The organism is Gordonia sp. DT218, assembly GCF_049847105.1.
Classification (GTDB): Bacteria; Actinomycetota; Actinomycetes; order Mycobacteriales; family Mycobacteriaceae; genus Gordonia.
In genome coordinates this window covers 115,343-172,433 of sequence record NZ_JBNCNS010000007.1, presented here as the reverse complement: position 1 = coordinate 172,433, position 57,091 = coordinate 115,343, and the positions used below count along the sequence as shown (strand labels likewise).

Here is a 57,091-nt window from a genome sequence, read left to right as displayed (position 1 = left end):
ACTCGAGGTAGAAGCGCACCGCGTCCATCAGATGCCGGATCAGCGCGTTGTCGGAGACCGACCGCAAGCCGGCCTCGTCGGTGGGATCGGGGTACTCGACTGGGCTGCTGCCGGCCGTCGCGGCGAGCCGGACGAGGTGATCGGGCGTCATCGCCACCGACTCGGTGAGATCGAGAGGACAGACGATGGGTGGTTCCGTATCGTCGCGCCCGAAAGCCGCGAACACCTCGGCGGCCGCCTCGGGATCCACCGCGACGTTCCACTCGGAGGTCGGCGTGGTGTTGCCGTGCACATGGAAGGCGCCGCCCATGATCACAAGTCGGGCCAGGCGGGTGGGGAGCGCGGGGTCCCGCCGGATCGCGGTGGCCAGGGAGGTCAACGGGCCGGTCACCAGGCCGATCAGTTCGCCGGGGTATGCCATGGCCGCTTCGATCCAGGCATTGGCGGCGTCGACCCGACTGGCCGACTGTGTGGCGGGCGGGAGCTCGGCGTACCCGATGCCGAGCGGACCATGGGTGTCCTCGGTCGTCATCAGCTCGGCCGTGAGCGGGTCCGGCGACCCGGTGTGCACGGGGATGTCGGTGCGTCCGCACATCTCGAGCCACGCCAGGTTGTTGGCGGTGACCACGTCCACCGGGACGTTGCCCGCCGTCGACACGATCCCGACCAGGTCGACTTCGCGGCGGCCGAGGAGATAGAGGAGGGCGAGCGAGTCGTCGATGCCGGTATCGCAATCGAGGAAGAGTCGGGTCACCGTCCCATTGTGGACCGCATCGTGAGATTCGACGCACCGCACGCCCCACACAGCGGCTGACAGCGGTCACGACTGGACATGGCCGATCACATCCGTACGGTCGTCACCATGACAGCTCAAACCCTGGCCTTCGAATGGACGGAGACAAATCGCGAGTGGATCATCGAGACCCCGATCCGCATCGTGACTTACATCGTTATCGCGCTGATCGTGCGCTACCTGCTGCACCGCGCGATCGATCGGGCCACCAGGCGGCCCAAGGTGGAGGCCGGCAACTCGGATCAGCGAAAGCCCGCGTTGCTACGTCACCTACGGGAACGGACTCCCGCCGCCGCGCGCAACCCCGCGGTTGCTGAGCGTAGGGCCCAGCGGGCCAAGACGATCGGCTCCGTCCTCAAGTCGACGGTGTCGATCATTCTGCTGGTGTGGGTCGTGTTGTCGATCCTGAGCGTCCTCGGCGTCAACATCGCGCCGTTCATCGCGTCGGCCGGGGTCGTCGGCCTGGCGATCGGTTTTGGCGCGCAGAACCTGGTCAAGGACTTCGTGTCCGGTGTGTTCATGCTTCTCGAGGACCAGTACGGGGTCGGTGACATCGTCGATCTCGGCGAGGCCATCGGCGAGGTCGAGTCGGTGGGTCTGCGCATCACCACGGTGCGTGATCTCGACGGCACGCTCTGGTATGTCCGCAACGGTGAGATCGCCCGTGTCGGCAACATGAGCCAGGAGTATGCGGTGGCGCGGGTCGAGGTGCCGGTCGCGCTGACCGCGGATCTCGACCGTGCCCAGGAGGTCGCGCTGGAGGCCGCCAACGAGGTACTGGCCGACGAGTCGGTGGCCGCCGACGTGCTCGGCACCCCCGAGATGCTCGGAATCCAGGAGGTCGCGCCCGACATGGTGGTTCTGCGGATGACGCTGAAGACCAAGCCGAACGCGCAGTGGTCGCTGCAAAGACGTATCCGCCGCGCGATCCTGCGCAGCTATGACGCGAACGACATCGACCTGCCGTACCGCAACGGAATGGCGGCGATCACGGCAGGTCGATGAGGGGTTGTCCGTAGCCGAGCGGTCAGAGCGAGACGATCGTCGCCGAGGCGGTGCCCGGGGCGCCATAGACCTGGGCCAACCCGACCTTGGGTGATCCGGGCACCTGTCGGTCGCCGGCTTCCCCGCGCAGTTGACGCACGAGTTCGTGCATCTGGCGGAGCCCGGACGCGCCGATCGGCTCGCCGTTGGCGATCAGCCCGCCGTCGGTGTTGACCGGGATCGAGCCGGTGATCTCGGTCTCGCCGTCGGCGAGCAGCTGCTCCTGTTCCCCGTCCTTGCACAGACCGGTCTCGGCCATGTGGATGACCTCGGCACCGGCGTCGGTGTCCTGCAGCTGGGCGATGTCGACGTCCTCGGGCCCGATACCGGCCCGCTCGTAGGCCGCCCGCGCCGCGTAGACCGTCGGCGACACGTCCTCCTCGATCGGCGCTGAGGTGGCGTGCACCTCATAGGCGCCGTAGCGACGTGTGCGGATCTCACTGGCACGCAAGAACACCGGTTTGTCGGTGAACTTGTGGGCAATGTCCCCGCGGCACATGATCACCGCCGCCGCGCCCTCGTCTGGCGAGCAGAACATGTACTGCGTCAGCGGGTAGTTGACCATTGCCGAGTTCAGGATCTGGTCGGCGGGGATCGGGGTGCGTCGGAACGCGTTCGGGTTCCGCTCGCCGTTGCGGAAGTTCTTGGCCGCGACCTCGGCGAGGGTGGCCTGCGAGATGTTGTGGTCGTGGATGTAGCGGTTGGCCTTGATCCCGAAGAACTTGGTGGTCAGGAACTGCCCGTTCTGCGCGTACCACTGGGGGAGCGCCAGCTTGGCCGGGTTGTCGGTGAACGCCCCGCGCGGGTGCTTGTCCATGCCGACCGCGATCCCGATGTCGTAGGTGCCGAGGCGGATGGTGTCGGCGGTCTGCTGGATGGCGCTGGCCGACGTGGCGCAGGCGTTGAAGACGTTGGTGAAGGTGATACCAGTCAGTCCGACCAGGCGGGTGACGGCATCCGGGTTCGAGATCTCGTAGCTTCCGCCGAAGCCGAATTGGATGTCCTTCCACTCGACACCGGCATCGCCGAGAGCGAGCTGGATGGCCTCTGCGCCCATCTGCATGGCGGTCTTGTCGAAGCGACCGAAGGGATGGAGGCCGACGCCGATGATGGCTACGTCGTTGGTCATGGGGTTCCTCTCTGGGGTCAGGCCGGGGCGAAGGCGAAGGTGTAGATCTCGTCACCGTCGTCGTCGGTGGCGAGCGGGATCATGGTCAGTTCGACGGCCTGTCCGAACTGCAACTTGGTCGGGTCGTTCTCGGTGAGCCGGCCCTCCACCCGCACCACGTCGTCGAGCTGCACCAAACCGACGCCGAACGGGACGAAGTCGTCTCCGGTGGGACCGATGTAGGGAGCGCCGGGAGGAAATCCCTGGACGGTCCAGGCCACCAGAGTCCCGGTCCGGGGAAGAAGGACATCCGAGGTGTCACCCGAACTGCATTTGGGGCAGTAGTCCTGGGTGGGGAACGTGGTGAACTCGCACGCGCCGCACCTCGTGCCGATCAGCTGCGCGTCCTTGTCGGGCCAGGTGGAGATCTCTGGCGCCAGCGCCTTGGGCATGGTCTTTTCCTCCGGCATCGTCGGACAATGGATTCTTCGTGATCGTACTCGACGTTTCCGAATATGAAAATGGCATTCTCACACGGTCGGCGCAGCACACCATCGGTACTGCTCGTGACGGGAAAAGAAAAACCCCGGCCGTGGCCGGGGTGAATCGAGATGAGATGACCTGGTCATCCCGAAGGTGGTGTCCGAGGGGGGACTTGAACCCCCACGCCCGTTAATAGGGCACTAGCACCTCAAGCTAGCGCGTCTGCCATTCCGCCACTCGGACCTCTCGTAGCGCGGGCATAACCCTAACCGAGGTTGCCCGTCTATCCCAAATCCCGTAGGAGTGAGGGGTGACTTCCCAGCCTGTACCCGATCGTGCGGTCGACGAAGTGGTCGACATCGTGAGCCGTCTCATCCGGTTCGACACGACCAACACCGGCGAGGCGGATACCACCAAAGGCGAAGAGGAATGCGCGAAATGGGTAGCGCAACTCCTCGAGGAGGTCGGGTACACCACCCAGTACGTCGAGTCCGGACGACCGGGACGGGGCAACATCTTCGCGCGTCTCCCGGGACCGGTCGACTCCGACCGCGGGGCACTGCTCGTGCACGGTCATCTCGACGTGGTCCCCGCGGAACCCGCGGACTGGAGCGTGCACCCGTTCTCCGGGACCGTCTCCGACGGCTACATCTGGGGGCGCGGTGCGATCGACATGAAGGACATGGTCGGCATGGCGCTGGCGCTCGCGCGTCAATTCAAACGCGACGGCACCGTGCCGCCGCGGGAGATCGTCTTCGCCTTCCTCGCCGATGAGGAGGCCGGCGGCACCTGGGGTTCACACTGGCTGGTCGAGAATCGGCCCGACCTCTTCGAGGGGATCACCGAGGCGGTCGGAGAGGTCGGCGGTTTCTCCCTCACCATCGATCGGCCCGACGGTACGCAGCGGCGTCTCTATCTGGTCGAGACCGCCGAGAAGGGTCTGTCGTGGATGCGTTTGACGGCCGACGCCACCGCTGGGCACGGCTCCTTCCTGCACTCCGACAACGCGGTCACCGAAGTCGCGGAAGCCGTTGCCCGCCTTGGCCGGCACACCTTTCCGCTGGTGATGACCGAATCGGTGAGTCAGTTCCTGGCCACGGTCTCCGACGAGATCGGCCTGGATCTGCGCCCCGACGCCCCGGACCTCGACACGACGTTGTTCAAGCTCGGCAATCTGGCCCGCATCATCGGCGCCACACTGCGCGACACCGCGAACCCGACGATGCTCAAGGCCGGCTACAAGGCCAACGTGATCCCGCAGAAGGCGGAGGCCGTCGTCGACTGTCGTGTGCTGCCCGGGCGTCTGGAGGCGTTCGAGAAGGAGGTCGACGAGCTCATCGGCCCCAACGTGACCCGCGAGTGGATCACCCACCTCGACTCGTATGAGACGACCTTCGACGGTCATCTGGTCGACGCGATGAACGACGCGATTCTCGCGCATGATCCACAGGGCATGACGGTTCCGTACATGCTCTCGGGCGGCACCGACGCGAAGGCGTTCGCCAAGCTCGGTGTCCGTTGCTTCGGCTTCGCGCCATTGCAACTCCCGCCGGAGCTGGATTTCGCCGCATTGTTCCACGGTGTCGACGAACGTGTACCGGTCGACGCGGTGGTGTTCGGAACCAAGGTGTTCGAGCACTTTCTGCTACACAGTTGATGTACTGGAGTCCGATGCGCGTTCGACCTGTTCCGCGCTGACCCGAGAAAGGTGTTCTGATGGCGTTCAACCCGTACGACCCGCTACCGACACTGCCCGGCTTCACCCTGACGTCGGAGAGCATCGCCGACGGCGGGCCGCTGCGCAACGAGCAGGTGAGCGGGATCATGGGGGCAGGCGGCGAAGATCTGTCGCCGCAACTGACCTGGTCCGGATTCCCCTCGGAGACCAAGAGTTTCGCGGTCACGGTGTACGACCCGGATGCGCCTACGGCATCGGGTTTCTGGCACTGGGCGGTTGCTGACATCCCGGTCTCGGTGACCTCGCTGCCCGCGGGCGCCGGTGACGACACCGGTAGCGGGCTGCCCTCGGGTGCGGTCACGCTGGCCAACGACGCGGCACAGAAGCGCTTCATCGGCGCGGCGCCGCCGCCCGGACACGGTCCCCATCGCTACTTTGTGGTGGTGCATGCCGTCGACGTCGAGTCGCTCGGTTTGCCCGACGGCGCGACCCCTGCGTACCTCGGCTTCAACCTGTTCTCGCATGCAATCGCGCGGGCCACCGTCGTCGGCACCCACGAACAGGCTTCCGAGGACATCTGAGTTGCCGAATCGTGGTCAGGACACGCGAATACCGTGTGTCCTGACTACGAAGCCGCGCTGCCGACCGCGTCGGCCAGGCTCGCGAAGCCGCCGGCTCGCACCCGTTCGGCGATGCCGTCGTGGATCTCCTTGACCCACAAGGGTCCGCCGTAGATGAATCCGGTGTAGCCCTGCAGGAGATCGGCGCCGGCCAGGATGCGCTCCCAGGCCTGATCGGCGGTCTCGATACCGCCGACGCTGACGAGCGCGACCCGTCCGCCGACCCGCGCATGGAGTCGGCGAAGCACGGTCAGTGACCGGTCGGCGAGCGGGGCCCCGGACAGCCCGCCCGCACCGAGGGCGGCGACGTCGTCGGCAGGGGTCTGTAGCCCGCTGCGCTCGATGGTCGTGTTGGTCGCCACGATCCCGCCGAGCCCGAGTTCGACGGCGAGATCGGCAACGGCATCGATGTCCGCGTCGGCGAGATCGGGAGCGATCTTCACCAGGACCGGTACCGTGACCTCTTCCTGCACCGCCGCCAGGATCGGTCGCAATGAGTCGACGGCCTGGAGGTCGCGGAGGCCCGGCGTGTTGGGCGAGCTCACGTTGACCACGACGAAGTCGGCGAGGGGCCCGAGGGTGCGGGCGCTGAACCGGTAGTCGTCCACCGCCTCCTCGACGGGGACCACCTTCGTCTTGCCGATGTTCGCCCCGATCGGCACGCTCTTCGGGCCGGGTCGCAGTGCACGGAGATGCTGTGCGGCTTCGCGGGCGCCGGGATTGTTGAAACCCATCCGATTGATCAGCGCCCGATCCGCGGGCAGGCGGAACAGTCGCGGCGTGGGATTGCCGGGCTGAGCCTCTCCGGTGATGGTCCCGATCTCCGCATAGCCGAATCCGATCTGGCCCCAGGCGTTCACGGCCGAGGCGCTCTTGTCGAACCCGGCCGCCAGGCCGAGGGGAGCGGGGAAGTCGACACCGAACACGCGTTGCCGGAGCAGCGGATCCTCGGGTGCCAGTACCTTCGCGGTGCCGTAGCGCAGCAACGGGTTCCGGCCGGCGAATGCGATGGCCCCGAACGCGAGGCCGTGGATGCGTTCCGGCGAGAGACGGAACATCAGCCGGAGCAGGATCGGGTACAGCGCGGCGTTGATCCGACTCAGCATGCGGTGGCCCCTGCGTCCGGGTAGCCGGAACTGACGCTGTCATCGTCGAGGATGATCCGTGTCCGCGGTGGCTTCTTTCGGCGTAGCAACACCTTCCGGGTGCCGTCGGAGTAGAGCCGAACGCGCTTGAGCTCCCAGCCGCCGAACTCCGCCTCGATGGACAGGCGCATCGACGCGGTGACCCGGGTGACATCGGGAGGCAGGGTGAGGAGCACACACTCGTGGGTGTCGGAGGTGACCTCCCAGCCACGTGGATGGCGCTGCCCCGACCGGGATATCGCCCGGCCGTGGCGAGCAGCGATGCCGTCGGTGTGGGGGTCAGGCGACATCGTCACGGACCCGATGGTGTGACGGGCGCGACCCCGCGCAACATGTAATCCGGCGGGGCGATCTGGAGTCCGCCCCGGGCCGAGAGGACGAACACGGTGCCCGACCCGTCGTCGACGGCGATACTGTCCGGTTGGGCGACGGCCGGGAACCGATGCTTCGCCACGGGTTCGCCACCGGACAGGTCATAGGCCACCACCTCGTTGTTCGCCGTCGTCGACACCCACATCAGGTTGTGGGTGTCGTCGTAGTCTACGGCGTACGGGCCGGCCGGCACGGGATACCGGAATCGCATGACCAGCGGGGATCCGAAGAATCCGACGACCTCGTCGTCGCGCGTGTTGGCGACCAGCACACGCCCGTATCGGTCGACGGTGGAGTTGGTGGCCCCGTTGCCCGCCCTCAGTGCGGGACCGAGGTCGCCGTCGGCGATGGTGACCGGGGTGACCGAGGACTGTGCACGATCGAGAACGACGACCTGTTCGTCGGAGAGGTCGGCGCCCGGTGGGGAGACGGTGATGTCATCGACCCGGATGAACTTGTCGATGACCCGGCCCGGCTTCAGATCGCGATCGAAGACCAACAGTCGACCGTCGTCGGTACCGACGAGCACCTGCCCGGATGCGGTGCGTGCCAACGCGGTCGGGTCGGTAGCCGAGATCGGGGTGGTGGTCACCGCGCCGTCGGCGGCGATGCGCGCGATGACGTCCGGTCCGACGCCGAGGAACGAACCGTCGCCACTGCCGACGATGCGGGTCAGTGGGGGTGTCGTCGATCGTCGCGGAGCGTCGGAAATGCGGTCGGTGGCGTAACGCAGGACGGTGGTCCCGGCCGGATCGAGCACCGCGACGGTGCCCGAGTCGATCGCCAGTCCACGGCTGTTCGCGGGAGTCGGCACCACCACGCCGGCCGGCGCGGCAGCCGGACCGGGCGGGGCCTGCTCGGCGGTCGCCGGTGTGACGGTCGGCACGTTCGGGGTGGACGAACTGTCGCCGGACGATCCGCAACCCGACACCAGCACGACGGCAGCGATCGCGACGATCCCGGCGGCGATCGGCGCAGGCCTGCGCACCGCGGTGAACAGGGGGATCCGGCGCGGTGATCTCGGCACGTGCATCTCACCATCTTGCGTCACGACGCCGATCCGGGACGCGCGGGGTCGGGTCGACGGCTCGTGTCGGATCTGCGGCGGATGCCGGGAAACGCCGGTGCGGGCGATGCGGTGCCGCAGCGGGTTTCCACGTAGCATCAGCCGCCGTGACAGACACCATGACGTGGGCCCAGTCGATCGTGCTCGGTGCCCTGCAAGGTCTCACCGAGTTCCTGCCGATCTCGTCGTCGGGCCATCTGCGGATCGCCTCGGAGATCATGTTCGGCGGGGATGCCGGCGCCTCGTTCACCGCGGTCACCCAGCTCGGGACCGAAGCCGCCGTGCTGGTCTACTTCGCGCGCGACATCGCGCGGATCGTGGCGGCGTGGTTCCGCGGTCTGACGAACGAGGAGGAGCGCGGCCTCGACTACCGCATCGGCTGGTACGTGATCTTCGCGACCATCCCGATCGGTGTCCTGGGATTCCTGTTCAAGGACCAGATCCGGACATCCGGGCGCAACCTCTGGCTGGTCGCGACCGTGCTGATCGTGTTCGCCGGCGTCATCTGGCTCGCCGAGCGCTACGGACGCAAGGAACGCTCGATGGAGCAGCTGACATTGCGGGACGGCGTGGTGATGGGACTGGCCCAGTGTCTGGCGTTGGTCCCCGGGGTCTCGCGTTCGGGCGCAACCGCCAGCGCCGGACTCTTCCTGGGGCTCGAGCGAGAGGCGGCCTTCCGTTTCTCCTTCCTGCTCGCCATCCCGGCGGTGACCGCGTCGGGACTGTTCAGCCTCCCCGACGCTTTCGACCCCAGCGGCGAGGGGATGGAGGCATCCGGATCGCAACTGCTGGTCGCCACTCTCATCGCCTTCGTCATCGGTTATGCGTCGATCGCCTGGCTGCTGCGCTTCGTCAGCGCCCATTCGATGAACTGGTTCGGCGCATACCGGGTGATCCTCGGCCTCACCGTGATGGGCCTCCTCGCCGGGGGTGTGATCAGCGCCACGTGAGTGGACCGGGCATGAGGTCGGCGGACCGTCGCGTCGCGATCCATGTTGTTGGCTACGCCTATGGTTGAGACATGACCGTGATTCTGGTGCGACACGGACGTTCCACGGCCAACACCTCGGGGGTGCTCGCCGGGCGGACGCCCGGAGTGTCACTCGACGACAAGGGGCGAGAGCAGGCCGCGGGCCTGATCGACCGGCTCGGAGTGTGCATCGGCGAGATCGCCGCGGTCGCGCGTTCCCCGTTGGATCGCTGTGCGCAGACCGTGGCGCCGTTGATGGCTGTGCTGGGCGCCGATGACCAGCGTGACGTCCCCGAACTCGTGGTGGACGCCCTTGCGGAGGTCGACTACGGCGAGTGGACGAACAAGCCCATCAAGGAGTTGTTCTCGGAGCCGCTCTGGAAGACCGTGCAGCAGCATCCGTCGGCCGCCGTGTTCCCCGGCGGGGAGGGCCTTGCAGCGGTCCAGGCGCGGGCCGTCGCCGCGATCCGCGATCTCGACCGGGTGCACGGGGGCGAGGACGGCAGTGGCGTCTGGGTTGCGTGTTCGCATGGCGACGTGATCAAGGCGGTGATCGCCGACGCGATGGGCATGCATCTCGATTCGTTCCAGCGCATCGTCGTCGAACCCGCATCGATCAGCGTCATCCGATACGGCTCCACCCGCCCGTATGTGCACACCGTCAACAGCACGGCGGTCCTGTCGGTCCCGCCACCGCACCGCGAGAAGGACGGGCGGCGTGACGGATCCGCCGAGGTCGCCGCAGGTGAGGACGCCGTGGTGGGAGGTGCCTCCGGCGTCGACGGTCGCGATCGTGGCGACAAGGCTGCGGCCACCCCCCTCGCACGCGGATAATGGACGAACAAGCCAAGGAGGTGTGATGTCTCGCGCGATACACGTGTTCCGAACCCCGGACCGGTTCGTTGCCGGTACGGTCGGCCAGCCGGGCGACCGAACGTTCTACCTCCAGGCCGTGCACGAGACGAGAATCGTCAGCGTGATGCTGGAGAAGCAGCAGGTGGCCATCCTGGCCGACCGCATCGGTGCGCTGCTCGACGAGATCCACCGTCGATTCGGGACGGCCATTCCCCCGGAGAGCGACCAGGTCGGCGACCTCAGTCCGCTGGTGATGCCGGTGGACGCGGAATTCCGCGTCGGCACGATGGGCCTGGGCTGGGATGCCGAATCCGAGGCCGTCGTGGTGGAGCTGCTGGCGATCACGGAGGGAGAGTTCGACGAGAGCGTCGTCCTCGACGACACCGACGAGGGACCCGACGCCGTTCGGGTGTTCCTCACCACCGAGGCGGCCCGTGAGTTCGCCGCCCGTTCCTCACGCGTGATCTCGGCCGGCCGGCAGCCCTGCCCGCTCTGCCACGAACCACTCGATCCGGACGGCCACCTGTGCGTGCGGACCAACGGCTACAAACGCGATGCCGAACTCAGCAAATCGCTCGACTTCGTCGATCCCGAGGTGTTCCGGAACCTGACGATCCAGGACGAGGGCGGTTACCTGGACGTGGATCCGACCGACCCGGACGACGACACCGATCCCGGTCCGAACCCGCAGGACTGATGTGACCGTCGGAGAACCGTCCGCGCCCGGGCCCGAGACGTCGGGTTCCGGCGACCGCCGAGACGATCGCGGTGCTGCCGAGGTCGAGGCGCTCCGCACCGGCGAGCTGGTCATCATCGGACGCATCCCGTCGGCGAGCAATGCGACGCTGGTCTGCGACGCCGTCCTCGGGGACACCGAGGTGCGCTGTGTCTACAAGCCGGTCCGGGGCGAGGTGCCGCTGTGGGATTTCCCCGACGGCACGCTCGCCGGGCGCGAGGTGTCGTCGTTTCTGGTGTCGGAGGCACTCGGCTGGTCGGTCATCCCGACGACCATCCACCGTGACGGTCCATTGGGACCGGGAATGGTGCAGCGGTGGGTGGTGACCGCGGAGAACGACGAGCCGCCATCGAGAGCGGGAGCGGCCGTCGACCTCCCGATCCCGCGGGTCGACCTGGTCGACCTGTGTCCCGCCGACACCGTTCCGACCGGCTACAAGGCGATCCTCCGCGCGCTCGACGGGCTCGGTGAGCCGGTCGTCCTCGTGCACGCCGACGACCCGCGGCTACAACGGATGGCCGTGCTCGACATCGTGCTGAACAACGCCGACCGCAAGGGCGGTCACGTCCTGGAAGGCCTCGACGGCGGGGTGTACGGCGTCGACCACGGGATCTGCCTGCATACCGACGACAAGCTGCGGACCGTCCTGTGGGGATGGGCGGGCGAGCCGATCCCCACACATCTGCTGGCCGATCTCGGCGGCCTCGTCGAACATCTGACCTCGGCCGACCACCCCCTCACCGCCGAGTTGGCCGGGCACATCACCGATGACGAGATCCTCGCGATGGCCGTACGTGCCGGCGAGCTCGTCGAGCACGAGACGATGCCGCACCCACCGGGTCACCGGCCGATTCCGTGGCCACCCTTCTGACCGCTGCCGAAGGTCGCACGGTCGAGCATCCGATCCCCGCGGGCCGCGTCGCGAGCCGGGCCATACAGTGGACCCATGCAGTCTTGGCCTGACCCCGCCCTTCCGGCCGTGCCGGGCACCGGGCCGGCACTCCGCCTCTATGACACCTCCGACGCACAGGTTCGTCCCGTCAGTCCGGGCGAGACCGCCACGATGTACGTCTGTGGGATCACCCCCTACGACGCGACCCACCTGGGGCATGCCGCGACCTACGTCACCTTCGATCTGGTGAACCGCGTGCTGCGTGACCTCGGACACGACGTGCACTACGTGCAGAATGTGACCGACGTCGACGATCCGCTCTTCGAGCGGGCCGAACGCGACGGCATCGACTGGCAGGACCTCGGTGCACGCGAGACCCAGCTGTTCCGCGACGACATGACCGCGCTGCGAGTGCTCCCGCCGCGCGACTACATCGGCGCCATCGAATCGGTCGGCGAGGTCGTCGAGGTGGTCGGCAAGCTGTTGGCGTCCGGGGCGGCCTACGTCGTCGACGATGCCGAGTATCCCGACGTGTATTTCCGCACTGACGCGACCGAACAGTTCGGCTACGAGTCCGGGTACGACCGCGCGGCGATGGAGAAGTTCTTCGCCGAGCGCGGCGGCGACCCGGACCGGGCAGGCAAACGAGACCCGCTCGACGCTTTGCTGTGGCGCGCGACGCGCCCCGGTGAGCCGTCCTGGGACTCGCCCCAGGGGCCAGGACGGCCGGGCTGGCACATCGAGTGCTCGGCGATCGCGCTGAACCGCCTCGGCGTCGAGTTCGACATCCAGGGTGGTGGCAACGACCTCATCTTCCCGCATCACGAGTTCTCCGCCGCCCACGGCGAGGCGCTGACCGATTCGCGCCGCTTTGCCCGTCACTACGTACACACCGGGATGGTCGGTCTCGACGGCGAGAAGATGTCGAAGAGCCGCGGCAATCTCGTGTTCGTCTCCGGCCTGCGCCGCGACGGTGTGGACCCGGCTGCGATCCGGCTCGCCCTGCTCGCCGATCACTATCGGGCCGACCGGATGTGGACCGACGCGGTTCTCGACCAGGCGCAGGAGCGGCTACAGCGGTGGCGCACCGCGACGTCGGCGCCCACCGGCCCGGACGCGGCACCGGTGATCGCGCGCGTACGCCAGCACCTCGCCGATGACCTCGACACCCCGAAGGCGCTGGCCGCGATCGACGCGTGGTGCCGCGATGTGGCCGAGGGGATCGGCGGATCGGCCGGGGCCCCCGCGGAGGTCGAACACGCCGTCGACGCGTTGCTCGGCGTCGCACTGCCCTAGCCGAACAAGTCAGGGGCAGCAGGAGTCCGGGCAGCAGGAGTCCGGGGCAGCACGAGTCCGGGGAGAACCACCCGACGTCGTCGCGAAGGTCGGAAACGGGATCGGTACAGTTCTTCCGTGGCACGCGCTCAGCAAATCGATCCCGACACCACTGCCGGGGTGTGGACGGTGGTGACCCGCACATCGACCTACCTGCTGGACTTCGAAGACATGACGTTGCTCAGGGCGCCGGGGGTGGGTGGCACGGAGAGTGACGAATGGGCCGTCAGTCGGCTGCGTCGCGATTCCGAGGACATCCCGCTCCTGGGCGTGAAGTCCTGCCGGATCGGCGAATCCGCCCAGTTCTGGGTCCGGGCCGCCGATGACCCGGACGTGCGCACGTGGCGAATCACGACCCCGGTCGTGTCGATCGAGAGGATCGGCTGAGAGCCGGCCTGTTCGCTCTCAGCTCCCGAACGATCCCTGGCCGCGTCCGGCCCCGCCCGGTCCGCGACGCTTGAGGTAGCGCTCGAATTCGGCGGCGAGGGCGTCCCCGTCGATCTTGGCCATCACGTCATCGGCGTCGAGTTCGGCGTCGCCGCGCTCTTCGAGCCCGCGCACATAATCGGCGATCTCCTCGTCGTCCTCGGTCATCTCGGTGACCGCACGTTCCCACTCCTCGGCCTGCTCGGGCAACGTCGCCAGCGGCACCTCCACATCGAGGACCTCCTCGACACGGTTCAGCAGTGCCACCGTCGCCTTCGGGTTCGGGGGAGTGGAGACGTAATGGGGCACCGCGGCCCAGAACGACACCGCCGGCAGCCCCGCCTGGACGAACAGGTCCTGGAGTACGCCCGTGATCCCGGTGGGGCCCTCGTAGCGGCTCTCCGCGAGGTTGAACTGCGCGGCCGACTCACTGCTGTAAGCGGTTCCGGTCACCGGAACAGGACGCGTGTGAGGCGTGTCGGCGAGGAGAGCGCCGAGCATGACTGTCGTCTCCACATCCAGTTGTCGAGCGAGGTCCACGATCTCTGCGCAGAATGCCCGCCAGCGCATGTTCGGCTCGATGCCGCGAACGAGTACGATGTCACGGTCCGCACCTTGGGGGGTGCAATAGGAAATGGACGTGGTGGGCCAGTCGATCCGTCGGGTGACCCCGTCGATCTGCTTGACCGTGGGTCGGTTCACCTGGAAGTCGTAGTAGTCCTCGGAGTCGATGTCGGCGAGTGGAACGGCATCCCAGGTGAGCGCCAGATGCTCGATCGCGCTGCTGGCAGCGTCCCCCGCGTCATTCCACCCCTCGAAGGCGGCCAACAGGATGGGCTTGCGCAGCTGGGGAAGGTTCGACCTCTGCTCAGCGTTCACTGAACCAGCCTACGACCGAACCCCGAGAGAGGGCGAACTACGCTGACAACCATGTCGACCCGCACCACGGACCCGTCCGCCTACGACACGACATTCCTCACCGCGATGTCGCGCCGTGTGCTGATCGGCGATGGGGCCATGGGCACAATGCTGCAGGCCGCCGATCTCACGCTCGACGACTTCAACGGTCTCGAGGGCTGTAACGAGATCCTCAACGACACCCGCCCCGATGTGCTCGCGGACATCCACCGCGCCTATTTCGAGGCGGGCGCGGACGCGGTCGAGACCAACACCTTCGGCTGCAACCTCTCGAACCTCGGTGATTACGACATCGCCGACCGCATCCGCGAACTCTCCTACAAGGGCACCGGCATCGCCCGTGGCGTGGCCGACGAGATGGGTCCGTCGGCCGATGGGACGGCGCGCTTCGTGCTCGGCTCGATCGGGCCCGGCACCAAACTGCCCAGCCTCGGCCACACCACCTTCGCGGTGATCCGTGACGCCTACTACGAGTGTGTCGCCGGGATGCTCGACGGCGGTGCGGACGCGATCCTGGTCGAGACGTCGCAGGATCTCCTGCAGGTCAAGGCGGCGATCGTGGCGGCACGTCGCGCCATGAACGATCTCGGGCGCTCCATCCCCATCATCAGTCACGTCACCGTGGAGACGACCGGCACGATGTTGCTCGGCTCGGAGATCGGTGCGGCCCTGACCGCCATCGAACCGCTCGGCGTCGACATGATCGGGTTGAACTGCGCGACCGGCCCCGCCGAGATGAGCGAGCACCTCCGGTACCTGTCCAAGCACGCGCGGATCCCGGTGTCGGTCATGCCCAATGCCGGCCTGCCCGTGCTGGGCGCCAACGGCGCCGAATACCCCCTGCAGCCCGACGAGCTGGCGACCGCCCTGGGAGATTTCGTCTCCGACTTCGGACTGGCATTCGTGGGTGGGTGCTGCGGGACCACACCCGAACACATCCGCCAGGTCGCCGACCACGTGGCCGACGTGACCGCGGCACAGCGGAAACCGGAGCACATCGCCGAGACGTCGTCGCTCTACAGCGCGGTCCCGTTCGATCAGGACGCGAGCTTCCTGGTGATCGGTGAGCGGACGAACACCAACGGCTCCAAGGCATTCCGTGAGGCGATGATCGCCGAGGATTACCAGAAATGCCTCGACATCGCCAAGGATCAGACCCGCGACGGTGCGCACATGCTCGACCTCAACGTCGACTATGTGGGACGCGACGGTGCGGTCGACATGACTGAACTGGCAGGTCGGTTCGCGACGTCGTCGACACTGCCGATCATGCTCGACTCCACCGAACCCCCGGTCATCAAGGCCGGTCTGGAGGCGCTGGGCGGCCGCTGTGCGGTCAACTCGGTCAACTACGAGGACGGCGACGGGCCCGACTCACGGTTCACCCGCATGATGGAGCTGGTCGTGGAGCACGGCGCCGCCGTGGTCGCGCTGACCATCGACGAGGAGGGGCAGGCGCGGACCGCGGACTGGAAGATCCGGATCGCCGAGCGGCTGATCACCGACATCACCCAGAACTGGGGTCTGGCCGAGGAAGACATCATCATCGATGCCCTCACGTTCCCGATCTCCACCGGGCAGGAAGAGGTCCGACGCGACGGTATCGAGACCATCGAGGCCATCCGCCGCCTCCACGAGGCGCACCCGGACGTCCACTTCACCCTGGGTATCTCCAACATCTCGTTCGGCCTGAACCCGGCCGCCCGGCAGGTGCTGAACTCGGTGTTCCTGCACGAATGTGTGCGGGCCGGCCTCGACACCGCGATCGTGCACGCATCGAAGATCCTGCCGATCGCCCGGATTCCCGAAGAACACCGCGAGGTCGCGCTCGATCTCGTCTATGACCGGCGTCGTGAGGGCTACGACCCACTGCAGAAGCTCATGGAGCTCTTCGAAGGGGTGTCGGCGGCGTCGGCGCGCGAATCCCGTGCGGCCGAGTTGGCGAAACTGCCGTTGTTCGATCGTCTGGAGCGTCGCATCGTCGACGGCGAGCGCAATGGTCTCGAGGACGACCTCGACGCCGCGATGACCGAGAAGCCGCCGCTGCAGATCATCAATGAGACATTGCTCTCGGGCATGAAAACCGTCGGCGAGCTCTTCGGTTCGGGACAGATGCAGCTACCGTTCGTGCTGCAGTCCGCCGAGGTGATGAAAACCGCTGTTGCGCATCTGGAACCGCACATGGAGGCCACGGGCGAGGACGGCAAGGGCCGCATCGTGCTCGCCACCGTCAAGGGCGACGTCCACGACATCGGCAAGAACCTCGTCGACATCATCCTGTCCAACAACGGCTATGAGGTGGTGAACCTCGGAATCAAGCAACCGATCAACACCATCCTCGAGGCTGCCGAGGACAAGCGGGCCGACGTCATCGGCATGTCCGGGCTGCTCGTCAAATCGACGGTGGTGATGAAGGAGAACCTCGAGGAGATCAATTCTCGCGGGGTCGCCACCAGCTTCCCCGTCTTGCTCGGCGGGGCCGCGCTCACCCGTACCTACGTCGAGAACGACCTGTCGGAGACCTACGACGGCGATGTGCACTACGCGCGCGACGCCTTCGAGGGTCTCCGGCTCATGGACGAGATCATGGCGACCAAACGCGGTGAGGGGCCGGATCCGAACAGCCCGGAGGCGATCGCCGCAAGGCAGAAGGTCGAGGAGCGCAAGGCCCGGCACGAACGTTCGCGGCGGATCGCCGAGAAGCGCAAGGCCGCGGAGACCCCGGTCGAGGTCCCGGCCCGATCGGATGTGGCCACCGACAATGCGATTCCGGCGCCTCCGTTCTGGGGCACCCGCATCGTCAAGGGCGTGCCGGTGGCGGACTATCTCCAACTGCTCGACGAGCGTGCATTGTTCCTCGGACAGTGGGGACTTCGTGGCGTTCGTGGGGGAGAGGGGCCGTCCTACGAGGAACTCGTCGAGTCCGAGGGTCGCCCGCGGCTGCGGTATTGGATCGACCGGCTCGCAACCGAGGGAATTCTCCAGCACGCAGCGGTCGTCTACGGCTATTTCCCGGCGGTGAGCGACGGCGACACGGTCCATGTGCTCGCCGAGCCGCGGCCGGATGCCGAGGTCCGTCACAGCTTCGAATTCCCACGGCAACAGCGTTCCCGGTTCCTCTGCATCGCCGACTTCATCATGTCGCGGGAGCAGGCCAAGGCGGCCGGCCGGGTTGACGTGTTCCCGTTCCAGCTCGTCACCATGGGCCAGCCGATCGCGGACTTCGCGAACAAGCTGTTCGCCGAGGATGCGTATCGCGACTACCTCGAGGTGCACGGGATCGGCGTCCAGCTGACCGAGGCGCTCGCGGAGTACTGGCATCAGCGGGTCCGCAGCGAGTTGACCGTCGCGGGAACGTCATTCGCGGGGGACGACCCCGAGGACGCGCAGGGCTTCTTCGACCTCGAGTACCGGGGTGCCCGCTTCTCGTTCGGCTACGGCGCGTGCCCCGATCTCGACGATCGCGCGAAGATGATGGAGCTGCTCGAGCCCGAACGGATCGGTGTGGTGCTGTCGGAGGAACTGCAGCTTCATCCCGAGCAGTCGACGGATGCGTTCGTGCTGCATCACCCGGAGGCCAAGTACTTCAACACGTGACCTGAGTCGCGAAGCGAAAGACAGGCGGACGCGCCGGCGAGCTGGCGTGCAAGACAGTTGTACGCATACAATCGTTGTATGAGTACAACTGATTCGCGGAAACGCGGTGGTTCGGAGACGGCCGTACCGACGGCCACCGAACTCTGGTTCGCGATGAACAGCCTCGTCCGCGACCACGCCGTCGAGTCGCGCGCCCGGATCGACGCACGCGTCGACATGCCGTTCAGTCGATTCCGTGCGTTGCGCCGGATCGCCGTGCGTGACCTGACCCAGAGTGATCTGGCCAGGCGACTCGGAATCGATGCGCCGGCGACCAGTGGAATCGTCAACGACCTGGTCGACCGGGGGCTGGTCACGCGCGAGTCCCATCCCACCGACCGGCGGTACAAGGTGGTCACCATCACCGATGACGGTCGCCGGATCGTCGACTCGGTGATCGCCGACCCTGCCATCGCGCCGCGGATGTTCGCCTCGCTCGCCGACGAGCAGCTGCGCGATCTGGGCTCACTACTGGACGCCCTCCGGGAGGCAGCCGAATCATGAACATCCCGACCATGTCCGGACCCGTGGCGGACATCTCCGAGCTCGGCACGCGCCGCCGCATGGCGATCCTGGCGACGTGCTGTCTGAGCCTCTTCATCGTGGGGATCGACACATCCGGTGTGAACGTGGCCCTGCCGGCGATCGGCTCCGACCTCGGCGCGACGGCGTCCCAGCTGCAATGGGTGATCGACGCCTACACGCTGGTGCTCGCCAGCCTGCTGATGCTGGGTGGATCGTTGGGCGATCGACTGGGTCGCAAACGAGTCTTCCAGGTGGGGCTCACCGTCTTCGGCCTCGGTTCCATCCTCTGCTCCTTGGCCGTGTCGCCCGAGATGCTCATCGGTGCGCGCATGCTCCAGGCGATCGGCGGAGCGATGATGAACCCCGTCGCGATGTCGATCATCACCAACACCTTCACCGAGCCGAAAGAGAGGGCACGGGCGATCGGCATGTGGGGCACCGCGATCGGCGTGAGCATGGCACTCGGCCCACTCGTCGGCGGTGCGCTGGTCGACGGTATCGGCTGGGAGGCGATCTTCTGGCTGAACGTCCCGGTCTGCGTCGCCGCGTGCATCCTCACCGCGATCCTGGTGCCGGAGTCGAAGGCGGCCCGTGCGCGCAGGCCCGATCCTGCGGGTCAGTTCTTGATCCTCGTCTTCCTCGCCACCCTCACCTACGGCATCATCGAGGGCCGCGGTCTCGGATGGGACTCCGGTCTGGTCGTCGGCGCATTCGCGATCGCGATCGTCGCGCTCCTCTTGTTCCTGGTCGTCGAATCGCGCAGGCATGAGCCGCTCCTGGACCTTCGCTTCTTCCACAGCGTCCCGTTCAGCAGTTCGGTGATCGGCGCCGTCCTCGCGTTCAGCGCTATGGGCGGATTCCTGTTTCTCAACACCCTCTACCTGCAGCAGGTCCGCGGGTTGAGCCCACTACAGGCCGGGTTGATGACACTGCCGATGGCGGTGGCGAACGCGGTGTTCTCGCCGCTGTCGGGCCGGCTGGTGGGCGATCGCGGCGCTCGTGTGCCGATGGTCGGTGCCGGTGTGATGGTCCTGGCGAGCGGCGTGATGCTGACGCAGGCCGGCCACGACACCAGCATGTGGTACCTCGGCGTCGCGTACCTGTTCCTCGGGGTGGGCATGGGATTGGTCAACGCCCCCATCACCAACGCGGCCGTCTCGGGTATGCCACGGTCGCAGGCCGGCGTCGCGTCGGCGATCGCCTCGACCAGCCGACAGGTCGGGATCTCGTTGGGCGTCGCGATCTTCGGCGCCGTCGCGTTCGCCGGCATCGACGGTCCGGTCTCCGACGGACTGGCTGCGGCGTCGCATCCGGCGTGGATCCTCATGGCGTTGTGCGGTGTCGGGATCATCATCGTCGGCTTCGTGTCGACGGGTCGCTGGGCGGCTGCGACCGCCGAGCGGACCCGGGAGCAGATCGTCGCGACGACCGCCCCGTGAACGTTCCGGTGTCGCCGATTCGAGACGGATGATCCGGCTTGGGCGAGTCCGCGTGAACCTCCCAGCCGGCTGACACCGGGTATACAGCTTCGCCACCCACAGTGGTGACCATGACCTTGGCTGCCCGTGCCCTCACGCCTGCACTCGACGACACACCCGAGTCGCATGCCGTCACCGGGACACCGCGCTGGATGCGGTGGCTCGTGCTCGGCGCGATCATCGCCGTCGCCATCGGAATCCGATACCGATTCCTCGACGTCGAGACCCTCGATTATCGAGCGTTTCTCAGCCGTTGGTACGACACCCTCGACGCGCAGGGCTTCGGCGCCTTCCGTGAGAAGTTCGCCGACTACAACTATCCGTACCTCTATCTGATCTGGATACTCACCGCCCTTCACATCCCGCCGCTGGCGGGTATCAAGGCGATCTCGATCCTCTTCGATTTCCTGCTCGGGTTCTTCGCGTACCGCATCGTCGGTCTCCGGACCGAGCGATTCTGGTTGCGCGCCTTGGCGTTCGCGGTGATGGTTCTGTTGCCGTCGGTGATCGCCAACAGTGCCTATTGGGGCCAGGCCGACGCCATCTACTCGGCGTTCGCGCTCGGCGGCGTGTACTTCCTCATGAGAGCGCAGCATGGGTCGCACCGCTGGAACTCGCTCTGGGCATGCGTCCTGTTCGGACTGGCCATCTCGTTCAAGTTGCAGGCCGTCTTCGTGCTGCCGGTGCTGGCCTGGCTGCTGCTCCGGCGCCGGGTGCCGTGGTACACGTTGGCGGCCATCCCGGTGGTCTACCTGCTGCTCGACGTCCCGGCGCTCATCGCGGGCGCCCCGTGGCAGACCGCACTGTCGGTGTATCTGGATCAGACCGACAGTTATCAGCAGTTGACCCTGGGTGCCGCGAATCTGTACCAACTGATCCCGATCTCCGGTGACGCCACCTGGCTGGCCCATCTCGGCATCGCTGCTGCTGCCACGGTCATCGTGGTGTTCCTGGCCTGGTCGGTGTGGAAGAAGCCCGAGGTGACCCCGACCTCGATCCTGGTCGTCGCGACCGCCTCCTCGGTGATCGTTCCGTTCCTGCTCCCGGCAATGCACGATCGCTACTTCTTCACGGCTGAGGTCCTGAGTGTGGTCATGGCCTTCTACCTGCCGCTTCGCTTTGTGCTGATCCCGATCCTCATCCAGGCAGCCGCGATCGGTGTCTACCACTCCTCGCTGACCGGCGACCAGGGACAGGGGATGGGCGGCCCGGGCGGCGGCGGTGGGCACGGAGGCGCGCCGGGTGGTGGACAAGGACGCCAGTTCGGCCAGGGGGGTCAGGGTGGTCAAGGCGGCGGCCCGGGCTCTGGCGGCCGCGGCCCAGTTGGCGGCACCGGCGGCAGTGACTCCGGCGGCGCTCCGGAATCGGGTCACGGCGCCGGCGGTGGCGCCCCGCAGGGTGGCGGCCCTGGCGGGCGTGGCGGCGGCTACAGCTCGGGTCGTGGCTATACCGCGCTGTCGATCTACGCGTCGATGATGGGTTTGGCCGCGCTCGGTGTCGTCGTCGCCGTGACCGACACATTCCGGCGTGGGCGGTTGCGGGTGACCTCCTCGGTGGGATGAGCCGTCCACCAGGCGACGATGCGATCGACCACGGCTTCCGGTGTCCGGGCCCACTGCACGTGGCCCACCGACCCACCGGGCGGGCAGTGGTCTGCCGAATAGGTCCAGGCGGTGCGGGCGGCCGGATGAAAGGCTCGCTCGAAGCGTTCGGCCGCTTGCGCGGTCACCAGGCGGTCGCCGTCGAGGCGGACTGCGAGCGTGGGGATCTCGATCGGATCGCCATCGTCGAACGGGGTGCGTCCGGTGCGGACCATGCGAGCCCACTCCCGCATCAGCGTTCGAGGCGCGGGGGCGCCGAATCCCGGGGTGGGCCAGTAGCCGAACGCTGCGGTGACGATGGGGACGGCTGCCGCGGTGCACCACTCCACCACACCGCCGCGCCCGTAGTGACGGAAATAGGGGACCGACGCCGCGACCGTGGCGATGACGTCCGGGGCGCCGTCGTCACCACGCCGTCCGAGGACCGCGCACAGCTGGGCACCCAAACTGTGCCCGAGGATCATGACCGGTGCATCGGGCGTCTCGGCGCGCGCACGACGAACCGCCACGGCGAGATCGTCGGCCTCGTCGGCATAGGACCAGTCCTCGTCCCGTGATGGCGCGCCGGAGCCGGCGTCGATCCCACGTCGCGGAACTGTTGTCGCAAACCACCCGTGCCGGGCGAAGGCGTCGACGAGCGGTTGGTAATAGCGCGACGGCACCGCCATCGCCGGGGAGATCAGCACGTTCGGTGTGGTGTCATGGTTCATGGCTGCAGCGTGCTCGCCGTCGCGCTGCGAATCCACTACCTCCGAGGTAGTCGGATACGATCCCGGCCGGCCCTAGGATGGCCACATGACGGCCGATGCGGGAACGATGTTGCGGCAGTGGCGTTCGCAGCGGTCGATCAGTCAGCTCGACCTGGCCTACGACGTCGGTGTCTCACCGCGGCATCTGAGCTTCGTCGAAACCGGGAAGTCACGTCCGAGCCCGGCGCTGCTCGAGGCGCTGTCCACCCGGCTCGACATCCCGCTGCGGGAACGCAACGCCCTCCTGCTCGCAGCCGGGCACGCGCCGCGCTACTCCGAGGAGTCACTCGATGCGGCGGCGATGCGGCGCATTCGGGCGTCCGTCCAGCGAATTCTCGACGCGCACAACCCCAACCCGGGTCTTGCGCTCGATCGGAGCTGGAATGTCGTGTTGGCCAACGACACCGCAGCATCGCTCGCCGCTCTGCTGCCGGCACACCTGCAGGGGCCGCCGTTCAACGTGTTCCGTGCGTCCCTGCACCCCGAGGGCTTCGCCCGCCTGACGGAGAATCTGGACGTCTGGGCGTCGTACCTGATGGATACTCTTCGTCGGCTGGTCCGCGTCACCGGCGATCCGCGCCTCGCCGTCATCGAACGTGAGGTGGGGGAGTACTCCACGGTTGCCGACCTCGACCGTCGCGCGCCGCGATCAACGGGACGGGGTGCTGCCGAACCGACTCTGCTGGTGCCGTTCGCCCTGCGCCTGGGCGACGACGTGTTGTCGTTCTTCACCACACTCACCACCTTCGGGACACCCCGCGACATCACACTCGAGGAGATGACCATCGAGCTGTTCTACCCGGCGGACGAGGTCACCGAGGAGGCGGTTGCGAGAATGCAGGGGTGAACAGCTCTCCGACCGCGTCCTCGTCCCGTGCCGCCCGATCGGGTCCCGCCGCCGTGCTCTGGGACATGGACGGCACGTTGCTCGACTCCGAGCCGTTGTGGGACATAGCGATGGCCGACCTGGCCCTACGGCACGGCATCATGATGTCGCCTGCTCTGCGGGAGTCGACGCTGGGCAACTCACTTCCCGATGCGATGACGAAGGTCTACGACGCCGCCGGCATCGCTGAACCGGACCGCGACCGGAACGGCGACTACCGGTGGCTCCTGGACCACGTCGCCGGACTCTTCGCTGCCGGGCTGCCGTGGCGACCGGGCGCGTCCGCGGCACTGGACCTGGTGGCCGCGGCAGGACTTCCGATGGTGTTGGTCACCAACACGGTGCGCGAACTGACCGACACCGCCTTGGAGACGCTGGGCCGCGACCGGTTCACCGCGACCGTCTGCGGCGACGAGGTCCCGGTCGGGAAGCCCGCGCCGGACCCCTACCTGCGCGGGGCGGCACTGCTCGGCCTGACGCCCGACGAATGCCTGGCCGTCGAGGACTCGCCGACCGGCACCATCTCGGCGACCGCAGCCGGTTGTCCGACGCTTGTCCTCCCGTCGGCGGCGCGGGTGCCTTCCGGCAATCTGCGCACCTTCCGCGAATCATTGGTCGGTCTCACCCTCGACGACCTCACCGATGCGTGGACCGGGCAGCACCCCGGCCATCGCTCCGACCACCGTGACATGCCAAGATAGGGGACCGTGAAGACATTCGAGGAGCTGTTCGCCGAACTGAGCGACAAGGCACAGCATCGACCCGCCGGGAGCGGGACCGTCGCGGCCCTCGACTCCGGGGCGCACACCCTCGGCAAGAAGATCATCGAAGAGGCCGGCGAGGTGTGGCTGGCCGCCGAGTACGAGTCCGACGAGTCGCTGGGTGAGGAGATCTCCCAGCTGGTCTACTGGCTGCAGGTGATGATGATCAAGCGTGGTCTCTCGTTGGAGGACGTGTACCGCCATCTGTAGGGGTCGGCATCGGATGTCACCGCACCGACCCCTCAGATCGCCCTCCACAGACCAGTCGGCAATCAGTTAGGACACCACTGAACATGTTGCGCGTAGCCGTGCCCAACAAGGGATCGCTCAGCGAATCGGCCGGGGCCGTGTTGGCCGAAGCCGGATACCGCAAGCGGTCCGACGCCAAGGATCTCACCGTCCTCGACAACGCCAACGACGTCGAGTTCTTCTTCCTCCGACCCAAGGACATCGCCATCTATGTCGGGTCCGGCACACTGGATCTCGGCATCACGGGGCGGGACCTCGCGCTCGACTCGGGCGCCACCGTGGACGAACAGATCTCGATGGGCTTCGGGTCGTCGACCTTCCGGTACGCCGCCCCGGCCGGGAAGGCCTGGACGGTCGAGGAGCTGGCGGGCAAGCGGATCGCGACGTCGTACCCGAATCTGGTGCGTGCCGACCTGGGCAGGCGCGGGCTCGACGCCGAGATCATCCGCCTCGACGGAGCGGTCGAGATCTCGATCCAGCTCGGCGTGGCGGACGCGATCGCCGACGTCGTGGGATCGGGTCGCACGCTGCGTCAGCACGGTTTGGCCGCGTTCGGCGACTCGCTGTGCGACTCCGAGGCCGTCCTCATCTCGCAGGGCGGCGCGGAGCGGACCAAGGCCGCCAAGCAGTTCATCGCCCGTGTCCAGGGTGTCGTTTTCGGGCAGCAGTACGTGATGATCGACTACGACTGCCCGCGAACCCTCCTAGAAGAGGCGTCTGCGCTGACCCCGGGACTGGAATCACCGACGGTGGCCCCCATGGCGGATCCGGACTGGGTGGCCGTGCGCGCGATGGTGCCGCGCAAGGAGCACCAGGGCCTCATGGACGAGCTGTCCGAACTCGGGGCGAAAGCGATTCTCGCCACCGACATCCGCTCCTGCCGCTTCTGACGTCAGCGGCCACCGAGGCCGTGATCGATGGCGATGCGCATGGCGTGCGCGCGGTCGCGAAGCGCAAGTTTGGCAAACAGATTGTTGATGTGGGTCTTGACGGTGGCTTCGCTGATCACCAGGCGGCGCGCGATCTCCCTGTTGGTGAGCCCCTCTGCGATCAACTCGAGGACCTCGGTCTCCCGGGCAGTGAGCGCGTCGAGAGGTGACTGGGCGTCAGACTTCGGGGAAGCGCCGACGGCCGAGACCGAACCGGAAGGCTGCCGGCCGATCGCGGCGATCAGCCGTGTCTGCACAACCGGATCGAGCACGGACTGGCCACCTGCGGCGACCCGGATGGCGGTGGCGATCTCGTCGCGTCCCGCGTCCTTCGTGAGATATCCGCGTGCCCCGGCCTGCAGGGCCGACAAGATGGACGTCTCGTCGTCGTAGGTGGTGAGCAGGACGACGACGGTCTCGGGGAAGTGCGCGCAGACCTCGGCGGTGGCGGTGGCGCCGTCCATCACCGGCATCCGCAGATCGGTCAGTAGGACACGGGGGCGGTGCTCGGCTACTGCGGCCACCGCTTCCTGGCCGTTGCTCGCCGTCGCGAGCACAGTGATGTCGGCGACCAGATCCAGCATGGTGGCCAGAGCGTGCCGGATAGTCGTCTGATCGTCCGCGACGATCACGGTGATCGGCTCTGCCGCGGCCTGCGAATCGCCGTCGGTCATCGTTGCTCCTCGTGGTTTGCACACGGAATACGCAGTCGTACCGACCAACCGCCTGGGTACCCATGGTCGTCCGCGGGCAATGGACCCGCGTCCAGGGTGGCCCCGATCGACTCGGCACGCTCACGCATGCCGACGAGCCCCAGGCCGGAACTCGCGGTCGTACGCTCGGCAGCCTCGCGGGGTCGTGCGCCGCTGCGCGCGGTGAGGTCGATGGCGAACGGGGCGAAGGTGAGTGCGACGTGCAGTGGTGCGCCGGGTGCGTGGCGGCGGGCGTTGGTCACCGATTCCTGCGCGATGCGCACCAGGGTGTGTGCCCATCGGCCAGGCATCGGGCCGGCGGTGCCGATCACGGCGAAGGTCTCGGTCGGACCGGAGACGATCCGGCTGATCGCGGAGACCGGGTCGATGGTGTCTCCGCGCAGGGTCTGGACCGCGGCGCGGGCCTCGTCGAGCCCGGTGACCACCAGCTGGCGGGCCGTGCGCACTGCAATACGTCCCTCGTCGGTACGGTCCGAGTCGAACAGTGCATCGGCCAGAGACAGTTGCATGCTGACGCCGGAAAGGGAGTGCGCCAGGACATCGTGGATGTCTCGGGCGATCGCGGCACGCTCGCCGAGCGCGCGTGACCGGGCCTCGGACTCGGCGGCGCGTTTCGTTTGTCGCACAACTTCATCGGCCGCGGCGAGTGTCTGCCGCCTGGTGTACCGGGCCATCCCGGGGATCACGCCCACGAAAACGAGGAGACTCGCCCACCACGGTGTGATGTCCACGGGCGCCCAGAACAGCTGGACGACGATCGCGACGGCCACGTTGAGCGTGATGACCGCAGCGGCGATCCGCGGCTGGAAGCGAATACTAGCGTGCAACGCAACCATGTACGAGAACGTGCCGGGCCACCCTTGTCCCCCGATACCCATGATCACGCCTGCGCAGATCGCGGCCAGGATGGCGATGATCAGCCGGGACCGGCTGCCGATGACCGAATCGGACACCGTGACCGTCAGCAACAAGCTCGCCGACACCACGATCAGTACAACCTGGAAGGCTTCGCCCTCCGAGACCCTCTGGCGCAGGGTCACGATCATCGCGAAGGCGAATGCGACCACCAAGAATGGTTGGAGCACCCGCATCGCGCGATCCCACTCGGTCTCACGTGGGATCCCGCTCTCGAATCTCTGAACCTCCCACCAGCGCATCGTTCCATCGTCTCAGCCGATCCGAATGGCGACCAAGCACCCTTGGGTGGAGAGCGACCTCCACCCGATCTCCATCTCCACGCCGATGTCTCGACTCGCGGCCGCGAGTTCACTGACATCAGCAGACAAACACACTTCCCGAAAGGTACGACGATGTCGGAACTCGCTCAGGCCGCACTCATCAGCGGCGGAATCTTTTTCGTGGTGACGGCCCGCGGTTACGGTCGCCGCACCTTCGACCGCCGCACGCTGGTGCTGCCGTTGGTGATGGTGGCAATCTTCGGTTGGACGTATCTGAAGAATGCGCCGATCGACAGTGTCAACGACTGGGCGGTCTATGGGGTCGCGGTGGCGATCGGCCTCCTCTTCGGTGGCATGGCAACACTGGTCACACGCATCGAGACCGATGAGCGCACGGGCACGACGATGACCGTCACCGGACCCGCTTTCGTCGCGGTCTGGCTGCTCGCGGTGTTGATTCGCCTTGCCTTCGTGTGGGCTGTCACCGATAACCCGAGCGCACGGATGCACTTCGGCGAGTTCATGATCGGACATCACCTGGAGATGGCGACCATCGCCCCGTTCTTTCTGCTGTGGGCGCTGACCATGGTGCTCTCGCGGATGGTGGCACTCAAGGTCAGAGAGCGCGTGATGATTGCTCAGCGACGCGAGAGCAACACCGTCTGCGCCGACCGGCCGACGAATCCGGTGATGTCGTAGAGGTCACCGAAAGTCGCTCCGAAACCCTCCGGGCCCTGGACCATGTCGGCGTCGATGCCCACCCAGGGCCCGCGCGGGATCCGGGTGAGATGCACTGTGGTGTCGGTGTTCATCCACGTCCACTCGTCGGTACGCAGACGCGTACCCATGCCGTTCGCGATGTCGATGACGCTGAAGATGGACTCGAGATCGGAGATCTCCTCACCGCCGACGAGCGGAATCGCCGGCCGGATCCACACCGCCGGGGTGTCGCCGGTACGGCCCGCAATGGTTGCCGATTCGATCGATCCAATGAAACCTGTTGTGCCCCAATCGACTCCGAGGTCCTCGTTCCCCGTGACGCCCGCGACCGGCGTCAGTTCGGCAGGTAGCGGTGTGAGTGGGGCGGGCTCCTCGACGATCGCCGAGGTGTCGGCCGTCCGCAACCGCCAGCCGACAGACCGCGCGGCGAGCCGGAACGAGCCGTCGGCCTGCTGCACTTCCAGGTCCGTGCCCACCAGGCTGATCTGCCGTCCCGGACGGATCACCTGGGCGCGGATGCGGTTCACCCCAAATCCGATCGGACCCAGGATCTCGGTGGTCACCCGCGTGAACCGCTGACCCGGGTCGGGGTCACACCGCAGCAGCGACCGCATCATCAGACCCGACGGCGGTCCGCCGTGCTGCATCGTCGACGCCCACACACTCTGCGTCGCCTCGGTGGGCTGAAAGTACTCGTGGCCCGAGTCGGTCGAGATGCCCGACGGCCCCGTTTCTGGGGTCTCCATGTCCGGGCGGTCGATCGGCACGTAGTAACAGCTCTCCACACGGCAACCGTATGCCAACCGTCATAGTGGGCGGCCAAAGGGGTCGGCCGTCCGGCGATCAGGGGGTGAATCCGGGCGGCGGGCCCGGGTACGGCGGCACCTCGCCGCCGAACTCGGGACAACGCGCCTTGTGCTCACACATGTTGCACAGGCGCGAGCGGCGCGGACGGAAGTCGCCACTGGCGACCGCCGACCGGATCGCCGACCAGATCGCTTTCAGGGTGCGCGCGAACCGTTCGAGCTCGGCCCGGTCGGGTTCGTAGACGAGCTGCTGACCGTCCGACAAGTACATCAACTGGAGCCGCTTGGGCACCACGCCGCGAATACGCAGGATCGCAAGCGCATAGAATTTCATCTGGAAGAGCGCTTTGGCCTCGTAGGCCTCGCTGGGTGATCTCCCCGTCTTGTAGTCGACGACCCGAATCTCTCCTGTCGGTGCGATGTCGATCCGATCGATGAATCCCCGCATCAACACGTCGTCGACGTCGATCTCGACGTGCTCTTCGCAGGATTCGGCCTCGAAAGCGGTCGGGTTCTCCATCGTGTAGTACGTCGCGATGAGTTTCTGGGCCTCCGCCACGAACCGCCCACTCTGGCTCTCGTCGACCACGTCGGACAACTGTGGATCGGCCTCGCACATCGCCGCCCAGGCGCCCTCGACGAGCAGGTCGGCGGAGTCCTGGGTACGCAGCTCCGCCGGCATGTCGAAGAGATTCTCCAGCGCGGCGTGCACCACCGTCCCCCGCGTCTGCGCCTGCGTCGGGGTCTCCGGGAACCGGTCGATCGCCCGGTAACGGTAGAGCAGCGGACACTGTTTGAAGTCGGCTGCGCGCGAAGGGGACAGCGCCAGCGGGCGCCCGACCAGTCCCCGCGGCGGCGGCTCGCTCTCGGAGGGACCCGCGGCCTCCGCGGACCCGGGACCGGGCCCGGCTTCGGTTGTCGTACTCACAACTGGCAGGGTAGGTCGCGACAGTGACAGGTTCGGGGAACGACACCCTGACCAGCCGGAAGGACCTCAATCCGATGCCGACATCCGGCCCGTTCGCCGTGGGTGACCGCGTACAGCTCACCGACGCCAAGGGACGCAAGTTCACCGTGAACCTCGAGGACGGGAAGCTCTTCCACACCCACCGTGGCGCGATCGCCCACGACGACCTGATCGGCTCCCCGGAGGGAAGCATCGTGTCGGCGACGAGCGGGACACAGTATCTGGCGCTCCGGCCGCTGTTGGTGGACTACGTGCTGTCGATGCCGCGGGGTGCGCAGGTCATCTATCCGAAGGACGCGGCGCAGATCGTCACCGAGGGCGACATCTTTCCCGGCGCCCGGGTACTGGAGGCGGGGGCCGGCTCCGGTGCACTGACCTGTTCGCTGCTCCGTGCCGTCGGGCCCGAGGGCTCGGTCACCTCCTACGAGGTGCGGGACGATCACGCCGAACATGCCGTCCGCAACGTCGAGACGTTCTTCGCCGGCAGGCCTCCGAACTGGGATCTCGTCATCGATGATCTCGCACATCTGGACACGTCCGGACTGTCCGCCGGCGGCCGTTTCGACCGCATCGTGCTCGACATGCTGGCCCCTTGGGAGCCCCTCGAGGTGGTCCGGGACGCGATCACGCCTGGTGGCGTGCTGATCGTTTATGTGGCAACGGTCACGCAGTTGTCGCGCGTCATGGAAGCGATGCGCGAACAGGAGTGCTGGACCGAGCCCCGCGCCTGGGAGTCCCTGGTGAGGGACTGGAGTGCCGTCGGTCTCGCGGTACGTCCGGAACACAAAATGCAAGGCCATACGGCCTTTCTGATCACGACGCGACGACTTGCGGACGGTGTCACCACCCTTCGCCCGCAGCGTCGGCCGTCGAAAGGGTGAGAGTGTTGCATTCGTCGCGGGTCCAAGGGGTTTACCGCGCGAAACGTCGCGAATACGTTGCGAATACGTAGATTTAACAGACCGTCAACACCGTGAATCGCGCGGCGCACGGCGTTTTCCGGCCCACACCGGTAGCGTGGTGTTACGGCGCAGACGCTCCATGAGAGAAGTGTTTGCCGGGGAGAGGAGTCAGCAATGACCGAATCTGACCGCCAGGGCGCCAGCGGCGCCGACCGCCTCGGGTCCTCGGGTGCGCACGACGACGGATCCGACCGCGACGATTCCGCACAGATGCCCGGAGAGAGTTTCATCCCCGCGTATGCGTCTCCCGTCGCGCGTCCGGACTCGCAGCGCTCATCATTCGCACGGCCGGCCGACTCCACGGACCTGCAAGAACGAGTCGACAACCTGACTGCGCGTAACGCGAAGCTGCTCGACACCCTCAAAGAGGCCCGCCAGCAGCTCGTCGCCCTCCGCGAGGAGGTCGACCGGCTCGGACAGCCCCCGAGTGGCTATGGTGTGCTGCTCGACATCCACCCCGACAGCACCGTGGACGTCTTCACCTCCGGTCGCAAGATGCGGCTCACGTGTTCGCCGAACATCGACGTGGAGTCGCTCAGCAAGGGGCAGACCCTGCGGCTGAACGAGGCGCTGACCATCGTCGAGGCGTGTGAGTTCGACTCCGTCGGTGAGATCAGCACGCTGCGGGAGATCCTCGGGGACGGAAGCCGTGCGCTCGTCGTCGGCCATGCCGACGAGGAACGCGTCGTCTGGCTGGCCGAGCCACTGATGGGCGAGGTCGACGGCGAGGACGGCAAACGCCGAAAGCTCCGCCCCGGCGACTCGCTGCTCATCGACACCAAGGCCGGCTTCGCCTTCGAACGGGTACCCAAGGCCGAGGTGGAGGATCTGGTCCTCGAGGAGGTCCCCGACGTCGGCTACGAGGACATCGGCGGACTCGGTCGCCAGATCGAGCAGATCCGCGACGCGGTCGAGCTCCCGTTCCTGCACAAGGACTTGTTCCGCGACTACGCACTGCGCCCACCCAAGGGCGTGCTGCTCTACGGCCCGCCCGGATGCGGCAAGACGCTGATCGCGAAGGCGGTCGCCAACTCGCTGGCCAAGAAGATCGCACAGGTGCGTGGCGACGACGCGAAAGAGGCGAAGTCGTACTTCCTCAACATCAAGGGCCCCGAGCTGCTGAACAAGTTCGTGGGCGAGACCGAGCGTCACATTCGGCTGATCTTCCAGCGGGCCCGCGAGAAGGCGTCCGAGGGCACCCCGGTGATCGTCTTCTTCGACGAGATGGATTCGATCTTCCGGACCCGTGGCTCCGGCGTCTCGTCGGACGTGGAGACGACCGTCGTGCCGCAACTGCTCAGTGAGATCGACGGCGTCGAGGGCCTCGAGAACGTCATCGTGATCGGCGCCTCGAACCGCGAGGACATGATCGATCCCGCGATCCTGCGACCGGGCCGTCTCGACGTGAAGATCAAGATCGAGCGCCCCGACGCCGAGTCTGCGATGGACATCTTCTCGAAGTACCTGACCGAGCAGCTGCCGGTGCACGCCGACGATCTCAACGAGTTCGGTGGCGACCGGACCGCATGCCTCAATGCCATGATCGAGCGGGTCGTGGAGCGGATGTACGCCGAGAGCGACGACAACCGGTTCCTGGAGGTGACCTACGCCAACGGCGACAAGGAGATCATGTACTTCAAGGACTTCAACTCCGGTGCCATGATCCAGAACGTCGTCGACCGGTCCAAGAAGTACGCGATCAAGTCGCAGCTCGACACGGGCCAGCCCGGTCTTCGGGTGCAGCACCTGTTCGACTCGATCCTCGACGAGTTCGCCGAGAACGAGGACCTGCCGAACACGACCAATCCGGACGACTGGGCGCGGATCTCGGGCAAGAAGGGCGAGCGGATCGTCTACATCCGCACGCTGGTCACCGGCAAGAGCGCGGGCGCGAGCCGTGCGATCGACACCGAGACCAACACCGGCCAATACCTGTAGCCCGGATTCCCGGCCGGTCGGTTCCGAGGGCGATCGATTCCGAGGGCGATCGATTCCGAGGGCGATCGATTCCGACAGTGGAGGGTCCCACGCGAACGCGTGGGACCCTCCACTGTGTGCGGTGTCAGGCCTGTGCGCCGGAGTCCCGGCGGGTCCCGGCCAACGCCGGTCCCGCGTCGGCGGCCGTCCCGACGGGGTAGCGCACCAGACCGAGCTCGGCGTCGTCGGAGAGTTGCGGGTGCCGGGGCAGGACCCGCGCGGTGTATCCGTGGCGACCGGACCGGTCGGGTGACACGGTCGCCACGAACAGCGTGCGGCCGGACGGATCGGTAGCGGCCGTCGGGGACATCTCGGCGAAGACCGGATCGATGATCTCGCCCTCGTCGGTCACGCGGCCAACCAGGGCCTGGACGCGCACCCGGTCGGCCGTCAGCTCACCCAGAGCGACGTGGGCGGTGAGAGTCAGGCTCACCCGCTGCGGGCTGTCCTCGGCGAGGGAGTCGCCGGAGCCCGATTCGTCGATGCCGGCGATCTGCACCGCGGGCCAGCTCCGATCGAGCAGGTGCCGGTATGCGGCGAGATCGTGTGCCGGTGCGAACTCGTCGGCACAGATGGAGGCGAACTGTGTGGCGGCCGGCCCGTAGAGGGCGGTGGTGTAGTCACGCACCATCCGCGACGCCTGCACGTTCGGCCCGAGGCGGTTCAGCGTGTGCCGGACCATCTCCACCCAGCGCTCGGGCACACCCGCGGCCGACCGGCGGTAGAACATCGGGATCACGGTCTCCTCGAGGAGCGAATAGAGCGCCTCCGCCTCGAGATCGTCCCGGCGATGCTCGTCGGTGACCCCCTCCGCGGACGGGATGGCCCACCCGTTCTCGCCGTCGGCCATCTCGTCCCACCAACCGTCGAGGATGGACAGGTTGAGTCCGCCGTTCATGGCGGACTTCATCCCGGACGTCCCGCAGGCCTCCATCGGGCGAACGGGGTTGTTGAGCCAGACGTCACAGCCGGCGTAGATCTCGCGCGCCATCGAGATGTCGTAGTCGGGCAGGAAGACGATCCGGTCCCGGAGTTCGGGGTCGTCGGTGAATCGGACCACCTGCTGGATGAGTGCCTTGCCGCCGTCGTCGGCGGGATGGGCCTTACCCGCGATGACCAGTTGCACCGGGCGATCCGGATCGGCGAGGATGCGTCGCATCCGCTCGGGATCGCGCAGCATCAGAGTGAGTCGTTTGTAGGTGGCCGCGCGGCGGGCGAAGCCGATGGTCAGTGCGTCCGGATCGAAGATGTCGGCCGTCCACCCCAGTTCGGCGTCGGTGAACCCCCGGTCACGACCGCTGTCGTGCGCCCGTCGGCGCACCTCGTCGACCAGCCGGGCCCGCAGGGTCGAGCGGATCTCCCAGATCTCGTCGGCGGGCAGCTCCGAGACGACCCCGTCGCCGCCGTCCGCACCCAGTTCCTGCCAGCGCCGAGCCGTCCAGGTGGGACCGTGCACCCCGTTGGTGACGGCTCCGATCGGGACCTCGTCGGCGTCGAAACCCGGCCAGAGATCGGCGAACATCTCACGACTCACCGCACCGTGTAGTTGCGAGACCCCGTTGCTGCGCTGACCGAGCCGAAAACCCATGTGCGCCATGTTGAAGACACCGGGATCGGCCTCGTCGCCGAGGTCGAGCACGGTGGCCGCCGACAGCCCGGGCACCAACCGCGAGTTCCCGGCGTCGTCGGCGTCGAGGTAGTAGCGCACCATGTCGAGCGGGAATCTGTCGATGCCGGCCGGGACCGGGGTGTGGGTGGTGAAGATGTTGGACGCCCGCACGACAGCCTCGGCGGTGTCGAAGTCGAGGAAGCCTGACGCTCCCGGCGGCGGATCACTGCACAGTTCACGGATCCGCTCGACGCCGAGGAAGCCCGCGTGTCCCTCGTTCATGTGGAACACCGTCGGGACGGCGTGCCCACTGATCCGGACGTACTCCCGCACTGCGCGTACACCCCCGATGCCGAGCAGGATCTCCTGCTTGATGCGGTGGTCCTGATCGCCGCCGTAGAGCCGGTCGGTGACGTTGCGGAGTTCCTCGTCGTTGGTGGGCAGATCGGAGTCGAGCAGCAGGAGCGGGATCCGTCCGACCGTCGCCACCCACACCTGGGCGTCGAGCGTCCGGCCGCCCGGCATGGAGATCGTCACGACGACCGGACCGTCGTCGTCGGCGAGAATGCTCAGCGGCAGTGAGGTCGGGTCGTTGACCGGATAACGCTCGACCTGCCAGCCGTCGTGGGACAGGCTCTGGTGGAAGTAGCCGGACCGGTAGAAGAGACCGACGCCGATCAGGGGCAGACCGAGGTCGGAGGCGGCCTTCAGGTGGTCGCCGGCGAGAATGCCGAGCCCACCGGAGTAGATGGGTAGCACCTCCGAGATGCCGAACTCCATCGAGAAGTAGGCAATGGCTTGCGGTGCAACGGCTTCCGGCCTGAGGTCGGCGGCGTAGTTGCCGAACCACCGGGGCCGGTCGGTGTAGCGTTCGAGGTCCTCGCGGACGATCGCGAGCCGGTCGAGGAAGGCATGATCCCGGGCCAGCTCGGCGATGCGGTCCGGGTCCGTCTCCGCGAGCAGTCGCAGCGGATCGGCCGTGTCGTGCCAGAGCGTCGGGTCGATCGCGGCGAACAGCTCCTGGGTCGGGGCGTGCCACGCCCATCGGAGATTGTGGGCGAGGTCGGCGAGGTCGGTGAGCTCGGCGGGTAATGGCACCCGAACGGTGAACCGGCGGAAGGCTTTCACCGCGTTGACGCTACCGAGACAGGGGCGAGGGTGCGACCGCAGCACGATGAACATCTACGCTCGTACCATGCAGCGAATCATCGGCACCGAGGTCGAGTACGGGATCTCCGCTCCCGGCGACCCGACCGCGAACCCGATCATGACCTCCACCCAGGCCGTGCTGGCGTATGCCGCGGCCGCGGGTGTACCCCGCGCCAAGCGCACACGCTGGGACTATGAGGTGGAATCTCCCCTGCGCGATGCCCGCGGATTCGACCTCGGACGGGGGGCGGGTCCGGCACCCATCATCGATGCCGACGAGATCGGCGCGGCGAACATGATCCTGACCAACGGCGCCCGCCTCTACGTCGACCACGCCCACCCGGAGTACTCGGCGCCCGAGGTCACCGACCCGATGGACGCGGTCATCTGGGACAAGGCCGGGGAGCGGGTCATGGAGGCGGCCGCCCGGCACGTCGCCAGTGTCCCGGGGGCACCTCGCCTGCAGCTCTACAAGAACAACATCGACGGCAAGGGCGCGTCCTACGGCACCCACGAGAACTACCTGATGAACCGCGAGACCCCGTTCACGGCGGTCATCGCCGGTCTCACCACGTTCTTCGCGTCGAGGCAGGTGATCACCGGGTCGGGTCGGGTCGGCATCGGCCAGTCCGGCGACGAGGCGGGTTACCAGCTATCACAGCGCTCCGACTACATCGAGGTCGAGGTCGGTCTCGAGACCACCCTCAAGCGGGGCATCATCAACACCCGCGACGAGCCCCACGCGGATCCGGAACGCTACCGGCGGCTGCACGTCATAATCGGCGACGCGAACCTGGCCGAGACCGCGACCTACCTCAAGGTCGGTACGACCGCACTGGTCCTCGACCTCATCGAGGCGGGCGTCGACTTCTCCGACATCGAGCTGGCCCGGCCCGTCCAGGCGGTGCACGCCATCAGCCACGACCCGACCCTGGCGGCGACGGTCGCGCTCACCGACGGCCGGGAGCTGACCGGACTCGCGCTCCAGCGGGAGTACCTCGAGCGGTGTATGAAGTTCCACGAGACCGAACGCAGTGACGACACCCGCGCCGCGCACGTCCTGGAGACCTGGGCCGACGTCCTCGACCGGCTCGAGCGTGATCCGATGGAGTGCGCCGACATCCTGGACTGGCCCGCCAAGCTGCGCATCCTCGAGGGATTCCGCCAGCGCGAGGGTCTGGGATGGTCGGCGCCGCGTCTGCAACTGATCGATCTGCAGTACTCGGACGTCCGGCTGGACAAGGGTCTCTACAACCGGCTCGTGGCGCGCGGGTCGATGAAGCGACTCGTCGACGAGAACGACGTGCTGCGGGCGATCAACCAGCCCCCGGAGAACACCCGCGCGTACTTCCGCGGCGAGTGCTTGCGACGCTTCGGTGCGGAGATCGCGGCGGCCAGCTGGGATTCGGTGATCTTCGACCTCGGTGGCGACTCGCTGGTCCGGATACCCACCCTGGAGCCGCTGCGGGGGAGTCGTGCCCATGTCGGGGAGCTCCTGGATTCGGTGAACTCGGCCGCGGAACTCGTCGATCAGCTGACGACGACCACCTGAGGCGACCGCACGGCGGGCGTGTTCGCTTCCGCCCCTGCGGGCGTGCGCACCGGTAGTGTGTGGAGTTACACGATGTGGAGTCCGGCAACGACCTGCCGGATCTCGGCCCGAGCGGGCCGAATCGGTTGAAGGAGGCAGCAGATGGCGCAGGAACAGACCAAGCGCGGTGGCGGCGACGACGATGACGACATCGGTTCGGACGGCGGTGCCGGCCAGGAACGCCGCGAGAAGCTTGCCGAGGACACTGACGACCTGCTCGACGAGATCGACGACGTGCTCGAGGAGAACGCCGAAGACTTCGTGCGTGCCTACGTGCAGAAGGGCGGCCAGTGAGCGATCGGTTCGGATCACTGCACCCCTACCAATCCGCGCGGCCCACATCTTCCTCCCCGGCGTTGCTGGGGGCGGACATCTCGTCGTTCACCGAATACGTCCGGGCGCACGCGCCCGAGCAACTTCCGCAGCACCGGGCTGAGCGCATGAGCATCAGCGGCGCGGGAACCGCCGACGAGATCCCGCACGGCACCACGATCGTCGCGGTGGCGTATCCGGGTGGTGTGGTGCTCGCCGGCGATCGACGGTCCACCGCCGGGAATCTCATCGCCAACCGCGACGTGCAGAAGGTCTATATCACGGACGAGTACTCGGCGGCCGGCATCGCCGGTACCGCCGGGATCGCGATCGAGATGGTGCGACTGTTCGCGGTGGAGTTGGAGCACTACGAGAAGATCGAGGGCGTCTCGCTCACTCTCGACGGCAAGGTGAGCCGTCTCGCCTCCATGGTGCGCGGAAACCTCGGCGCCGCCATGCAGGGGCTGGCGGCCATCCCGCTGCTCGTGGGTTACGACATCGATCACGACGATCCGACCGAACGGGGGCGGATCTTTTCCTTCGACGTTGCAGGCGACCGTCACGAGGAGGTCGGCGGCTACCACGCGATCGGATCGGGATCGGTCTTCGCCAAGTCGTCGCTCAAGAAGCTCTACCGCAACGACCTGGATGCCGCGTCGACGCTGTCGATAGCGATCGAGTCGCTCTACGACGCCGCCGACGACGACTCGGCGACCGGTGGTCCCGACCTCATCCGCAAGATCTTTCCGACCGCGGTGATCGTGGCTGCCGACGGGGCGCGCGAGGTCGCGCCGTCGGAGATCGAGGAGGCGGCGCGGGCCATCCTGGACCGGCGGGCCGCCGAGCACGAGGGGGATCCGCGATGACGTTCCCGTATTACGCCAGTGCCGAACAGATCATGCGCGACCGATCGGACTTGGCGCGCAAGGGGATTGCGCGTGGTCGCAGTGTGGTGGCGCTGACTTACGCCGACGGGGTGCTCTTCGTCGCGGAGAACCCGTCGAACACGTTGCGCAAGGTCAGCGAGATCTATGACCGCATCGGATTCGCCGCGGTCGGCAAGTACAACGAGTTCGAGAGCCTCCGCAAGGCCGGCATCCAGCTCGCGGACATGCGCGGCTACAGCTACGACCGTGCCGACGTCGCAGGTCTCTCGCTGGCCAACGCCTACGCCAACACCCTTGGCGCCGTGTTCACCGAACAGGCCAAGCCCTATGAGGTGGAGCTGTGCGTGGCCGAGGTGTCCAAGCCGGGTAAGCCGGGCCCGTCGCAGCTGTATCGCATCAGCTACGACGGTTCCATCTCGGACGAGACCCGGTTCCTGGTGATGGGTGGCGCCAACGACGCGATCACCGCGGCGTTGCGCGACAGCTACGAGTCGGACCTCGACCTCGCGGCGGCCCTCGCGGTCGCCGTGGCGGCCTTGGCGACGCCACCCGAGGCGAGCGGCAACGGATCCGCGTCGTCGTCGACGACGGCCGCCGCGACGTCGGTGCCACCACGGGAGCTGACCGCCAACGATCTCGAGGTGGCGATCCTCGACCAGAACCGTCCCCGCAGGGCGTTCCGGCGACTGACCACCACCGCGTTGACGGACCTGCTCCCCAGCGTCGCTCCCTCCGCCGAGTCATCGGCCGGTGACGGCGACGCGAACGATGCGGCCTCCTCCTCGGGGAACGCGGAATCCTGACTACGCCCGGGCGGTGAGCGGACCGGAACATCCGGTCGGGTCACCGCCCGTCGCGTCGCCGGGTCCGCAGGGTGTTCCGCGGGTAGGGTTGACGATGTGCAGCGTCGAATCATGGGTATCGAGACCGAATTCGGTGTCACATGTACCTTTCACGGTCATCGTCGATTGAGCCCGGACGAGGTGGCCCGCTACCTCTTCCGGCGGGTTGTCTCCTGGGGACGTTCGTCCAACGTCTTCCTGCAGAACGGCGCGCGCCTCTACCTCGACGTGGGATCGCACCCCGAATATGCGACCGCCGAGTGCGACAGCCTGATCCAGTTGATCAATCACGACCGGGCCGGTGAGCTTGTCCTGGAGGATCTCCTGGTCGATGCCGAGCAGCGGTTGGCCGACGAGGGGATCGGCGGCGACATCTACCTGTTCAAGAACAACACCGACTCGGCGGGCAACTCCTACGGCTGCCACGAGAACTACCTGGTGGTGCGGGCCGGCGAGTTCTCCCGGATCTCCGACGTCCTGCTGCCCTTCCTGGTCACCCGGCAGCTGATCTGCGGTGCGGGCAAGGTCCTGCAGACCCCGAAGGCCGCCACCTTCTGCCTCTCGCAGCGAGCCGAGCACATCTGGGAGGGCGTCTCGTCGGCGACCACCCGGTCACGACCGATCATCAACACCCGCGACGAACCGCATGCCGACGCGGAGAAGTACCGACGGCTGCATGTCATCGTCGGGGACTCGAACATGTCCGAGATGACCACGATGCTCAAGGTGGGTTCGGCCGCGCTCGTGCTGGAGATGATCGAGGCCGGTGTCGCGTTCCGCGATTTCGCCCTCGACAACCCGATCCGCGCCATCCGCGAGGTCAGCCACGACCCGAGCGGTCGCCGACCGGTACGCCTGGCCGGCGGCCGGCAGGCCAGTGCCCTGGACATCCAGCGCGAATACCATGCACGGGCCGTCGAGCACATGGCCAACCGCCGCCCGGATCCGGAGATGGACCAGGTGGTCGATCTGTGGGGCCGGATGCTCGACGCCGTCGAGGCCGACGATTTCTCCACGGTTGACACCGAGGTCGACTGGGTGATCAAGCGCAAGCTGTTCGACCGGTACCAGGACCGGTATTCGATGGATCTCTCGGATCCGAAGATCGCACAGCTCGACCTCGCGTTCCACGACATCAAGCGGGGTCGCGGGGTGTTCGACGTGCTCACGCGCAAGGGACTGGTCACCCGGGCCACCACCGACGAGGCGATCGCGAACGCGGTGAACGAACCACCGCAAACCACCCGGGCGAAACTCCGCGGCGACTTCATCTCCGCCGCGCAGAAGGCGGGCCGGGATTTCACCGTCGACTGGGTGCATCTGAAGCTGAACGACCAGGCGCAGCGCACGGTGTTGTGCAAGGACCCGTTCCGCAGCGTCGACGAGCGCGTCGATCGACTCATCGCGTCCATGTGATGCGTAAGCTGTTCCGGTGTCAACCCCGAAAGTCGAACGCCTGCTGAATCTCGTGATCTGCCTGCTGTCGACCAGCCAGTTCGTGACCGCGGAGTACATCCGCCGCAACGTCAAGGGCTACAGCGACGACGGTCAGTCCGTCGAGGCCTTCAACCGGATGTTCGAGCGCGACAAGACCGAGCTGCGCGACCTCGGCATCCCACTGGTGACGGGCCGCGAGCGGTTGTCGGGTGGTGCCGACGGGTACCGGATCAACCGGGACAGCTACGAACTGCCCGACATCGAGCTCGACCGTTCGGAGGCCGCCGTGGTCGCGATGGCCGCGGCGCTGTGGGATGCCCCGGAGATCGCGGCGATCTCACAGACGGCCGTACTCAAGCTCCAGGCCGCAGGCATCGACGTCCGCACCGACGACGAGATCGGCTTCTCCGCCGCACTGTCCGCCCGGTCGGTCGGCTCGGAATCGGCTCTGGCGACGTTGTTGTCGGCGATCGGGGCGTCGCAGGTGGTGACCTTCACCTACCGGTCGGGCGCGGCGTCGACAGCGGCCACCCGAACACTGGAGCCGTGGGGGGTGGTGACCCATCGGGGGCGCTGGTACGTCGTCGGGCACGACCGCGACCGCGCGGCCACCCGCACCTTCCGACTCTCCCGGATCTCGGACGTCACCGCGGTCGGCGACCCGGGTGCCGTCAGCGTCCCGGCCGACACCGATCTGCAGACCATCGTCACGACCGCCGTCGAGTCGGCGGCCGGTTCGGACGGCCGGACCGCGCGGATCTGGGTGGCGGCCGACCGTGCCGCCGGACTACGACGCCTCGCCACCCACGCGGCCGGCCACGACCACGACGGCGAGTCGGGCGACGTCCTGGAGATCGAGATCCGGTCGATGTCCACGCTGGCCCGCATGGCGCTGGGCGCCGGCGCCGACGCAGTGGTGCTGTCGCCTCCCGAATTGCGTGACATGGTGATCGCATCGCTGGACCGACTCACCGGGGCGAGCGCCTGATGGCCCCGCGTCCGGATCGGTTCAGTCGCTTGCTCGCGCTGGTCCCGTATTTCGCCGCCCGACGCGGTATCGCTCTGGATCAGGCCGCCCGCGACCTCGGCATCACTCCCCGGCAGCTGACCAAGGACCTCGAACTCCTCTTCGTGTGTGGCCTGCCCGGACACTTTCCCGACGACCTCATCGACCTGCAGTTCGAACAGGGTTACGTGGAGGTCGGGTTCACGGCCGGGATGAATCGTCCACTGAGCCTCACCAGCACTGAGGCGAGCACCATGCTCGTCGCCCTCCGCGCCCTGCTCGACATGCCCGGTGCGGTCGACCGCGCGGCCGCGCGTCGGGCCATCGCCAAGATCGAGCAGGCCGTCGGGGCTTCGGAGAAGCGCCTGCCGGTCCCGACCGGTGGCGGTGGCGACGAGGGTGACGACACCGACAACCCCACCTACACGACCATCCGCGACGCGGTACGAGCCGCGCGGGCCCTCGAGATCCGCTATTACTCCGCGACCCGGGACAGCGTGACCGAACGCGTCGTCGATCCGATCCGACTTCAGACCATGGACGGCAACACTTACCTCGAGGCCTGGTGCCGCAGCAGCGACGGCGTGCGGTTGTTTCGGTTCGATCGGGTCGAGACCGCGACCATCCTGGACGAACCGGCCACCCCGCCCGCGGAAGCCGTCGCACATCCGCAGTCGGCGATCCTCTCCGACAATCCGGATCTGCCGTCGGCCGAGATCGAGATCGACCCGGACGAGCTCTGGATCCTCGATTACTACCTCGTCGAGCCGCTCGAGCCGGTCGAGAACCGCACGGACCCGCAAGCGCCACTGCGCGCACGCCTCGTCTACGGCTCGGTGGACTGGCTGTCGCGGTTCCTGCTGGGTTTCGGGGGCCGCGTCAGACCTGTCTCGGACCTCGGCATCGCTGATATGGTCGCCTCGACGGCTGCGGCAGCCCGAGCACGCTATCAGTGAGGCCGCAGCGATCGGCCGTGCACTCGGCTGCCCGCCTTTCCTCGGGTAGCATTGGGAACGTCGCGATTCGGAGGTAGAAACATGGGCGCTTTGTCCTGGTGGCACTGGGTGATCGTCTTGCTCGTGGTGGTGATCTTGTTCGGCTCCAAGAAGCTGCCCGACGCCGCCCGCGGTCTGGGCCAGTCGTTGCGGATCTTCAAGAGCGAGGTCAAGGAGATGCAGAACGACGGCAAGGACGCCGACGAGCCGGCCGCGCCGACCACACGCGAGCTTCCTCCAGGCGAAGCTCCCACGAATTCCACGCCCACGAATTCCACGCAGACGAACTCCACGCAGGCGAATCCTGCGCCGAAATCGCCCGATGACGTGAAGAAGTCCGCGTAGGCGCTCGGCGGAACCGAGGCCAGGGCACCCGCGTGCGAATTTCTCTCGACCCGAGACGCCGTAAACGCAAGCTCAACCCCGACGGCACCATGCCGTTGGTGGAGCATCTCTACGAGCTCCGCACCCGAGTTGTCATCGCGATGCTCGCGATCGTCGTGACGACGATCATCGGCTTCATCTGGTACACGCACGGCCTGTTCGGCACCCCGTCACTGGGCGAGTTGCTGCGCGGGCCGTACTGCGATCTGCCCTCGTCCTCACGAGCAACGCTCACCGCCGACGGTTCGTGCCGCCTCCTGGCGACCGGTCCGTTCGATCAGTTCATGTTGCGACTCAAGGTCGCACTGACCGCCGGCGTGGTGCTCGCCTGCCCGATCTGGCTTTATCAGATCTGGGAGTTCATCACCCCCGGTCTGCACTCGAACGAACGCCGATACGCGGTCGGTTTCGTGTCTGCCGCCGCCGCCCTCTTCGTGACCGGAGCGATCCTTGCCTATCTCGTCGTCTCGAAGGCCTTCCATTTCTTGCTGACGGTCGGCAACGACGTGCAGGTGACCGCGCTGGCCGGCGACCAGTACTTCGGGTTCATGCTGCATCTGCTGATCATCTTCGGCGTCAGCTTCGAGTTGCCACTCCTGATCGTCGCGCTGAACATCATCGGCGTCCTGACCTATGAGCGTCTCAAGTCGTGGCGTCGTGGGTTGGTGTTCGCATTGTTCGTCTTCGCGGCGATCGCGACCCCCGGGCAGGATCCCTTCAGCATGCTCGCGTTGTCGGTCGCGTTGACGGTGCTCCTGGAGGTCGCGATCCAGTTCGCGCGGATCAACGACAAGCGGCGCAAGCGGCAGGCGGCAACGGATTGGTCGTCGATACCCGACGACCAGGCGAGCCCGCTCCCGGCGACCGGTCCCTCACCCACGGCGTCGCCGATGGCACCGTCGCAGCCCGCCCGCGGCGGGCAGAGCGCCTCGGCAGTCCGTACCTCGGTGCGAGACCGCGACACCTTCGACGACATCCTGTGAGCCGGCTCGACGAGTTCACCGACCGGCTCGCCTTCCGGCTCGACGACTTCCAGCGCCGCGCCTGCGTCGCATTGGAAGCCGGGCACGGCGTCCTCGTGTGCGCGCCGACCGGCGCGGGGAAGACGATCGTCGGTGAATTCGCCGTTCACCTCGCGCTCGCGGGCGGAACGAAATGCTTTTACACGACGCCGATCAAGGCACTGAGCAACCAGAAGTACGCCGACCTGGTCGCGATCCACGGGGCCGCCTCGGTCGGTCTGCTGACCGGCGACCAGTCGATCAACTCCGACGCACCGGTGGTGGTGATGACCACCGAGGTCGTGCGCAATATGATCTACGCGGACTCGCGTGCGCTGCAAGGTCTTTCCCATGTGGTGATGGACGAGGTGCATTTCCTTGCGGACCGGTTCCGTGGTGCCGTGTGGGAGGAGGTCATCCTGCACCTCGAACCGTCGGTGCGGGTCGTGAGTCTGTCCGCGACGGTCAGCAACGCCGAGGAGTTCGGCGACTGGATCCAGACCGTCCGCGGCGACACCACCGTCGTCGTGGACGAACACCGCCCGGTTCCGCTGAGCCAGCACATGCTGGTGGGCACCCGCATGTTCGACCTCTTCGACTCGGCCGCCGACACCCCGAGCCCGTCGAAAGCGGCGCGTGCGCAGGTGAACCCGGAGCTCAAACGCTACATCCGACACCGGGTCCTGACGGCCGACGACCGGGGCGACCGCGGTCAGGGCCGGGGCCGTCGCGGGCCGCCGCCGCGGGGCGGGCGACGAGGTGGCGGCGCTCGGCCGCCGTCCCGCCCCGATCTGGTCGCGCGTCTCGATCGGGAAGGCCTGCTGCCGGCGATCGGCTTCATCTTCTCCCGCGCCGGCTGCGACGGCGCCCTCGCGCAGTGTCTGCGGTCCGGGCTGAATCTGCTGACGCCACCGGAATCGCAGGCAGTGGACGAGGTGGTGGACCGACACCTGACCGAACTGTCACCGGCCGACGAGGAGATCCTCGGGGTCGCCGAGTGGCGGGCGGGGTTGCGACGGGGCTTCGCCGCGCACCACGCGGGGCTGCTGCCGACGTTCCGGCATACCGTGGAGGAGCTCTTCACGCTCGGTCTGGTCAGGATGGTCTTTGCTACGGAGACACTCGCGCTGGGCATCAACATGCCCGCCCGCACCGTCGCCCTCGAGCGGCTGATCAAGTTCAACGGCGAAGCCCACGTCGACCTGACGCCCGGCGAGTTCACGCAGTTGACCGGTCGGGCCGGTCGGCGAGGGATCGACGTCGAAGGGCACGCGGTGGTCGTGTGGACCCCCGACCTCGTGCCCGAAGAGGTCGCGGGTCTGGCGGGCGCCCGCACCTTTCCGTTGCGCAGCTCGTTCCAGCCCGAGTACAACATGGCGGTCAACCTGATCGGCCGCCTCGGCCTCGCCGGGTCGCGCGAACTCCTGAACCGGTCCTTCGCCCAGTTCCAGGCCGACCGATCCGTGGTCGGTGAGGCGCGCAAGGCCGACGAGGCCCGTCGCCGGTTGCGCAAACTCGATATCGAACTGACCGGGGCGGCCGAGAACCGGGGGCTCGAGCCGGGTGTCCTCGAGCCCGACGTCGACAATCCTGACAGCCACGACTCCTATCAGGGGTTCCTCGGGTATGTGCAACTGCGCGAGGACATCCGGCGCCGTGAGCGCGACCTCAAGTTCGAGCGCCGCACGGCAAACACGCAGTCGACGGTGGCCGATCTGGCTGCGTTGAAGCGCGGACACGTGATCGGCCTGCACGGTGGTCGCCATCGAGGTCTCGCGGTGGTTCTCGAACCGGCCGCGCAATCGGTCGATCCCAAGCCGCTGGTGTTGAGCGAAGACGCCTGGTGCGGCCGGGTCGGCACCCGCGACTTCGTCAATCCACCACAGGTCCTCGGCAACATGCGGTTGCCAAAACACCTCGATCGGCGCACCGGGAAAGGGCGCCGCGACCTCGCGTCCGCACTCCGATCAACCGGGATCGAGATGCCGCGCGGTCGCTCGAAGAAGCGCGCCGCGGCCGCGGATGATCGTGAACTCGGGCGTCTGCGGTCGATGTTGCGGAATCATCCGGCGCACCGGCTCGACGGCAACGACGAACTGTTCCGGCTCGCCGAGCGACGCAATCGGGTGGTCCGCGAGATCGTGTCCGCCGACCGTGCGATCGGGGAACGTACCTCGACGCTGGGCGTGCAGTTCGGCCGGATCGTCGGAGTCCTCACCGAACTCGGGTATCTCGATGGATCGGGCGGACGGGAGACGTCCGTGACCGCGGCGGGTCATCTACTCAGCCGAATCTACAGCGAGAGCGACCTGCTCGTGACCGAGTGCATCAGGGCCGGGGTCTGGGACGCGTTGGCTCCCCATGAACTGGCCGCGGTGGTTGCCGCGATGGTCTTCGAGGCTCGCCGGGAGAGCTATTCGGGTATCGACGCCATGCCCGGCAATGCCGCGCAGCGCGACGCTCTCGCCCGTACCGTCGAGATCTGGCGGGAGGTGACCACCGTCGAGTCGAGGCATCGCGTCGACGCCACTCGGGAGCCGGACACCGGATTCTCGGTTGCGGTGTCGCTGTGGGCATCTGGACGTTCGCTCACCGAGTCGCTGGCCGCCGCGGGGGAGCGTGGTCAGTTGCTGTCGCCGGGTGACTTCGTCCGGTGGAATCGTCAGGTCATCGACCTGCTGGAGCAGATCAGGCTCGGCGTGGGGGCCGATACCCGGCTCGCCGGTTCCGCACGCGCGGCCGTCGGCGCGATTCGGCGTGGCGTGGTGGCTGCCGAGCTGCGCTGATGGCGACCCAACTGCTGTACCACACGCGCATCAGGAGCGCGCTGGGCTCCCGACGTGTGAGGTAACGTTCTCCACGCGGTCGGGAGTACGGGGTGGGCCGGTTCGACCACTCGCCGTGGGACCTGCGGCGGGGCGCTTTCCTCCCTCGACGACCGCCATGTCCAGGCGTAACGGTGCCCAGACACCGGGCAGAGCGGGAGAGACGCATGAGCGAGCCGAACGATCCGAACCGTCCGAGCGGACAGCAGCCGGAGTCGGATGGATCGGACCCGGTGACGGCGCCGGATGCCTCGACGCCGGGCGCGCCACCCGCGCCGCAGACACCGCAACCCGAATACCCGCAACCAGGCTTTTCCCAGGCCGGCCATCCGGATCAAGGTCCAGGGCAGGCCGACCCCGCGCAACCGGGTCTCGGCCAACCCGTTTACGGGCAGCCGGTGTACGGACAGCCCGGCCCGGGGGAGCAGGTCCCGGGTCAACATGACTACGGCCAACAGGGCCAACAGGGCCAACAGAACTACGGCCAGCAGAATTATGGACAGCAGAATTATGGACAGCCGAACTTCGGCCAGCAGGCTTACGGTCAGCCCGGGTACGGCAACCCGGCCGTTTACGGCGCACAACCGCCGACTGCCGGCACCTTCCCGCCGGCCCAGGGGTACCCCGGGCAGCCCGGCGAACACGGTGCACCGGGCCAGTACGGGGCTGCGGGGCAATACGGGGCTGCGGGCCAGTACGGGGCTGCGGGGCAAAACGTTGGCGGGCAGTACGCGGGCTCGGGTCAGTACGGTGATCCGTCCCAACAGGGGGGCGGCTACGGCCCGCCGCCCGGCGGTCAACCCCAGCAGCAGTATCCGGGCCGGCCACCGTACGGTCAGTTCGGTGGCGACCAGTTCTCGTCGATGGCCACGCCTCCGGCAAAGTCGGGTCGACGCAGACTGCTGTTGTTCGGTGGCGGCGCCGCGATCCTGATCGCGGCGATCGTCCTGATCACCGCATTCGTGGTGCCGGGCTGGGCGCCGAAGACGATCTCACAGGACGCCGTGCAAGACGGCGTCAAGAAGGTGCTCACCGAGGACTACCAGGCCAGCGAGGTCTCCGACGTCCAGTGCCCGTCCGGCGAACGCGTTGAGCAAGGGGCTTCCTTCACCTGCAAGGCCACCGTCGGCGGCCAGCAGCAGACCGTCACGGTGACATTCCTCGACGATGACGGCAAGTACGAGGTGTCTCGCCCGACCAGCTGATTCGCGCTCCCGACCGCGCGTGTGTTCAGGCCGGATCGGTGGTGATCGTGTACTCGCGGTGGAGATGGCGAGTGGCGGCGCCCCATTCCGACGTCGCGGCCCGACGTTGATGGGCGTCGAAGGCATCCCGGTCCGTGAAGCATTCCGCGACCATCATCCGGTCCGGATGATCGGGACTCGGAGTGACCGAGAAGGCGACACACCCAGGCTCGGCCAGGGTCAGCCGTCGATGCCGCTCGAGCAGCGCGTCCACGAGTGCGCGTTCTTCGACGGGGACGAGAATCCAGCCGGTGAGACGAACCTCGATCCCTGATCGTGGGTTCATCCGTCCGATCGGGCGGGCCAATCGAGGGCTTTGGCCAAGCGCGCCACCGACGTCCCGATGCCGAGTTCGTCGATCAGATCGGCGAGCCCGCCGGGATCGGCAGGCGCGTCCGGCAGCCGGTCGTCATCGGTGCTGTCGATGGTTTCCGCATCGGTGCGGACCAGCACCACCGTGCGGGCAGCCGTCAGATAGTCGGCGGAGGCCAGCAACGACTTCCGTGCTCGCGTGGGCAGTGACGATGCGCTGTCTCCAGCGGCGGTCTCCAGGGCGTCGAGGCTACCGAACTCGCGGATCAGTTTCGCCGCGGTCTTCTCACCGATGCCGGGAACACCGGGCAGCCCGTCGGACGGATCGCCGCGCAGCATCGCCATCTCGGCGTACGCGATGCCCGCCCGTTCCTCGGGAACCGCGTATTTCTCGGCGAGCTCGACCGGACCCATCATCTCCGCCTTCGCCAGGCCCCGACCCACGTAGAGCACCCGGACCTCGACCGGATCGTCGGAGACGACCTGCAGGAGGTCTCGATCACCGCTGACCACGACGACCGGGTCGGTCGACTCGTCGTAGGCCAGGGTGCCGATCACGTCGTCGGCCTCACAGCCGATCGCACCCGAGGTCGCGATCCCGGCGCAGCGGAGCACATCGAGGATCATGTCGACCTGCGGTGTCAGCGTGTCCGGGACCTCCTCGAGGTCGGTGACCGGAGCGCCGTCCGCGTCGTCGATGATCCCGCCAGGCGTGTGCGGGACCTCCTCGGCCACCCGATGGGCCTTGTAGGAGGGGATGAGATCGGTGCGGAACGCCGGCCGCCAGTCGAGATCCAGGCAGACGACGAGCCGGGTGGGCCGCTCCCGGGTGACAAGGGCGGCAATGGTGTCGACAAAACCCCGGACCGCGTTGACCGGGCGGCCATCTGGCGAGGTCATCTTCTCCGGCAGGGCGTAGAAAGAGCGGAACCACAGACTCGCTCCGTCGAGGAGCATCAGCGAACCAGCCACGCCCCAACTCTGTCATTGTCCGGCGTAGGCTGCGCTCATGGCCTACCGGTTCTCCTCCGACGTGTACCGCAATCGCCTCGAGAAGGCCCGACAGCTCACCGCCGATGCCGGCCTCGACGCACTCCTGGTGTCCACCGGACCGGACCTTCGATACCTCACCGGCTCGCGCGCGGACACCTTTGAACGCCTCACCGCGCTGGTCGTGCCGGCCGACGCCGATCCACGACTTGTGGTCGCCCGCCTGGAACTGGCGTCGGTCCGCGATTCGGCCGTCGCCGACCTCGGGATCGAGGTCACGGACTGGGTGGACGGACAGGATCCCTACGGGCTCGCCCTCGCCGGATTGCCGGCGTCGTCCAAGCTCGCCGTGTGCGACACGATGCCCGCACTGCACGTCATCCCGATTGCCTCGCACACCGGCTCGACACCCGCGCTGGCCACCGATGTGCTACGTGAACTCCGGATGATCAAGGACGACAGCGAGATCGACGCGTTGCGACAGGCCGGAGCGGCCATCGACCGGGTGCACGCGAGGATGGGGGAATGGCTGCGACCCGGTCGTACCGAGCGTGACGTCGCCGATGACATCCGCGCCGCGATCCTCGCCGAGGGGCATACCGAGGCCGCCTTCATCATCGTGGGGTCCGGCCCACACGGCGCGGACCCGCACCACGAGTACTCCGACCGCGTCATCGAGGCCGACGACATCGTCGTCATCGATATCGGCGGCCCCGTCGACCCCGGATACAACTCGGACTCCACCCGCACCTATTGCTTCGCCGCGCCGGCTTCGGACATCGCCGACGCCTATGCCGCGCTGCACGATGCGCAACGAGCCGCCGTGGAGGTGATCCGTCCCGGGATCGCCGCGGAGCAGGTCGACGCGACCGCGCGAGATCGCCTGCGCGAGTTCGGTCTCGCCGACAACTTCATCCATCGGACCGGTCATGGCATCGGGTTGTCGGTGCACGAGGAGCCCTACATCGTCGGCGGTAACGACATCACGTTGCGGGCCGGGATGGCGTTCAGCGTCGAACCGGGCGTCTACTTCGACGGTCGATGGGGTGCACGCATCGAGGACATCGTGGTCGTCACCGACGACGGCTGCGAAGCGATGAACACCCGACCGCACGAGCTCGCGATCCTCTGATCTGCCGACCGGGCACAGAGTCTCGGCGATCGGGCGCGAACTCGACCCAGTGCGCACGATCGGCAGGATTCTGCGCCCGCTCGGCGGGAATCCAGGCGCGATGGGCGGGTGTGGAAATCAGCCCAGAAGTGTCTTCGAACCCATGACGCGTCGGACCGTGATCTCGATGACCACGCGCCGCGGATTGGGTTTCGGCTCGCGGTAGCGCAGGGCGTAGCGCTCCTCGGCATCCCGGACGTCGTCCGGTTCGCGGCGAATGGTGGCCGGCCCCTCGAGAGTCAGCCACCGCGGCCCGTCGACGTTGGTCACCGAGGCGTACCCACCGCGCTCGACGTTGCGGACCTTCTGATTCCCGTCCGTGGTGATCACCCGCGCGAGACCGTGCTCGCCATCCCAGGTGAAACCGACGGCGACGACGTGCGGGGTGCCGTCGGCGCGCGACGTCGCCAGCGTTGCGAGATGACGTTCGCTGAGGAATTCGGCCGCGGCCGGGCCCAGATCGGTAGGGGTGCGGGTCATGCCCGTCACGCTAGCGGGCGATGCGATACTGGCACCCATGGCCCTGCCACCGACGACCGGAACCATCGTGCTGTTCGGCGGTCGAAGCGAGATCGGCGTCGCGCTGACCCGACGACTCGCGCAGGGCCGCACCGTGGTGCTGGCCGCACGTCGCCCCGATGACCTCGGCGTCGAGGCGTCGCGGTTGATCGAGGCCGGCGCGGCCGAGGTGCACACCGTTGCTTTCGACGCCGACGACACCGCGTCCCACGGAGCGCTCATCGACTCGGTGATCTCCCGATTCGGCCCGATCGAGGCGGCCATCGTGGCGTTCGGGATACTGGGCGATCAGGCCCGCGCCGAGACCGACGTCGAGCATGCCCTGCAGATCGCGCACACCGACTACCTGGCCCAGATCAGTGTCCTGACCCCACTCGCGACCGCACTTCGTGCCCAGGGCTCCGGCACCATCATCGTGTTCTCGTCGGTCGCAGGCATCCGTGTCCGAAAGGCCAACTACGTATACGGGTCCACCAAGGCCGGCCTCGACGGGTTCGCCAGCGGTCTGGCGGATGCACTCCACGGCAGCGGAGTGCACCTTCTGCTCGCCCGCCCGGGGTTCGTCGTCGGGGCAATGACCAGGGAACTCATGGATTCGGGCGTGAAACCGGCACCATTGTCGGTCGATGCCGAACAGGTCGCCGACGCCGTCGCGCGGGCGTACCGACGGGGCAGAGGTGAGGTATGGATTCCGTGGGCCCTGCGACCATTGTTCGTCGGCATGCGGCTCCTCCCTCGCCCGCTCTGGCGGCGGTTGTCTCGATGACGGATCGGTACGTGGTGGTCGGGATCGGCGCCGATGGATGGGACGGCCTCGGCCGGCGGGCCCGCGACGAGCTCTCCGGCGCTGCGATGATCTACGGGTCGGACCGGCAACTCGGACTGCTGCCACCGCTCGCGGCGCAGCTCCGACCGTGGGCTTCGCCGATGAGCGCACACCTGACCGAGGTCCTCGAAACTGCGTCGCGCAGCGGCCCCGACGGGGATAGCACCGAGGCCGCCGGCGCTGTCCACATCCTGGCGAGCGGCGACCCGATGTTCCACGGCATCGGCTCCACGATCGTGCGCGCCGTCGGCGCGGCCCGGGTCGACGTGATACCGACCGTGTCCAGCGCGGCGCTGGCCTGCGCGCGGCTGGGATGGGATCTCACCGAGGTCGGGATCCTGACGACGGTCGCCCGTGACCTGGAATCCGTTGCCGACGCACTCACCGACGGCCGGAACCTGTTGATCCTCAGTCGTGACGAGACGACCCCGGCACAGCTCGCACACCTGTTGACCGACAACGGTTTCGGCTGGTCGTCGATCACCGTTCTGGAACAACTCGGCGGACCCGCGGAACGGATCGTCCGAGGCATCGCCCGCACCTGGGCCGAGCCGACCGGCGCCACACTCAACATCGTCGCCGTCACCTGTGTCGGACCTCATCGCAGCCGGGCGCCGGGGCATCCCGACGACGAGTACGCCAACGACGGCCAGATCACCAAGCAGCCGATCCGCGCGCTGACCGTTTCCGCGCTCGCCCCGAGTCATCGACAACTCCTGTGGGACATCGGTTCCGGGTCCGGCAGCATCTCCATCGAATGGCTGCGGGCGGAACCCACCGGACGGGTCGTCGCATTCGAGCGCGACGACGCACGCAGCGCGCAACTGATCGCCAACGCCGCCCAGCACGGTGTTCGCGGCCGATTGACGGTCGGTGGCGCCGCACCGGAGGCCTTGGCGTCGGCACCCGAACCCGATGTCGTCTTCATCGGCGGCGGACTCAGCACATCCGTACTCGAGGCCGCGTGGGCGGCGCTGAGCGAGGATGGCCGCCTCGTCGCCAACGCGGTCACCCTGGAGAATCAGCATCTGCTCACCGAATGGTATGGCCGCCATGGTGGTTCACTGCGTCGTCTGTCGGTGGAGACGGCGGTCCCATTGGGCACGATGACCACGTGGCGCCCGTCGTTGCCGATCGTTCAGTGGGTGGTGGACAAACCATGACCGTGTACGTCATCGGCGCCGGACCGGGCGCCCCGGACCTGATCACCCTGCGCGGCGCCGAGATCCTCGGTCGCTGTCAGACCTGCCTGTACGCAGGATCGTTGGTTCCGACCGAGCTCCTCGACCGGTGCCCGCCGGACGCCATCCTCATCGACACCGCCCGGATGCCGCTCGCGGAGATCATCTCCCACATCGTCGCGGCGGATGCCGCCGGACATCACGTGGCGCGATTGCATTCGGGTGACCCGTCGTTGTACTCGGCGATGACCGAGCAGCGCCGAGAACTCGTGGCCCGCGGAATCCCGGTGGAGGTCGTGCCCGGCGTCCCCGCGTTCGCGGCCGCGGCGGCTGCTCTCGACTGCGAACTGACCGCACCCGGTGTCGGACAGAGCCTGCTGATCACCCGGGTCTCGACACTGTCGACGGACATGCCGCCGGGCGAGGAACTCGACCGTCTCGCCGCCACCGCTGTGACCCTCGCCCTCCACCTGGCCGCACACCGTGTCACCGAGCTCACCGCTGTCCTGACCCCGCATTACGGAGCGGAATGTCCTACCGCCACTGTCGCGTTCGCCAGTCGGTCGGATCAGCAGATCGTGCGCTGCCGACTCGCCGACCTGCCCACGAGCCTGGCCGACGCGGACATCCGGCGCACCGCGGTGATCTTCGTCGGTCGGGTTCTCGATCCATCCGCCCATCCCGCCGTCAGCGACAGCTACCTCTACTCGGAGGCCCGCATGACAAAGCTGCGGCGCGATGGATGACGCTGATGCGATGAAGGACGGGCCGATCCTGCTGCTCGGGGGCACCGGCGAGGCCCGCGCGCTGGCCCAGCGCATGGGCGACGCCGACATCGCGGTGATCAGTTCGCTGGCCGGCCGGGTCCGTGACCCGCGCTTACCGGTCGGGGACGTCCGCATCGGCGGGTTCGGCGGAATCGACGGTCTCACCGACTGGATTCAGAACCACCACGTCATCGCCGTGGTCGACGCGACGCACCCGTTCGCCACCACCATGACCGATCACGCCGCGACCGTAGCCGACCGAATGGCCCTTCCGCTCTTACGAGTTCGCCGCCCGGCGTGGACGCCCACCGCCGACGACAGCTGGGTGACGGTGCCCGACATACGTGCCGCGGCCCGCGAGATCGACACGCGCGCCGTCCGACAGGGAGATCTGCGCGTCTTCCTGACCACCGGCCGGCAGGACGTCGGGGTGTTCGCCGGCGTCACCGACGCCACATTTCTGATCCGGGTGGTCGACCCGCCGACGGCCGACCTGCCGCCGCGACACCGGATCCTGCGCTCGCGCGGCCCCTACGATCTGTCGAGTGAGCGGGAACTGATGCGTGCGAACGAGATAGACGTACTGGTCACCAAGAACAGCGGGGGAGAACTCACCCGGGCGAAGCTCACCGCGGCCGCCGCGCTCGGTGTCGACGTGGTGATGGTGGACCGTCCGGCCGAACCGGCGTCGGGAGACTCGGTCGATTCGGTGGCCGCCGCGATGGATTGGGTTCTCGACCACCTGGCCGAGAACTGACTCACCCCGGGTGATGCCGCGGCGTGTACACGAGGTCCCCACCCGCCCGCGTCACCGCGGTGGTCGCCGACGACCCGATGATGAGCAATGTGCGCATGTCGACGGTCTGGGGATCGAGTTCGCCGACCGAGATCGTCCGCAGACTCTCCGTCGGTCCGCCCACATCGCGACCGACGACCAGAGTCCGGTCCGGTGAGACCGACTCCAGCAGGATCTCCTTGAGTTTGCCCACCTGCCAGGTGCGATGCGACGACCCGGGGTTGTAGATCGCCACGACGAGATCCGCTGCCACCGCGTGCCGGATCCGGTCGGCGATCACCTCCCACGGCTTGAGCCGATCGGACAGCGAGATGATCGCAAAGTCGTGACCGAGCGGGGCGCCAACGGCCGCGGCGACCGCGCTCGCGGCCGTCACCCCGGGCGCCACCCGAACCGCGACATCGTGCCAACGTGGTTCGGCGGCCACCTCCGCGACGGCCGCGGCCATCGCGAAGACGCCGGGATCCCCGGACGAGACCACCGCGACCCGCGCGCCGTGGGCGGCGAGATCGAGGGCGAACTCCGCCCGCTCGGACTCCACCCGGTTGTCGCTCGCGTGGACTCGCTGCCCGGGTCGGGCGGTGACCCGTGACAGGTAGGTGGTGTAACCGACGAGATCGGTGGCGCGGGCGAGTTCGACCTGCACCTGCGGCGTCGTCTGGTCATCGGCACCAGGGCCCAATCCGACCACCACTACCTCGCCGCGCGCCTCGGCGACGTCCGGCGGGCGATTCGGGTTGTTCAGCGGACCGGGCACCACGATCATCGAGAAATACGGCACCTCATCGGGATTCACGTCGCGGAGCGGCATCACCCGCTGTGCCGGGGTGGACGCACGCTCCACGTACCAGGCCTCGTCTGCCCGGCCTGCCGAGACAAGCGCGTCACGCACCCGGACGAAGGTGCGGCCGAGTTTCAGGACGGCGATGGCGTCCGCGGCGCGGAAGCGGGCGACCAGTTCTGCCGCCGGCAGGGTCCCGGGCACCACCGTCAAGGTCTCGTCGGCTTCCACCAGCGGGATCCCGAGGGCCGCCGACGACGCGCTCACCGACGTCACACCCGGCACGATCTCGGCATCGAACTCGCCGACGAGCCTCTTGTGCATGTGCATGTAGGAGCTGAAGAACAGCGGATCACCCTCGGCCAGCAGCGCCACGTCGCGGCCCGCCCGTAGATGGCCGGCGAGGCGGGCGGCGCTCTCGGCGTAGAAATCCTGCATTGCGCCGGCGTACCCGCCCGGGTGATCGGTGGTCTCGGTCGTCACCGGATACATCAGGCGTTCTTCGGTCTGTCCATCGCGCACGTACGGTGCCGCCACCGACCGCGCAATGCTGTTCCCGTGTCTCGCACAGTGATACGCGATGACATCGGCAGACCCGATGATGCGGGCCGACTTCACCGTCACCAGTTCGCTGTCCCCGGGCCCGAGGCCGATCCCCCAGAGCTTTCCACTCACCGACGTCACTCCTCCGGACTGGCCAATGCATTGATCGCGGCGGCGGTGATCGCCGACCCACCGCGCCGACCGGTCACCGTGATGAACTCCAGGTCGCGGCGGAGCGCCAGGGCCGCACAGGATTCGGCGGCACCCACGAAGCCGACGGGCGCGCCGACGATCGCCGCCGGGCGCGGTGCCCCGTCGTCGATCATCTCCAGCAGCGCGAACAGAGCAGTCGGGGCATTGCCGATCGCCACCACGGCTCCGTCGAGGTGTGCACGCCAGAACTCCAGTGCGGCAGCCGTTCTGGTGGTGCCCAGTCGATCGGCGAGCGCCGGTAGTGATGGTTCGGAGAGGTGACAACGCACGTCGTTGTCGGCGGGTAGGCGTTTACGGGTGACTCCCGCGGCCACCATCGAGGCATCGCAGAGGATCGGTGCGCCCGCTCCGAGCGCCGCACGTGCGGACCGCACGACACCGTCCGTGGCGACCACGTCCTCGGTGAGGTCGGTCTGCCCGCAGGCGTGGATCATGCGCACCACCACCTGCGCCACATCGGGTGCGAAGGCCGCCAGATCCGACTCGGCACGGATCGTGGCAAAGGACTGGCGATAGATCGCGGCGCCGTCACGCAGGTAGTCGCTCATGGTGCGGCCAGCCTATCGGCGGTGCGTCACGTATCCACCGTCGGGAGTCGCCTCGACACTGCGGTGCGGACCGCTGGGGGAGCCGCATCGGCGTCCGCACCCCACCCAGTGTTCGCGTTCCGTCACCGGTTCGCCGTCCCGGATGCGTACCAGCAGATCGTCGCGGACCGGGGCCAGCGCCTTTGCGCATCCCGGGGCGCCGACACAGCAGCTGACCGCGGCCCATGGTGAGGCGGCATCGAAGATCAGGCCCATCGGGGCCAGTACTCGCACCACGGTCTCGGCGACCCCCTCGTCCAGATCGCAGATGAGGATCTCGCGGTCGGGGGTCACGACGATCGGTGCCTGCACGGCGGCCACGAACTCGGCGAGCCGCGCGGGGAGTCGGGCGAGCTCGACGACGGCGCCCAGGAGTACACCGCCGTCGTCCTGGTCGAACCAGCCGACGATCGGGTCGGGAGGCTGCGAGGCGGGAGGCTGCGAGGTGGGAGGCTGCGAGGTGGGAGGCTGCGGGGTGGGACCGCCGACGGCGGGTGCCAGCCGCGCCCGAACCCGATCGTCGAGCTCGGTTCGTTCGGTTTCGG

At 67.6% G+C, this 57,091-nt stretch carries 55 protein-coding genes and 1 tRNA gene (2 of these 56 cut by a window edge); 36 read left to right on the top strand and 20 right to left on the bottom strand.

Features of this window, described 5'->3' with window-relative positions; genetic code table 11:
- On the bottom strand, positions 1–754 hold the 5' portion of the coding sequence (locus tag ACPXCG_RS22335) for a nucleoside hydrolase (RefSeq protein ID WP_425794479.1). 305 nt of this gene lie to the left of the window's left edge; only the first 754 of its 1,059 coding nucleotides appear in the window; the start codon lies at positions 752–754; its stop codon lies beyond the left edge, outside the window.
- 108 nt (positions 755–862) lie between these two features.
- Here ACPXCG_RS22335 and ACPXCG_RS22330 point away from each other — a divergent pair, with 108 nt between their 5' ends.
- Positions 863–1,798, top strand: coding sequence for a mechanosensitive ion channel family protein (locus ACPXCG_RS22330; RefSeq protein WP_425794478.1), 936 nt, complete (start codon positions 863–865; stop codon positions 1,796–1,798).
- A gap of 22 nt (positions 1,799–1,820) precedes the next feature.
- Here ACPXCG_RS22330 and ACPXCG_RS22325 read toward each other — a convergent pair whose 3' ends face one another.
- The 3 genes from ACPXCG_RS22325 to ACPXCG_RS22315 all read right to left on the bottom strand — a co-directional run bounded on the left by ACPXCG_RS22325 (position 1,821) and on the right by ACPXCG_RS22315 (position 3,671).
- Entirely contained in the window at positions 1,821–2,966 is a 1,146-nt protein-coding gene (locus ACPXCG_RS22325) for a thiolase family protein (protein ID WP_425794476.1), read from the bottom strand.
- Between the two features lie 17 nt (positions 2,967–2,983).
- Positions 2,984–3,397, bottom strand: a complete 414-nt coding sequence (locus ACPXCG_RS22320) for a Zn-ribbon domain-containing OB-fold protein (RefSeq protein ID WP_425794535.1) — start codon at positions 3,395–3,397, stop codon at positions 2,984–2,986.
- A 185-nt stretch (positions 3,398–3,582) separates the two neighbouring features.
- A tRNA-Leu gene (locus ACPXCG_RS22315) sits at positions 3,583–3,671 on the bottom strand.
- A 67-nt stretch (positions 3,672–3,738) separates the two neighbouring features.
- On the opposite strand from ACPXCG_RS22315, the gene ACPXCG_RS22310 reads away from it, so the two are divergent.
- Positions 3,739–5,085 (top strand): M20/M25/M40 family metallo-hydrolase, encoded by a 1,347-nt coding sequence (locus tag ACPXCG_RS22310; RefSeq protein ID WP_425794474.1) that lies wholly within the window; start codon positions 3,739–3,741, stop codon positions 5,083–5,085.
- A 56-nt stretch (positions 5,086–5,141) separates the two neighbouring features.
- Entirely contained in the window at positions 5,142–5,687 is a 546-nt protein-coding gene (locus ACPXCG_RS22305; protein ID WP_425794534.1) for a YbhB/YbcL family Raf kinase inhibitor-like protein, read from the top strand.
- 44 nt (positions 5,688–5,731) lie between these two features.
- Here ACPXCG_RS22305 and ACPXCG_RS22300 read toward each other — a convergent pair whose 3' ends face one another.
- The 3 genes from ACPXCG_RS22300 to ACPXCG_RS22290 are packed head-to-tail and all read right to left on the bottom strand — an operon-like array spanning position 5,732 to position 8,276.
- Positions 5,732–6,832 (bottom strand): quinone-dependent dihydroorotate dehydrogenase, encoded by a 1,101-nt coding sequence (locus ACPXCG_RS22300; RefSeq protein WP_425794472.1) that lies wholly within the window; start codon positions 6,830–6,832, stop codon positions 5,732–5,734.
- Positions 6,826–7,161, bottom strand: coding sequence for a DUF5703 family protein (locus ACPXCG_RS22295; RefSeq protein ID WP_425794533.1), 336 nt, complete (start codon positions 7,159–7,161; stop codon positions 6,826–6,828). The genes ACPXCG_RS22300 and ACPXCG_RS22295 overlap by 7 nt, the downstream gene beginning before the upstream one ends.
- A 2-nt stretch (positions 7,162–7,163) precedes the next feature.
- Positions 7,164–8,276 carry a YncE family protein gene (locus ACPXCG_RS22290; RefSeq protein ID WP_425794532.1) on the bottom strand — a complete coding sequence of 371 codons (1,113 nt, stop codon included), beginning with the start codon at positions 8,274–8,276 and terminating at the stop codon, positions 7,164–7,166.
- A 140-nt stretch (positions 8,277–8,416) separates the two neighbouring features.
- Between ACPXCG_RS22290 and ACPXCG_RS22285 the strand changes: the two genes are divergently transcribed.
- From ACPXCG_RS22285 to ACPXCG_RS22260, 6 genes are all read left to right on the top strand, one after another.
- A complete protein-coding gene (locus tag ACPXCG_RS22285; protein WP_425794470.1) occupies positions 8,417–9,259 on the top strand; it encodes an undecaprenyl-diphosphate phosphatase in 843 nt (280 codons plus the stop codon).
- Between the two features lie 71 nt (positions 9,260–9,330).
- Positions 9,331–10,113, top strand: a complete 783-nt coding sequence (locus tag ACPXCG_RS22280) for an MSMEG_4193 family putative phosphomutase (RefSeq protein ID WP_425794468.1) — start codon at positions 9,331–9,333, stop codon at positions 10,111–10,113.
- 25 nt (positions 10,114–10,138) lie between these two features.
- Positions 10,139–10,831, top strand: coding sequence for a DUF3090 domain-containing protein (locus ACPXCG_RS22275; protein WP_425794466.1), 693 nt, complete (start codon positions 10,139–10,141; stop codon positions 10,829–10,831).
- Position 10,832: 1 nt separating this feature from the next.
- Positions 10,833–11,741 carry an SCO1664 family protein gene (locus tag ACPXCG_RS22270; protein WP_425794464.1) on the top strand — a complete coding sequence of 303 codons (909 nt, stop codon included), beginning with the start codon at positions 10,833–10,835 and terminating at the stop codon, positions 11,739–11,741.
- A gap of 75 nt (positions 11,742–11,816) precedes the next feature.
- Positions 11,817–13,058 (top strand): cysteine--1-D-myo-inosityl 2-amino-2-deoxy-alpha-D-glucopyranoside ligase, encoded by a 1,242-nt coding sequence (gene mshC, locus ACPXCG_RS22265; RefSeq protein ID WP_425794462.1) that lies wholly within the window; start codon positions 11,817–11,819, stop codon positions 13,056–13,058.
- A 117-nt stretch (positions 13,059–13,175) separates the two neighbouring features.
- Positions 13,176–13,484: a hypothetical protein gene (locus tag ACPXCG_RS22260; protein ID WP_425794460.1), complete on the top strand. Its 309-nt coding sequence runs from the start codon at positions 13,176–13,178 to the stop codon at positions 13,482–13,484.
- 18 nt (positions 13,485–13,502) lie between these two features.
- Here ACPXCG_RS22260 and ACPXCG_RS22255 read toward each other — a convergent pair whose 3' ends face one another.
- Entirely contained in the window at positions 13,503–14,402 is a 900-nt protein-coding gene (locus tag ACPXCG_RS22255; protein WP_425794458.1) for a PAC2 family protein, read from the bottom strand.
- Between the two features lie 51 nt (positions 14,403–14,453).
- On the opposite strand from ACPXCG_RS22255, the gene metH reads away from it, so the two are divergent.
- The 4 genes from metH to ACPXCG_RS22235 all read left to right on the top strand — a co-directional run bounded on the left by metH (position 14,454) and on the right by ACPXCG_RS22235 (position 21,642).
- Entirely contained in the window at positions 14,454–18,038 is a 3,585-nt protein-coding gene (gene metH, locus ACPXCG_RS22250) for a methionine synthase (RefSeq protein ID WP_425794456.1), read from the top strand.
- A gap of 78 nt (positions 18,039–18,116) precedes the next feature.
- Positions 18,117–18,581, top strand: coding sequence for a MarR family winged helix-turn-helix transcriptional regulator (locus ACPXCG_RS22245; protein WP_425794454.1), 465 nt, complete (start codon positions 18,117–18,119; stop codon positions 18,579–18,581).
- Between the two features lie 11 nt (positions 18,582–18,592).
- Positions 18,593–20,041, top strand: coding sequence for an MFS transporter (locus ACPXCG_RS22240; protein WP_425794452.1), 1,449 nt, complete (start codon positions 18,593–18,595; stop codon positions 20,039–20,041).
- Positions 20,042–20,151: 110 nt separating this feature from the next.
- Positions 20,152–21,642 (top strand): hypothetical protein, encoded by a 1,491-nt coding sequence (locus tag ACPXCG_RS22235; protein WP_425794451.1) that lies wholly within the window; start codon positions 20,152–20,154, stop codon positions 21,640–21,642.
- Here ACPXCG_RS22235 and ACPXCG_RS22230 read toward each other — a convergent pair.
- Positions 21,543–22,391, bottom strand: coding sequence for an alpha/beta fold hydrolase (locus ACPXCG_RS22230; protein WP_425794449.1), 849 nt, complete (start codon positions 22,389–22,391; stop codon positions 21,543–21,545). The genes ACPXCG_RS22235 and ACPXCG_RS22230 overlap by 100 nt on opposite strands.
- An 85-nt stretch (positions 22,392–22,476) precedes the next feature.
- On the opposite strand from ACPXCG_RS22230, the gene ACPXCG_RS22225 reads away from it, so the two are divergent.
- The 4 genes from ACPXCG_RS22225 (at position 22,477) to hisG (ending at position 25,216) form a co-directional block, all read left to right on the top strand.
- Positions 22,477–23,277: a helix-turn-helix domain-containing protein gene (locus tag ACPXCG_RS22225; protein ID WP_425794448.1), complete on the top strand. Its 801-nt coding sequence runs from the start codon at positions 22,477–22,479 to the stop codon at positions 23,275–23,277.
- Complete coding sequence (locus ACPXCG_RS22220; RefSeq protein ID WP_425794446.1) at positions 23,274–24,017, top strand: HAD family hydrolase; 744 nt, start codon at positions 23,274–23,276, stop codon at positions 24,015–24,017. Before ACPXCG_RS22225 ends, ACPXCG_RS22220 begins: the two co-directional genes overlap by 4 nt.
- A 6-nt stretch (positions 24,018–24,023) precedes the next feature.
- Complete coding sequence (locus ACPXCG_RS22215; protein WP_425794444.1) at positions 24,024–24,287, top strand: phosphoribosyl-ATP diphosphatase; 264 nt, start codon at positions 24,024–24,026, stop codon at positions 24,285–24,287.
- Positions 24,288–24,370: 83 nt separating this feature from the next.
- Positions 24,371–25,216, top strand: a complete 846-nt coding sequence (gene hisG, locus ACPXCG_RS22210; RefSeq protein ID WP_425794442.1) for an ATP phosphoribosyltransferase — start codon at positions 24,371–24,373, stop codon at positions 25,214–25,216.
- Positions 25,217–25,218: 2 nt separating this feature from the next.
- Here the strand turns inward: hisG and ACPXCG_RS22205 are convergent, their stop codons facing one another.
- The gene (locus ACPXCG_RS22205) at positions 25,219–25,929 is read right to left on the bottom strand and encodes a response regulator (protein ID WP_425794441.1); all 711 of its coding nucleotides are present in this window, start codon (positions 25,927–25,929) and stop codon (positions 25,219–25,221) included.
- Positions 25,926–27,053 carry a sensor histidine kinase gene (locus ACPXCG_RS22200; protein ID WP_425794439.1) on the bottom strand — a complete coding sequence of 376 codons (1,128 nt, stop codon included), beginning with the start codon at positions 27,051–27,053 and terminating at the stop codon, positions 25,926–25,928. Before ACPXCG_RS22200 ends, ACPXCG_RS22205 begins: the two co-directional genes overlap by 4 nt.
- Positions 27,054–27,278: 225 nt before the next feature.
- Here ACPXCG_RS22200 and ACPXCG_RS22195 point away from each other — a divergent pair, with 225 nt between their 5' ends.
- Entirely contained in the window at positions 27,279–27,845 is a 567-nt protein-coding gene (locus tag ACPXCG_RS22195; protein ID WP_425794436.1) for a hypothetical protein, read from the top strand.
- On the opposite strand, the gene ACPXCG_RS22190 is transcribed toward ACPXCG_RS22195, so the two are convergent.
- Both ACPXCG_RS22190 and ACPXCG_RS22185 read right to left on the bottom strand, forming a co-directional pair.
- Positions 27,785–28,651: a thioesterase family protein gene (locus tag ACPXCG_RS22190; RefSeq protein ID WP_425794435.1), complete on the bottom strand. Its 867-nt coding sequence runs from the start codon at positions 28,649–28,651 to the stop codon at positions 27,785–27,787. The genes ACPXCG_RS22195 and ACPXCG_RS22190 overlap by 61 nt on opposite strands.
- A gap of 58 nt (positions 28,652–28,709) precedes the next feature.
- Positions 28,710–29,600 carry a RecB family exonuclease gene (locus tag ACPXCG_RS22185; protein WP_425794433.1) on the bottom strand — a complete coding sequence of 297 codons (891 nt, stop codon included), beginning with the start codon at positions 29,598–29,600 and terminating at the stop codon, positions 28,710–28,712.
- Positions 29,601–29,674: 74 nt separating this feature from the next.
- Here ACPXCG_RS22185 and ACPXCG_RS22180 point away from each other — a divergent pair, with 74 nt between their 5' ends.
- Both ACPXCG_RS22180 and arc read left to right on the top strand, forming a co-directional pair.
- The gene (locus ACPXCG_RS22180; protein ID WP_425794530.1) at positions 29,675–30,520 is read left to right on the top strand and encodes a tRNA (adenine-N1)-methyltransferase; all 846 of its coding nucleotides are present in this window, start codon (positions 29,675–29,677) and stop codon (positions 30,518–30,520) included.
- 291 nt (positions 30,521–30,811) lie between these two features.
- A complete protein-coding gene (gene arc, locus ACPXCG_RS22175) occupies positions 30,812–32,539 on the top strand; it encodes a proteasome ATPase (protein WP_425794529.1) in 1,728 nt (575 codons plus the stop codon).
- 124 nt (positions 32,540–32,663) lie between these two features.
- Here arc and glgP read toward each other — a convergent pair whose 3' ends face one another.
- Positions 32,664–35,315, bottom strand: coding sequence for an alpha-glucan family phosphorylase (gene glgP / locus ACPXCG_RS22170; protein ID WP_425794431.1), 2,652 nt, complete (start codon positions 35,313–35,315; stop codon positions 32,664–32,666).
- 67 nt (positions 35,316–35,382) lie between these two features.
- Between glgP and dop the strand changes: the two genes are divergently transcribed.
- The 11 genes from dop to ACPXCG_RS22115 all read left to right on the top strand — a co-directional run bounded on the left by dop (position 35,383) and on the right by ACPXCG_RS22115 (position 47,821).
- A complete protein-coding gene (gene dop, locus ACPXCG_RS22165) occupies positions 35,383–36,888 on the top strand; it encodes a depupylase/deamidase Dop (protein ID WP_425794429.1) in 1,506 nt (501 codons plus the stop codon).
- Positions 36,889–37,029: 141 nt separating this feature from the next.
- On the top strand, positions 37,030–37,221 hold the full coding sequence (locus ACPXCG_RS22160) for a ubiquitin-like protein Pup (protein ID WP_161059114.1): 192 nt from the start codon (positions 37,030–37,032) through the stop codon (positions 37,219–37,221).
- Complete coding sequence (gene prcB, locus ACPXCG_RS22155; RefSeq protein WP_425794427.1) at positions 37,218–38,105, top strand: proteasome subunit beta; 888 nt, start codon at positions 37,218–37,220, stop codon at positions 38,103–38,105. The genes ACPXCG_RS22160 and prcB overlap by 4 nt, the downstream gene beginning before the upstream one ends.
- Complete coding sequence (gene prcA, locus ACPXCG_RS22150) at positions 38,102–38,929, top strand: proteasome subunit alpha (protein ID WP_425794426.1); 828 nt, start codon at positions 38,102–38,104, stop codon at positions 38,927–38,929. The genes prcB and prcA overlap by 4 nt, the downstream gene beginning before the upstream one ends.
- A gap of 96 nt (positions 38,930–39,025) precedes the next feature.
- A complete protein-coding gene (gene pafA, locus ACPXCG_RS22145) occupies positions 39,026–40,384 on the top strand; it encodes a Pup--protein ligase (protein WP_425794424.1) in 1,359 nt (452 codons plus the stop codon).
- Between the two features lie 16 nt (positions 40,385–40,400).
- Positions 40,401–41,393, top strand: coding sequence for a helix-turn-helix transcriptional regulator (locus ACPXCG_RS22140; RefSeq protein ID WP_425794422.1), 993 nt, complete (start codon positions 40,401–40,403; stop codon positions 41,391–41,393).
- The gene (locus ACPXCG_RS22135) at positions 41,390–42,367 is read left to right on the top strand and encodes a helix-turn-helix transcriptional regulator (RefSeq protein WP_425794528.1); all 978 of its coding nucleotides are present in this window, start codon (positions 41,390–41,392) and stop codon (positions 42,365–42,367) included. Before ACPXCG_RS22140 ends, ACPXCG_RS22135 begins: the two co-directional genes overlap by 4 nt.
- 81 nt (positions 42,368–42,448) lie before the next feature.
- Positions 42,449–42,751 carry a Sec-independent protein translocase subunit TatA gene (gene tatA, locus ACPXCG_RS22130; RefSeq protein ID WP_425794421.1) on the top strand — a complete coding sequence of 101 codons (303 nt, stop codon included), beginning with the start codon at positions 42,449–42,451 and terminating at the stop codon, positions 42,749–42,751.
- 32 nt (positions 42,752–42,783) lie between these two features.
- Positions 42,784–43,773 carry a twin-arginine translocase subunit TatC gene (gene tatC / locus ACPXCG_RS22125; protein WP_425794420.1) on the top strand — a complete coding sequence of 330 codons (990 nt, stop codon included), beginning with the start codon at positions 42,784–42,786 and terminating at the stop codon, positions 43,771–43,773.
- The gene (locus ACPXCG_RS22120) at positions 43,770–46,577 is read left to right on the top strand and encodes a DEAD/DEAH box helicase (protein ID WP_425794419.1); all 2,808 of its coding nucleotides are present in this window, start codon (positions 43,770–43,772) and stop codon (positions 46,575–46,577) included. Before tatC ends, ACPXCG_RS22120 begins: the two co-directional genes overlap by 4 nt.
- A gap of 206 nt (positions 46,578–46,783) precedes the next feature.
- Entirely contained in the window at positions 46,784–47,821 is a 1,038-nt protein-coding gene (locus tag ACPXCG_RS22115) for a DUF4333 domain-containing protein (protein WP_425794418.1), read from the top strand.
- Between the two features lie 25 nt (positions 47,822–47,846).
- On the opposite strand, the gene ACPXCG_RS22110 is transcribed toward ACPXCG_RS22115, so the two are convergent.
- Positions 47,847–48,146 carry a putative quinol monooxygenase gene (locus tag ACPXCG_RS22110; protein ID WP_425794417.1) on the bottom strand — a complete coding sequence of 100 codons (300 nt, stop codon included), beginning with the start codon at positions 48,144–48,146 and terminating at the stop codon, positions 47,847–47,849.
- Positions 48,143–49,129, bottom strand: coding sequence for a 5'-3' exonuclease (locus ACPXCG_RS22105; protein WP_425794527.1), 987 nt, complete (start codon positions 49,127–49,129; stop codon positions 48,143–48,145). The genes ACPXCG_RS22110 and ACPXCG_RS22105 overlap by 4 nt, the downstream gene beginning before the upstream one ends.
- Before the next feature lie 52 nt (positions 49,130–49,181).
- Between ACPXCG_RS22105 and ACPXCG_RS22100 the strand changes: the two genes are divergently transcribed.
- Positions 49,182–50,294, top strand: a complete 1,113-nt coding sequence (locus ACPXCG_RS22100) for a M24 family metallopeptidase (RefSeq protein WP_425794416.1) — start codon at positions 49,182–49,184, stop codon at positions 50,292–50,294.
- A gap of 117 nt (positions 50,295–50,411) precedes the next feature.
- On the opposite strand, the gene ACPXCG_RS22095 is transcribed toward ACPXCG_RS22100, so the two are convergent.
- Positions 50,412–50,813, bottom strand: a complete 402-nt coding sequence (locus tag ACPXCG_RS22095; RefSeq protein WP_425794415.1) for a PPOX class F420-dependent oxidoreductase — start codon at positions 50,811–50,813, stop codon at positions 50,412–50,414.
- On the opposite strand from ACPXCG_RS22095, the gene ACPXCG_RS22090 reads away from it, so the two are divergent.
- From ACPXCG_RS22090 to ACPXCG_RS22075, 4 genes are read left to right on the top strand one after another with little or no spacing between them, the layout of a single operon-like run.
- Positions 50,812–51,618: an SDR family NAD(P)-dependent oxidoreductase gene (locus ACPXCG_RS22090; RefSeq protein ID WP_425794414.1), complete on the top strand. Its 807-nt coding sequence runs from the start codon at positions 50,812–50,814 to the stop codon at positions 51,616–51,618. The two genes, ACPXCG_RS22095 and ACPXCG_RS22090, sit on opposite strands and share 2 nt — an antisense overlap.
- Positions 51,615–52,841, top strand: coding sequence for a precorrin-6y C5,15-methyltransferase (decarboxylating) subunit CbiE (cbiE, locus tag ACPXCG_RS22085; RefSeq protein ID WP_425794413.1), 1,227 nt, complete (start codon positions 51,615–51,617; stop codon positions 52,839–52,841). The genes ACPXCG_RS22090 and cbiE overlap by 4 nt, the downstream gene beginning before the upstream one ends.
- On the top strand, positions 52,838–53,605 hold the full coding sequence (locus ACPXCG_RS22080; protein WP_425794411.1) for a cobalt-precorrin-4/precorrin-4 C(11)-methyltransferase: 768 nt from the start codon (positions 52,838–52,840) through the stop codon (positions 53,603–53,605). Before cbiE ends, ACPXCG_RS22080 begins: the two co-directional genes overlap by 4 nt.
- A complete protein-coding gene (locus ACPXCG_RS22075; RefSeq protein ID WP_425794410.1) occupies positions 53,598–54,383 on the top strand; it encodes a cobalt-precorrin-6A reductase in 786 nt (261 codons plus the stop codon). Before ACPXCG_RS22080 ends, ACPXCG_RS22075 begins: the two co-directional genes overlap by 8 nt.
- Before the next feature lies 1 nt (position 54,384).
- Here ACPXCG_RS22075 and cobJ read toward each other — a convergent pair whose 3' ends face one another.
- The 3 genes in view from cobJ to ACPXCG_RS22060 are tightly spaced (at most 12 nt apart) and all read right to left on the bottom strand, a layout consistent with a single transcriptional unit that may run on beyond the window.
- The gene (gene cobJ / locus ACPXCG_RS22070) at positions 54,385–55,878 is read right to left on the bottom strand and encodes a precorrin-3B C(17)-methyltransferase (RefSeq protein WP_425794409.1); all 1,494 of its coding nucleotides are present in this window, start codon (positions 55,876–55,878) and stop codon (positions 54,385–54,387) included.
- A 5-nt stretch (positions 55,879–55,883) separates the two neighbouring features.
- On the bottom strand, positions 55,884–56,507 hold the full coding sequence (locus tag ACPXCG_RS22065; protein ID WP_425794408.1) for a precorrin-8X methylmutase: 624 nt from the start codon (positions 56,505–56,507) through the stop codon (positions 55,884–55,886).
- A 12-nt stretch (positions 56,508–56,519) separates the two neighbouring features.
- A protein-coding gene (locus tag ACPXCG_RS22060) for a precorrin-3B synthase (RefSeq protein WP_425794407.1) crosses the window boundary here: on the bottom strand, positions 56,520–57,091 show its 3' portion. The gene runs 634 nt beyond the window's last position; only the last 572 of its 1,206 coding nucleotides appear in the window; its start codon lies beyond the right edge, outside the window; the stop codon is at positions 56,520–56,522.

Coding starts and splice junctions, on each gene's coding strand:
- mshC (WP_425794462.1), top strand. CDS start 11,817: ATGCAGTCTTGGCCTGACCCCGCCCTTCCGGCCGTGCCGGGCACCGGG.
- ACPXCG_RS22230 (WP_425794449.1), bottom strand. CDS start 22,391: ATGAACCATGACACCACACCGAACGTGCTGATCTCCCCGGCGATGGCG.
- ACPXCG_RS22115 (WP_425794418.1), top strand. CDS start 46,784: ATGAGCGAGCCGAACGATCCGAACCGTCCGAGCGGACAGCAGCCGGAG.
- ACPXCG_RS22080 (WP_425794411.1), top strand. CDS start 52,838: ATGACCGTGTACGTCATCGGCGCCGGACCGGGCGCCCCGGACCTGATC.
- ACPXCG_RS22290 (WP_425794532.1), bottom strand. CDS start 8,276: ATGCACGTGCCGAGATCACCGCGCCGGATCCCCCTGTTCACCGCGGTG.
- prcA (WP_425794426.1), top strand. CDS start 38,102: ATGACGTTCCCGTATTACGCCAGTGCCGAACAGATCATGCGCGACCGA.
- dop (WP_425794429.1), top strand. CDS start 35,383: ATGCAGCGAATCATCGGCACCGAGGTCGAGTACGGGATCTCCGCTCCC.
- ACPXCG_RS22280 (WP_425794468.1), top strand. CDS start 9,331: ATGACCGTGATTCTGGTGCGACACGGACGTTCCACGGCCAACACCTCG.
- hisG (WP_425794442.1), top strand. CDS start 24,371: ATGTTGCGCGTAGCCGTGCCCAACAAGGGATCGCTCAGCGAATCGGCC.
- ACPXCG_RS22090 (WP_425794414.1), top strand. CDS start 50,812: ATGCCCGTCACGCTAGCGGGCGATGCGATACTGGCACCCATGGCCCTG.
- ACPXCG_RS22320 (WP_425794535.1), bottom strand. CDS start 3,397: ATGCCCAAGGCGCTGGCGCCAGAGATCTCCACCTGGCCCGACAAGGAC.
- metH (WP_425794456.1), top strand. CDS start 14,454: ATGTCGACCCGCACCACGGACCCGTCCGCCTACGACACGACATTCCTC.
- ACPXCG_RS22235 (WP_425794451.1), top strand. CDS start 20,152: ATGACCTTGGCTGCCCGTGCCCTCACGCCTGCACTCGACGACACACCC.
- ACPXCG_RS22105 (WP_425794527.1), bottom strand. CDS start 49,129: ATGCTCCTCGACGGAGCGAGTCTGTGGTTCCGCTCTTTCTACGCCCTG.
- ACPXCG_RS22295 (WP_425794533.1), bottom strand. CDS start 7,161: ATGTCGCCTGACCCCCACACCGACGGCATCGCTGCTCGCCACGGCCGG.
- ACPXCG_RS22325 (WP_425794476.1), bottom strand. CDS start 2,966: ATGACCAACGACGTAGCCATCATCGGCGTCGGCCTCCATCCCTTCGGT.
- ACPXCG_RS22065 (WP_425794408.1), bottom strand. CDS start 56,507: ATGAGCGACTACCTGCGTGACGGCGCCGCGATCTATCGCCAGTCCTTT.
- ACPXCG_RS22100 (WP_425794416.1), top strand. CDS start 49,182: ATGGCCTACCGGTTCTCCTCCGACGTGTACCGCAATCGCCTCGAGAAG.
- ACPXCG_RS22245 (WP_425794454.1), top strand. CDS start 18,117: ATGAGTACAACTGATTCGCGGAAACGCGGTGGTTCGGAGACGGCCGTA.
- ACPXCG_RS22195 (WP_425794436.1), top strand. CDS start 27,279: ATGTCGGAACTCGCTCAGGCCGCACTCATCAGCGGCGGAATCTTTTTC.
- tatA (WP_425794421.1), top strand. CDS start 42,449: ATGGGCGCTTTGTCCTGGTGGCACTGGGTGATCGTCTTGCTCGTGGTG.
- arc (WP_425794529.1), top strand. CDS start 30,812: ATGCCCGGAGAGAGTTTCATCCCCGCGTATGCGTCTCCCGTCGCGCGT.
- ACPXCG_RS22275 (WP_425794466.1), top strand. CDS start 10,139: ATGTCTCGCGCGATACACGTGTTCCGAACCCCGGACCGGTTCGTTGCC.
- ACPXCG_RS22095 (WP_425794415.1), bottom strand. CDS start 50,813: ATGACCCGCACCCCTACCGATCTGGGCCCGGCCGCGGCCGAATTCCTC.
- ACPXCG_RS22300 (WP_425794472.1), bottom strand. CDS start 6,832: ATGCTGAGTCGGATCAACGCCGCGCTGTACCCGATCCTGCTCCGGCTG.
- ACPXCG_RS22225 (WP_425794448.1), top strand. CDS start 22,477: ATGACGGCCGATGCGGGAACGATGTTGCGGCAGTGGCGTTCGCAGCGG.
- ACPXCG_RS22180 (WP_425794530.1), top strand. CDS start 29,675: ATGCCGACATCCGGCCCGTTCGCCGTGGGTGACCGCGTACAGCTCACC.
- ACPXCG_RS22240 (WP_425794452.1), top strand. CDS start 18,593: ATGTCCGGACCCGTGGCGGACATCTCCGAGCTCGGCACGCGCCGCCGC.
- ACPXCG_RS22075 (WP_425794410.1), top strand. CDS start 53,598: ATGGATGACGCTGATGCGATGAAGGACGGGCCGATCCTGCTGCTCGGG.
- ACPXCG_RS22110 (WP_425794417.1), bottom strand. CDS start 48,146: ATGAACCCACGATCAGGGATCGAGGTTCGTCTCACCGGCTGGATTCTC.
- ACPXCG_RS22330 (WP_425794478.1), top strand. CDS start 863: ATGACAGCTCAAACCCTGGCCTTCGAATGGACGGAGACAAATCGCGAG.
- ACPXCG_RS22160 (WP_161059114.1), top strand. CDS start 37,030: ATGGCGCAGGAACAGACCAAGCGCGGTGGCGGCGACGACGATGACGAC.
- ACPXCG_RS22205 (WP_425794441.1), bottom strand. CDS start 25,929: ATGACCGACGGCGATTCGCAGGCCGCGGCAGAGCCGATCACCGTGATC.
- cbiE (WP_425794413.1), top strand. CDS start 51,615: ATGACGGATCGGTACGTGGTGGTCGGGATCGGCGCCGATGGATGGGAC.